The following is a 57,671-nucleotide window of genomic DNA, read 5'->3' on the forward strand; positions in this document are numbered from 1 at the left end:
GTGAATCCATATGAGTGGCTTAAATATACCCTGGAGAATATTATGTCCATCAACCATAAAAATATCCGGAATCTCTATCCTCAGAATTATAAAAAATTACAGCTAGACTGAACATGATTTTATTATAAAAAAATAGATAATAAAATTACGCTAAATTAAAAGATGTAGTTGGTGGGGCGCATACTTAGTTTTCATCATTATATTGCTTAAAGATTGATATCGTTTCCCTGGTAAAATTGTAGTAATTGGTGGTATAAAATATTTAGGTATTTAGCTTGTAAATAATTTTGCTGCGCATTGGTATAAATATTTTGACTAATCACTAAATCGGTCGTACTCAACCCGCCCAATTCGTATTTTTTTTGTGCTAATCTATACGATTCTTCCGCAGCTACTCTCGAAGCCTCTGCAGCTATAACCTGCTCCTGGGCAGATAAAGCGTTTTGATAAGCCGTTTCTACCTTTCTATAAACTTCCTTTTCTATATTTTGGTTTTCTATTTCAGCTTTTTCGATATTTAATGCCGCCGTTTTTACAGCGGCTTTGGTCTGGTTCCTATTGAAAATCGGGATACTTAATGATAAGCCAATCCTTTGGTTGAAATTAACATCAAACTGGTCTGAATACGTAAGGTCCCGAATGCTGGAATAGCCTGTACCTAAACTTCCTATTAAAGCTAATGTTGGCAAATAATTGCCTTTTGCCAGGTCAAGTTCTTTTTTATTTGCAGCAATATTTATCTCACTGGCTTTTATCTCTGGTAAGTAGTCCAGGGCCCTGTAGTATATTTCGATCTTCTCCCTTTCCAGGTTGATTAAATCCATATCCTCATCAATGGTTTTAATCCTTAATTCCAGTGTGGGTGGCAACTCCAATAATTGTTTTAGATCAATGATGTTCTGTTGGTAATTATTTTTTGCGGTGATAACATTATACTTATTGGTGGCCGCCTGGCTTTGAGCTTCGGTGAAATCGGTTAAAGCAATTTCCCCGGCATCGAGGCGAGCTTTTGCCCGTAAAACTTCCTTTTCTGAAGCAGCTAAATTATTTTCGGCAATAGTGATATTTTCTTTATTGTAAAGAATTTGTAAATAGGTCTCTAAAATGTTTAAAACGATGTTGTTTTTTTCGACCTCCTCCTGAAAAATACTTTGCTCCAGGAATAATTTGTTTTGTTCAATCTGGTTATTGATCTGGTTCCCCTGGAATAATGTTATCGCGCTATTCAGCCCCACATTGGTACTATGAATTTGCTCGGTAACATAGGCGCTGGTAATTGGATCTATAGAGTTTCCGTTGGTAAAACTTTGTGATGCACTACCAAATAAATCGGGTAACCTGGAAGATTTAACTCTGTCATACGCTACTTCAGCAAGCTTTGTATTTATTTCTGCATCTTTTACGGTGATGTTGTTTTCGATGGCATAGGTGATGCAATCTTCCAACGACCATATTTCAGCAGTGTTTTGATTTCCAGATTCTTGTCCCAAAGAAAGCTGCACAATCAATAAACTCGCTATGATAAAAAACAATTTCATTTTTGAGTGTTTTTAATGAACACTTCAAAGGTGAAACTATGTACCAGTTTATAAAATTGAAATAGATGTATGGAGTAATTGTCTATACGGAAGGGGGTATTTTATCGATGGAGATTTTTGATTCAATAATTTACCGAAGTTGCCTACTGGAGGATATTATTTTTATAAAAAGTGATAGCGAATATGTGCACTACCAACTTGAAGATGACCAAAAAATAATGGCCTTACAATCATTGAATAAACTAAGCACAAAACTTCCGGATTATTTCCTGCAGGTACATCGCTCCTATATTGTGAACGCCAGAAAAGTTACCGGCCTAAAAGGAAGGGACCTTTTACTTTCAGAAAACATTATTCCTGTAAGTGATAGTTATTATGAAAAGGTTAAAAAGGAATTGTTTGGCTCATGAAAACCTGAAGTTTAAACCTATAAATTCCTTGTAGGGGTATCTAAACTTATGTCTTATTTTTTGAACTGTTCATTATGGTTTTTATATCGTTTAAATCAATTTCTGGAATTGCACCCATAGAACCGGTAACGTAACAGCCAATAGCACTTGCGAAATCCAGTGCTTTTTGAGGTTCCTTATCGCTCAACAAGCTGCAAAGCAAAGCTCCCAAAAACGAATCACCCGCACCCACGGTATCTACCACTTCTATTTGATAACCGGGATTAGAATACAAACGATCTTTATAGAAAAGCATTGCTCCAGCACCTCCCATGGTCACGCAAATGGTCTGAATTCCCGTTTTTTCCTTGATGAACCGGATATTTTGCTCTATACCATCTGATACTGAACCAAGGACCTGGGATATTTCCAGAAGCTCTTCTTCATTAAATTTAACCATGTTTGAAAATTGCAATAGCTTTTGGATGGTTTCCATCGTATAGTGAGGCGGCCTAAGATTTACATCGAAAACCTTAAATGCATTAGATTGTGCCAACATACTTAGCAGGGAGGCTTTAGAAACCTCATTTCTGCTAGCAAGACTACCGTAAATTATCACATCTGAAGCAACAGCCAAAGAAACAGCTGTTTTATTCAGGGAAATAAAGTCCCAGGCGACCGGTTGGGCTATGGTATAATCTGCAACTCCGTTATCGTCCAGGCTTACTATCACTTTTCCCGTGGGATAATTCTGAAGCACCTTTATTGCAGACGTGTTAACCTTTTTTTGCCTTAAATGATCAAGAATTAGGTTCCCGTTATTATCATCACCTACGGCACTAATCACAGCAACCGGAAAACCTAGTGAATTTATTCTAAGTGCTATATTTAGCGGAGCACCGCCAATTCTTTTTTCGTTTTCGAAAACATCAAATAATACTTCCCCAAAACTTAAGAACCTAATATTTTTATTTTTAAACATAATGATGAAAATTTAAAATTGCTTCTTTCTCTACGGAATTTAATAATTACGATAAATTAGTTTCCGTAGCATTTATATCCTGCACACAATTTTTTACACCTTTTTCTCTTAACTTTTCCAAAGCGATGGTAAAACTTTCAACAAAGTCTTTATTTTCAATAAGATCACCAAATATAGGTTCAATTTTTAGAAATTCAACCGGATCTTTATGTGATAAAGCAGCTGCTCTTATCAACCTGTCGCTCATCGCATCCTTGATCTCGTAATCTTTATTGTTTTCATCTACACCATCGTTGTATCTACACCATGCAGCAACCACAAAGTTAGCTCTGCTAATATTTCCTTTCCCGGTTATTTGATCTTTGATTGTTGGAAGCAGGAATATGGGCACTTTGGCTGAACTTTCTGAACATATTCGCGAAATAAGGTCTTTGATATAAATGTTCTGGAACCTATCCACCAAACTTTTCTTATAATCTTTTAGATTAATTTCGCCCAAATCCCCAAGGGTTGGGGTAACTTCTATATCCATAAAATCTACCAGAAATTTTTCAAAATCAGGATCGTTCGCGGCTTCATCGATGGTATCGTACCCATATAAAGCTCCTAGCATTCCCAACAATGTGTGCCCGGCATTTAGTAAACGAAGTTTCATATTTTCAAATGGAATAACATTCTCCACAAACTGCGCACCTACTTTCTCCCAGACAGGTCGTCCTGCTTTAAAATCATCTTCTATTACCCATTGTATAAAAGGTTCACTTACCACCGGCCATTGGTCGTCAATTAAAAATTCTTCTTTTAAAATTTCTTTATCCTCTAAAACGGTTACTGGGGTGATACGGTCTACCATCGCATTTGGAAAACTTACATTTTCTTCGAACCAGGGTAGCAGATCAGGTTCGGTTTCTTTTATATAATCAGTTAGTGCTTTTTTTGCGACATCTCCATTTCCCTGGATGTTATCGCAAGATTGTATGGTAATCCCTCCCAATTCACGCTCCATTCGCAGTTTTAATGCCTGGGTAAGGTAACCAAATACCGTTTTTGGCGATCTGGGGTTTTTCATATCTTCAATGATCACAGGGTTGCTGAAATCGAACTTACCGGTAGCCTCGTTTAGGTTATAACCACCTTCAGTAATGGTAAGGGACACAATTTTTATATCTGGATGGGCAATTTTTTCAATCACTGCCAATGGGTTCTCCGGTGCGAAAATAAATTCAACGATAGACCCAATAACCCTTGCGGAATACGTTCCGTCAAGTTCCTTTACCATAAGGGTATAGAGACCGTCCTGATCTTTTAAAATATTATAGATCTTCCTGTCATAATCCAGAAGACCTATTCCGCAGATCCCGCAATCCGTAACCCCGAACTGTTCCATAAGCATATCGGTATAATATGCCTGGTGAGACCTGTGAAAATTTCCAACTCCAATATGCACGATACTGGTAATAATTTCGTCCCGGTTATAATTAGGTACTTTTACATTTGAAAGTACTGAACTTAAATTTTCCTGATTTAGTACGACTGATGTTTTCATAATATTTATTTTTTTATTTTTTGTAGAGACTGTGTTCTTTTAAGCCCCCAGTATGCAGTTATAAAATATCCCAGAGTCGCGATAAACGCGTATGTATCAAAGAGACTTTTGTTTTCCTGATAACTACTCATCCCCTCACTATTTAAAAACGTATTGAATGCCAATACCAGAATAGTGATTAGGAATGCAATAGATAAAATTTTCAGGATCTTAGAAAGTACCGTAGAATCTTTAACCGGTTCCCGGTAGGTGGCCGATTGATTTTCCTGATAGTTCTTAATATCTTTTTGTAACTTCTTCTCTTTTTCTATTTCTTCTGAAAAATCTTCAGAAGCACCACCACGGCTCGCCAGAATCGTATAAATTATCATGGTAAATATCCAGGTGGGAATAAACAGGTAGTAGAAAGACATAATATCCATCGCATTTAAGGCAAAACCGAATATTAATCCTATTAACCATGAAAATATAGCTGGTTTACTGGTCGTCAACTGTTTGTAATACGCCCAGTACCTGTTTAGTCCTATTTTTGGAAAGATAAAATGTTCAGCAAAAACAATTGCCCCCACCGGTACTACCAGTAAACCGGCATAAGTTAATAGCGGTAGTAATTTAGAGAAAACAAACGGAAAACAGGCAATTACAACCGTAAATATGCCTACAACAACGGTTGCCTTTCTACGGGAATAATTTTTAAAAATAGCCTGTGCTGCCAATCCAGCCCTATAAAGATTGGCATTTGCCGTAGTCCAGCCCGCCACGATCACAATTATAAAACCAGACGCTCCAAGTGCTTTAACCGCGACATCCCCCGGATCTAAGGCAATAACATTCTGATCTAAAAGAATAGCGGCCCCTGCCCCCATAATACCTGCCGCGATCCAGGCTAAATAGTGGCCAAACAACATTCCAAAACTGGTATATAAACCATAAGATTTTCTCTTGGCAAACCTTAGAAGTGCCATATCTATCAACCCTATATGGGTTATACTATTTGCGGCCCAGGCGAATCCGATAACTTCTAAAAGTCCGATACCTGGCTCACCTGTACGGGTAACTCCCCGCCAAATCGATTCATTACCTATTCGAAAAAAATCTCCCCAACTGTTTAGGGAAGTTTCACCCAACACGGCATTGGACAAAGCAGGCAGAAGCACCAGGGCGCCGGCAACAAATAACACAAATAACCACGGAGCACAGATTCCTGAAAAATTTGCGACGGTATGAAATCCATAAATAGCGACGAACACCACCACGACCCCCACTAAAACAACAATAGATAAAAAGCCCAGGTTAGTAGAATACCAATGTAATTGAGCCGGAATATCAAATAACAAACGTACCGCTGAGGCTGAAACCGTGATCATTGCAGCCGAAATTACCGTAAAAATGATCGCGTTCGCCCAATTGTAAAGTTTAGTCATTGAATCCCCGGCTATCTTATTCAAATAGGTATAAAGGCTCAGCCGGGTTTGTACGGCGATAGGTGCGGTAATAAGGGTCCAACTGAGTACAGCCAGGATATTACCAATAAGTAATCCCAAGACAATATCTTTAGTACTTGCACCCAGGGCAACAAAGGTCGCGCCTATAACAAATTCTGTTGCGGCTACATGTTCTCCCGCATATAATCCCGCAAAATATTTACCTCCATGCAGTTTGTGTTTTGGAACCGGCAATTGTTCCTCATCAAGATGATCAAAATTAGCTTGTGTTGTATTATTCATATTTCAAGTATTTCTTGGTGATTTATAAAAGTGAAAAATCTAATTCTAGAACAGCTCTCTTACTTTCGGGATTCCAAAAGGCCTTTGCTTTTAAAGTTCGGGAATAATTTAATATTGAAAGTATCCTTTCTGCCTGAAAGCCTAAACTAACCATGTTTGCCTGTTCACTATAAAAGGTTTTTTCGGTAAAAAAAGAAAATGCCCCACCGGCAAACAGGCTTGGTCTTAGCTTATTATTATCGAAAACCGGATATCTTACCTCCAGATAATTAGAATAGGAATCTTCTATCCGTCCTTCGACATCGATTTCGTAATCACCCCCCTGACCTAATAGAATGGTAGAAAAATAAATATTTAATGGAAAATATTGGGAAACTGAAGTTTCTACAACGATATCGAGAAAATTCGTAGAATGGTATTTATTCCAGCTAAAAATATTTGGATTTTCCAGTCCGCTATAGTTGTTGTGGCTTACAAGAGACAGTATACTCTTTGGCCCGAGCCTATAATTTAAATAATAAGAAAGTTCTGTGTATTCCCCGTTGAAACTGGAACCGCCCCAAATACCAAGTCTGAATTTTTCCCGGAACAAGCCTACATCCATACTCCCGGCCACCATCGCCCCAGGGGTTACCACAAACCCGTGCCAGGTATGCATATTTTTCACATTAACATTAATAGCAAATTTTTCTAAAAAGCTATCCTCATCTTCCTGGGCCATGACCGGGGCACTATTAAAAACTATAAAAAGCACTATTAGAAATTGTCTCGAACGACCACAGGCGTGGAGATTTATAACTGATATCATTTTACTTTTCATAGCTGAATTTAACCTATATCATATTCAAATATAAAACGTAGTTTTGACGTTTTATTTTTTCAAATATATTAATATCTTATAATTAAACATTATAAAATTTAAATATTTACTATTTTTAACGTTTCAAATAATATTAACCATTAAATTAAACATGTTATTTATGCGGATATCAAAACCATAAATAAGATCATATTAAACGTTATAAGTACGTTTAATTTACTAATATTTTTGGATTAATGTTTAGTTTTATTATTATTTTCGTAAGCTGTGAAGTGGATGAAACAGCCTCTTTTCAAATAATTGAAGTATGGATTTTAGAAAAATTTCAAATGTCACTGTAGAATGTGTAATATTTAGCCTGGAAAACGCTGAGCTTAAAATTCTATTATCCCAAAGAGAACTACAAATAAACACCTCAGGCAATACCAAACTTAATGATTGGATTGTTACGGGTGATTTTATTTATAAGACAGAGACACTTCAACAAGCGGCAAGTAGAATTCTCAAGTATAATATAGAATATAACCAGGTTCACCAGGAACAATTTGACACTTTCGGAGATCCGAATCGTATCTGGAAGGAAAAAGATATAGTATGGCTCAAAAAATTAGACGCCGGCACCAGACTTGTTTCAGTAGGTTATATTTCTCTGTTAGCTGCGGATATGTTTAAGAATAAAAAAAGTAGTTCTCAATGGTTCTCAATTAAAGAATTACCGGAACTGGGTTTTGACCACACTGAAATATTAAAATCTGCCCATGAATATTTGCAAAAGAAAATCCTTATGGAACCGCTTATTTTTGAACTTCTTCCTAATAAATTCACATTAAATGAACTTCAAATAGCTTTCGAAGCGATCCTAGACATTCAACTGGATAACCGTAATTTCAGAAAGAAAGTACTTCGGAAGAAATATATAGTTCTTCTCGACGAAAAAAGGACAGGCTTCTCAAAAAAACCTGCCAACCTCTATATATTCAGCAAGGATATCTATAATAAAATTGTAGAAAAAAACCAGTTGTTTATTTTTTAGGAGAGAGGTTTCCAGCAACCTCCAACTATTTATTTCTTAAAAAACCGATCTTGTTTTATATTCAATCAGTAGCGCCGGAATTATATACATTCAAAATATTATGTTGAAACCATAGTGCAAGATCAATCTAAGCCCCACATATCAAACTTCTTAGAGCTTAGTTTAGAGGAGTGAAAAATGTAAAATTCTTTCTGTTCAGATTGACTACAATTTTTGTTTAAACACAATATTTGGGAATGATTAATCAATCCTACTACTATATAACTGTATTTACACATAAATAAAATCGTAATCTGAAAAACGCTTTATTCTGTACTTATTCTGTACTAAAAGAAATTAAAAAAGGCCCCACATTTCTGTGAAGCCTTGATTTTCTTTGTAGCGAGACCGAGATTTGAACTCGGGACCTCCGGGTTATGAATCCGAGCAAGAAAACCGCAAAAAAACGTAATACCACTGAAAATCAATTATTTGGGCGTGAAATCATTTTCAATTATATCAAATAATATCATCTAATATGGCCAAATGTTGTACCTATGTTGTACCTGAATTTTGTATCTTTAAAGAAAGAAAGAGCCCATGGCTACTATAAAAGTACTTTTAAGAAAAAAATCTAATGCTCAAATGTTGTACCCAATTGTCATTAGAGTCACAAAAAACAGAAAAAGTAGTTACATCTACACTGGGCAGTATGTAGATAAAAAATATTGGGACGATGTTAATCAAAAAATTAAGCGATCTCATCCCAATGCTTCTCGATTGAATCATTTGCTTTTAGTTAAAATGACTGAAGTAAATGAAAAGCTTTTAGAAATGCAGTATTCAAAAAAGAAAAAATCTATATCTAAATTTAAAAAAGAATTATTAAACAATAATACAGCAAATTTCCGGACTGTATCAAATCTATACTTGAACAACATAAATAATAGAAAAAAGATTAATCAATATCTTACGGAGAAAAATAGAATAGATCAATTCATTAAATTTTCTCGTAATTCAGAATTAGAATTCCAGGACATTGATACCTCTTTGCTACGAAAATTCGAATCTTTTTTATTATATAATAAAAAGCTTAAAAGCCGTACTGTTGCTAATTATATGATAACTATTCGAACCGTATATAATTTGGCTATAAGAGAAGATTATGCTGAAAGAAATAATTATCCCTTTGGAAGAGGAAGATATCAGATAAGAATTCCGGACACCAAAAAAATAGGCTTAACAATTGAAGAGGTTAGATGTCTCGAAGAAGCCACAGGATTATCGGATGCTCAACAACATGCATTAAACGTATGGCTACTAAGTTTTTATTTTGCAGGAATGCGAATTACAGATGTAATTCAGCTTAAATGGAGAGACTTAAAGGACAATAGGCTTTATTATAGGATGAATAAAAACAGCAAATTAGTATCTTTAAAAATTCCCAATAAGGCACAGAAAATCATTGACCAATATTCCTTTTTAAAAACTACAACAAGTAATCTAGTATTTCCAGATCTTTGGGATACTAATTTAGATGATCCCGTTAAACTAAGAATCAGAATAAAGACTATTACCAGGAATTTTAACAGACATTTGAAAATCATAGCGAATTCGGTAGGTATAGAAAAAAATCTTAGTATGCATACTTCTAGACATACTTTTGGACATATTTCAGGTGATAAGATCCCTATTCAAATGTTACAAAAATTATATCGACATTCTTCCATAACAACAACAATGCAATACCAAGCTAATTTTATAAATAAAGATGCAGACGAAGCTCTGGATAAAGTGATTGACTTTTAATATTTTATTGTCTTTAATTTTTAATAGTTTCAAAACCGAAATTGGATTTAAGAGAGAATAATGTTGCTGAATGTGGAAAACTTTCAGCAATACATCGATGAATATTTAATTCTTAATGCCCTAATGTTTTAGAGTAAGCGGCCACTAGATATTCCGCAAATTGCTTTATGTTTTCTTTGTCCATTTCGTTGGGTGAAAGATTGATTTTTAGTGCTTCTGCCCCACGTGTGGTATGGGTTTTTTCAAATTGTTTATCAAAATCGTCAACAGCTGGACAGAATTTCTCGTAAATCCGATCTCCCGATCCCAAAACACCAAATATTTTTCCTGTTAAATATATTTTTTCTAAATCAAAGTAGAAGTCTTCAGCTTCTTCTGGCAAAGCGCCATTGGAACCATAGGTATAAGTAGCCATTACACAAATGTCATAATCTATGAATTTCCTGGGATGAACTTGCATACATTCTTCTACGAGCACGTCAATTTTAAGAGCCCGAAGATCTTACGCCAAAAGTTCGGCTATACCTTCAGTAGTTCCCGTCATACTGGCGTAAATAATCAAGGCTTTGGTCATTATTTTTACTTTTAAATTTTTCCTCTACCCAAAAGGCATTTCTCTAATTAACCGTTGCCTGTCAAAGGAATTTATTAGTATCTTCTAATCTAGCCGACCCTAAATAAAATTAGCAAAATTGAAAAGCTTTTGGGAAATTATAGGATATTAAAATCACTAGTGTCCAATAAAAAAAGTCCCAATTTCTGGGACTTTTTTTATATAATTGAATTTACCTACCAAAACAAATTTCAACTATGGGCAAAAGTATCACTTTTTTGGGAAAGCCGATTTTCAGTAAGCTGATAAACTTATTGGATAAGGATAAAATCGATAAACAGGCAGAAGAGTCGGGCACAGATCACTATTGCAAAAAATTCAGCACTTTTCAACATCTCATCACTATGCATGATCTATGGGTTACTTCAGGTTGCAACTCCTTACGTAAATTATCTTGTGGTATAGTGAGTTAAGGCTAGAAAATAACGCTTTGTTAATTTGATTATTTCCCAAGACGGAGTACTATTTGAGATGCCAACAAACGGCGGGATTATAGTGTTTTTGAGAAGGTTTATGATGATTTTGTAAAAAAATACCGTCCAGATTTATTGGACAGCCAAAAGCAGATCGTGATCGACAAAAAGGCCTATGCGATAGATTCTACCACGATCAGTCTTTTCCAGCCTATTTTTGAATGTGTGGGGCGAAACCCCTCCAACGGAAAACGAAAGGGCGGGGTGAAAAGCCATCAAAAATTAGATTTGCAAGCGGGCATTCCGGTAAAAGTCTATCACAGTCACGCCAAGGAACACGGTTCTTTGTTTATACAAAACGAGAATGTGGTTCACAAAAATGAAATAGCGGTTTTTGACAAAGCCTACAACAACTGCGCACTGTTTGATAAATGGTGTGAGCAAGATATTTTCTTTGTTACCCGTTTGAAGGACTATGCCAAAAAACGATTTATAGAAGAGAAGGACTTATTGGAGAACACGCCAGATTAAGTACTCCGCGATGCTAAAATCGCCCTGCCCTACAAAGACGAAAAGGGAAATGAAAAGGAAGCTGAATTGCGCCTGGTCTCTTATTACGATCCCGAAATGAACAAAGCATTCTATTTTTTGACCAACCTCTTTGAGGAAGAAGCCAGTCAGATAGCTTTGCTCTACAAAAAACGCTGGCAAGTGGAACTTCTTTTCAAAAAAATAAAACAGAATTTTCCTTTACAATATTTCTACGGAGAAAATAAAAATGCCATACAAATTCAGTTGTGGTGCACGCTTATTGCACTTCTACTAACCTTTATGAAAAAACAATTCACAAAACGATGGGGTTTTTCCAGTCTAATAAGTTTACTGCAAAAACAATTGTTCACTTTTGCAAAATTCATCGACTTCTTCAACAACGTAAATGCCTATGCCTTAGAATTCACCAAAAATAGCAGCGTACAAGAAGAATCTCAAGAAAAATTAAACTTCTCCAGCGGCTGAATCCAAAGGGGCTTACTTCTTGAAATTGGAAAATAAGAGCCTATTTATAGGGGCGCGCAAATGGTTTTTAGCTAAATTCGGATTTTAACAACAGTGAAAAAAAATCATTATAAGGTAGATATAGAATGGTGTCAAGACCGAAAAGGCACGATGGATGTGCTCGCCAGAATTAGCAGCGGGAAATATACACTGTGTTTAAGTGACTATTCCGCAGGAATTGCCTAATGGAATGCCCAATATCTGGTCCTATGACATTTTAAAAGTATCTGGTAAGCAACAATTTGAAGCCTGTGGAACTTCTGACAGACATTATACTGTTGCTTCCAAAGATTTCAATTTCAATGCACTTCGCGATTTATCAAGATCTTCAGGAATAGTGTTTAGAGTAAGTTTATTTCTTCTGGTGATAGTTTTAAGTCATGATACCTGTTCACATCCCCTTTCATAAAATAGTTGTCTTTCCTGCTGCGGAACAAGAAGACCACCCGTGGCCCAGGCCACATGCGTTGCATTTTTCATGTTGAGATGATGGGTTGTCGCATATCCTGTTCTTTTCATCAATTGAGGTCCAATTAAACCTGCCGTTGCTGAAGGTTCGACAAAAATATTTTCGGTATCTTTTAACTGTGCTAAAAGCCTAAAAAGATATCCATCTTCAATAGTAAAAATACCACTGATTAATTGTTTGCTAATTTTTGTTGCAAAATGTGAAGGTCGTCCAACGGCTAAACCATCAGCTTCTGTTTTACTGTCAAGTCCAATATCTTGTACACTGATATGACTCATTTCACCGGTCACCAATCCGGTTAAAACAGCAGGACAATGGGTAGGCTCTACAAAAAAACAGTGCACATTATCACCGTATATCTGTTTTAAACCGAAAGCTGTACCACCTGGTGAACCACCAACCCCACAAGGAGAATAGACAAATAACGGATGATCTTCAGCAACCTTAATATTTTGTGCTTTCAATTGTTGGGCTATCCGAAGTGCACCAACGGTATAGCCCAGGAATAAATCCTGAGAATCTTCATCATCAACAAAATAGGCATTTGGGTCTGTCTTAGTTTTTTCTCGTCCGGCGAATATGGCTTTGCTAAAATCACCTTCGAATTCGATGACTGTCACACCTTTTTCACGCAATAAATCTTTTTTCCATTTTTTAGCATCATCTGAAACGTAAACCGTGACTTGAAAACCTAATTTTGAACTGATGATACCAATGCTTAACCCGAGGTTCCCGGTTGATCCTACACCAATTTTATATTTACTAAAAAATTTTTGAAATCTTGTAGACGTCAAAATACTGTAATCGTCCTCTTTTTCCAACATTCCTGATTCGAGAGCCAATTTTTCCGCATATTTCATGATTTCAAAAAATCCTCCACGGGCTTTAATAGAACCGGTAACAGGAAGCTCATTATCGCATTTTAAGAATAATCGCCCTTCAATTTCTCCGTTATTTTTATTTAAAAGAGATTGCATATTTGGAATTTCTCGAAGAGGTGATTCCAGGATTCCGTGACTTTCATTTAATTCTGGAAATGCTTTTACAAAAAATGGAGCAAAACGTTTCCATAATTGTTCTGCTTCTTTCATATCTTCCTTGTCTATGGAGAATTCAGGAATATTTCGCATCGATTGTAGCTCCGGATTTAACCAGGCAACAGGTTTTGCTCTTATAACGTCTTTAAGAATAGGAGAAGTACGTACGAAAGAATCTATTTTACTTTTTGAATACATATAATTGATATTATCAATAAATAAATTCGTTATTTAGAATGAGTAAAATTAATTAAACATTTTCGATTAACTCTCCGCTTAAAGTAAATTTTTGCAGCCTATGAGAATGTTTAAAATAAATAGATTACTACCGTTCCATGCTAAAATTTTTAGCAAAGGTTTTCTATTTTCTGTGAACATACCCTCGTAAAGAGAGTAGTATGTGGAAAGTCTTCCAGGAGTTTACAAGTATAAGTCTCGTAGGTCGTTTATCTTTAAATATAAACACAGCATTCTTTTAGATATCTTAAAAATGTTTCGGTTTGTTTTTTTTATTTATTGGAAGAAATGTTGTTCTACTTTTTACAGATAATCAAGTAGAATGGAATTTAATTCCAGGTTTAATTTCTTATGTCCTTTTTACTCTTTTCCAAATCCTATCTAAAATCGCTTTATATAGGGGAAGAAAAAACAAAGCATTGATCATTATTTTAAAGATATAATCCACGGCGGCAATTTCAACCAGATTCTCAGCAAGATAAGGGTCTGAAGTTTTGTAAAATGCAATAGTGAAAAAGCTTAGTGTATCCATAAAATTCCCGAAAATAGCCGAAGCCAAGGGAGCATGCCACCACTGTGGGTGTTGTCGAAGTTTATTAAACACGAAAATATCTAAAATCTGTCCTATCACATAGGCTGAAAAACTGGCCATGGCAATGCGTGCTACAAAAAGATCGAAGCTGAAGAGTGCGTCAAATCCTAACCAAAGACCGTAACGAAAGCCAATGGTGACCAGATAAGAGACTACCAGGGCAGGAAACATGGCGTAAAAAATAATTCGTCGTCCCAATCGTGCGCCTAAAAGTCGCACTGTAAGGTCTGTAGCCAAAAAAATAAACGGAAATGTAAAAGCGCCCCAGGTAGTCTTAAACCCGAAAACACTTATAGGAAACTGTACTAAATAATTGCTTGAGGCAATAATAAAGATATGAAACGCGACTAGCAATAATACCAGCCTTTTTTTAGAGGACATATGCTTTTCTTAGTTTTTTAATGTGGGAGAGTTTCGAACCACGTGTCCCATTTTTAATGGTAAATTGATAGGTGCAAGATAGCTGACTTTTAGACGTTTTGGGCATAATTAAAATTGAATTTAAAGAATAAAAACGCTCCAATGTGCGGAATAATACCCGAAAAACGCTAATAATTATTTGAAATAAACTTCTTAATATTTTTCCTTTTTTGTTCATTGTATTGTTCCTCTGCAGATTTGGTATGAAATGAATGTGATTCCAAGAAATTAACATTCAATGCTGTCCATTGCTCATCGGTAAATAATTGACCATTATACCTTTCCCATTCTTGGCGAAGGTTTGAGTTATTTAATGAAAAAGTGCTTTTCCCTAAATGTGCTAGATCTGCATCGCAAATCACTTTTTGGGATAATGTCTCAGGTTGTTGAGGCATTTCGGTAGCCTTGATATTAGAAATAACGTTTATAATGTGCCGGTCTGGATACCCTTCCTCTGTCAAGAATTCCTGGGCATATTTACAGCTCAGTTTTTCGTGACCAACTGTTCCTTTAATATTTCCTATGTCGTGAAAGTAGGATGCTATAATTAGTTCCTCCACAGTTTTTTCCGGTAGGTTTTCGTGTTTGGCTAAAAATTTTGAATTTTCAACGACATCCTTAGTATGTTGCCAATTATGAAAGGGCAGATTCCTGCACCTGCTGGATTCAATAACCTTCTTGCAAAAATCCTTTACTTTTTCTATTACTACTTTATTCATCTCTGTCATACTTCTAAAAATTTAACATTTCAAAAAACAAAACCATCTTTAGCTATTGGTTTCAGGTAACAGCTTACGTTTTTTCATCACCTTTAAAATAAAATAAGTAATTGAGCTTCCTATTGCCGCATAAAACCAAAAATTAAATTCAAAATTTATATTTCGTTGTTGAGCAATGGAACCCGTCCAATCAAACAACCAGAACAAGAGGAATATTGCTGCAAAACCATTCTTTTCTTTTTTTAGCACTTTTTTAATACAAAATGAATATTTAGGTTTTTTATAGCTCTTAAAGAATGGTAAAAAAGCCGGGGTTACCTCTGCCCAATCTAAATAGATATCTCCAAATTTTGTAATTAGAAAAGTTTCCTCTGCATACATAATCCGCTCGTAATACAGCCAATAAAGCAAGATAAATGCTACCGTAAACCAAAGATTTTCTGTAAGGAGCGCGAGACCCAACCACATAAAAAAATTACCCAGATAAAGTGGGTGCCTCAATAAAGAATACATTCCCGTGGTGTTGATTTCAGCCGCCACCTGTCCAGCATTGGTGTTTCTACCAGAAGTGTCTTTAGGGGTATATCCTACGGTAAGTCCCCTAATTAAAAGGCCGAAAAGACTAATAGAAAGACAGAATAATTTGTAGTAGTTCAAAAACATTTCTCTCATCATCTCTCCAGTATCCATATATTCGTCATATAGAAAAGCCCCCAATCCCATTACAAGAAAAAATAATGGTAAGTAACTGCGGTTTTTAAATAGAAAATCTCCCTGTGTCTTAAGTTCATCTTGTAAAGCCATTATTTTAATAATTTATAGTTGATAACGTTTAAATAATCTTTATTGCCACTTCTAAATCCAATTTGTAATCCCCTTGGCTAACCGATAAAAGCTAAAATCAAGAAGATATCTCTTGAACAATAATCATCATACCTTCAAAATTTATAATTAAAGCCTAACATATAGTCTCCATTCCCACTACTAAAAGTGAGTTCCATATGCTCTTGTTGATATGCTGTTGTGAAGAGTAAGTTACTGCCCAAACCTATAAGCGCACCGGCAGCAACATCAAGAATATCGTGTTTATTAGAGTCTATTCTACTGGCAGCGGTAAAGCCTGCGAGTGCATAAGCAGGAATACTATATTTAAAGCCGTATCTGCGATGAATATAACCTGCACTGTGAAAAACAGTAGAGGTATGTCCCGAGGGAAATGAATTATCATTACTCCTATCTGGCCGGGGTTTATTGATACCCAATTTTAAGCCGTAGGTAACCGCTTCGGTAAGTAATAAGCCTTTGGTAAACTGCCAGGCTCCTTCCCTATCGCCTTTAATTAAACTGGTTCCAAGCGTCGCTGCCGGAAGTGCAAACAAGATAACATCCCCTATTTTTTGAACAGTTCCTACATCTATCTTGGTTTCCGCCGTGTCCTGAGCAAATGTATATTGTGAAAATAATAGGCAGAGAACAATGATTACTTCACAGACAGAAGATCTGAAATTTTGAAAATAGATTAACATTAATTAGTTAAGTTTAGATTTAAGTAAATGTTTTCTATCGGCTTCTTATTTTTGATGAATACAAAGATGAGTGGAAAGTCTTTTTGAAATTTAAAGAGAATCTAAAGGAAATCTAAAGCCTTATTTATTATAAAAAATTGTCCATTTGGGATATGTTTTCTTATAATTAAAATTGTTGGTCAGCACCTGAAGGCTATCATTTAAATCGGTTCTGTTTCGAAGTAGCAGAAAAGTATTTGGTACTTTTGAAACCCTCTTTAGTTTAGAAAATCCCGCCTCCTCTTTTATATCCCATAACTGTTGTTTCCATTCTTCATTATTCTGAAACTGAACTTCACGATTTGTGGTGCGATGATTGGACTTGAGTGTTATAAACCTGGCGTCTGAATAAAAAGGGATAGATCTCAATAAATAGTCGTGAACCAGGATCGTTTTATCCTTTTTCTCCGATATATTATTGATAAAATGCACCATATTCCTGGTAGAATTTATCATCGCATCATTAGTTTTTAAAACCATAGAGCCTATTAAGATAATGGCTGCCCCAAAAGTGGCAGCTATTACTGCAGGTTTATAACTTTTTTCCGCATCAATGTAATAGGATATAACAAAAGCACTAACGTTTACCAAGAAAGCTACAATTACTGCGGAAGTAGAGATATTTATAAATTCAAAATCACCATACCAGCAAATTAAAAGGCCTGTAAAAAGCAGACTTAAAATTACCAGAAATGAAAAAATGATAAATCTTATACCGGTAGCACTAAAATGGTTAAGGTTTGCGGCGATAAAAATTGCAATCATCCAAAATACAGGAAGGATGTAAAGGCTTAATTTTGTACTAAATATCGAAAACATCAGGATTAACAATACACTCGATGCAAAAAGAAGTCGGGAGGCATTCCTTAATTTCGGAATGGATTTTAATCTATTTTTTAGGTTGGGAACAAGTCCTATTAACCAGGGCAGCAAGAGTGCAGTAACAATTGGAATAAAATACCAAAAAGGTTTGGATCTTTCGCTAAAGGAACTACCGGTCATTCTTCCGGCGATCTGCTTTTCAATAAAATAGGTCCATAACTTAGGGTTTTCAATCATCACCAGTATATACCAACTTGCCCCTATCGCCAGGCATAATATAATTCCCAGTATATGGTGGATATTTATCCTGAATTTATCTTTAAAAATCACTTTACAACTAATGATATAAACCAGGATAAATAAGATCGCTACCGGGCCCTTGGTTAATAAAGCTACCCCTAATAGTGCATAAAAAAGATATAGAAAAAACACTTTTTTAGTATTGGTATAATATTGCCAACTGTAAATAGCGGCCATTATAAAGGTGGTCAAATAAGCATCGGTGGTTAGGTTTCGGCTGGAGATAAGTACTATTGGCATAGAAAAATAAATCAAGCCGGAAAGGAAAGCTATCTTTTTGTTCTTAAATAACAAATTACCCAAGCCATAGATGAGTAATAGTTGCACCGCAACAGCAATTTGTAGAAAAAACCGGGCGCCAAATTCGTTTACACCAAAAATGCGGTAGCCTAAAGTGGTGATATAATAAGTAATAGGGGGTTTGTGAAAATGAAAAATTCCTAAAAGTTGCGGATTTAGGTAGTCGCCAGATAGAAACATTTCCCGGCTTATTTCGGCATATCTGGCTTCACTACTTTCTGCTAAGCCATAAGAACCTAATCCAATAAAGAGAATAAGAAGAGCCAGGCAAACAAAAATAAAGTAGTAACGGTCTATAGGATTTTTTATACTCACAGAAAGATATTTAAAACACAAAGATTCAAATAGAATCTAAAGCAATTCTAAAGGATTTTAGTATTCGTTTTAAGAATCAAAATATTTCTGATGTACAAGAAAGCACCTAAAGAATGGCCCAGAAGTAAAACAGGGTCCCTTCGGAAAATCGCATACGTGAGGATCATAAAAGAACCAATTAGACTCAGTAGCCAAAAACCCAGGGGCAGGGAAGATTCTTTCCGCTTTTCAGAATAAAACCATTGATATAAAAATCGCAAGGTAAATACCACTTGTGCCACAATCCCCAAAAGTAAAAGCCAAAATGGGATGTTATCATTCTGAAATAATTTTGCACGGTCATAAATATGGTTGTTATAGCCTACATAAAGTATCACAAATGGAAATAGGTACAAAAACCAGCGTAAAAACTTTGGAAATTTAAACCATTGCTTTTGTAGGTGCATATTGCGTATATAGATAAAATAAGTCAGCATTTGTCCCAGCATAATGGCAAAGTCGTTACGCAAATAGCCATACACAAACAACAAAAAAGAGGCTATTAAACTTAACTTCCAAAACAGCACGGGGGTAAGTACTTTTTTTTGCTTTTCAGAAATCACCCATTGCAGCAGGGAACGAGCAGAAAATAAAATTTGGGCGGTAAAGCCTATGGTGTATATTAGCCAATCGTTCATTCCGACTTCAGTACCTTATAATTAATATATTTCTTCTTCATCCATACGTACGCAATACAATCGGCCATTGGCCCCAATAATCGGTTCCAAACGCCAAATTTACCATTCCCGGCGATCCTGGGAAAATGTTGGATAGGAACCTGCTTAATTTTGCCGTTTTGAAGTAAGATCATGGCCGGCAGAAAACGGTGTAAGCCCTGAAACATGGGAATACGCTTTGCATAATCGGTTTTTATAATTTTAAGGGGGCATCCGGTATCGTCCATTCCATCTTGGGTAAAACTCCTGCGGATAATATTGGCTATTCTGGATGACATGTTCTTTACCAAACTGTCTTTCCTATTGGAACGAACGCCGGTCACCAAATCATATTCCCCTATATATTCCAGCAATAAATCAAAATCTTTCGGACTTGTTTGTAAATCAGAATCTATATAACCAATAAGGGAACTTTCTGCATAATCGAATCCCGCTTTAATGGCTGTGCTCAAGCCATAGTTTTTATCAAAATTTAAATATTGAAAGCCTGGGTCTTCCGCACATATCTTTTTTATAATCTGCAAACTTGAATCACGGGAACCATCATTTACAAATAAAACAGTAGTTGGAATTTTACAATGCTCAAGATAGGATTTCAATTCTTTTTCTACTCTTTCCAAGTTTTTTTCTTCGTTGAAAACAGGAATTATTATCGTTAACGTATGGGTCATTTTCTTATGGAAATAATTAGCATAATTTGCAATATTACAACCGAAATCTAAAGCAATTTTTAAGTTTTGACATTTTCGAAATTATAGTTGTAAAGCCTTGTAAAATAAGGTTTTTATCTCTTCCTTTGAATGAAATTCAACTTAAATTAATGGAAATATTAGTGACTGGAGCGGCCGGATTTATCGGATCCCATCTTGCAGAAAAATTGCGAAAAATGGGTCATACAGTAATTGGCCTGGATAGCTTTTCAGCTTACTATGATGTAAAGCTGAAAAGAAAAAATGCCGAAAGATTACGGAGTTTTGGTATTCCTGTAATTGAGCAGGATCTATGTGTAGATTTTCTGGCTACTATTTTGCCAGATACATTTGACTATATTTTTCATTGTGCCGCGCAACCCGGTATAGCGAGTAAATCTACTTTTAAAGGATATCTTGATAATAATATTATCGCGACCCATCATCTATGCCACTTTGCGCAGCAACATTTGAATTTAAAACTTTTTATAAATATAGGGACTTCATCCATTTACGGTTCAGATGTATTTTGCGATGAAGAACAAATGGCAAAACCCATCTCAAACTACGGGGTTACCAAATTGGCGGCTGAACAAATTGCGCTGTCACATTCCCGGCTGGAAGATTTTCCAGCCTGTTCCTTAAGGTTATACTCTGTCTATGGATCCCGGGAACGCCCCGATAAAATGTTTAGCCAATTGATAGATTGTGCCTTAAACGATAAGAAATTTCCTTTATTTAAAGGCAGTCTTGCCCATAAACGAAGCTTTACCCATATTAATGATATTATAGGCGGTATTGTAAGCGTGATGGGCAAAGAAGAAAAATGCGATGGCCAGATCATTAATTTAGGTTCCAACAAAGAATACACCACAGCGCAGGGAGTCCATACAGTTGAAAAACTTCTGAATAAAAAAATTGAATTCAATGAACAGTCCGCAAGAAGTGGAGACCAGTTACGTACCAAAGCGGTTATTGATAAAGCGATAAGATTATTGCACTATAAACCTGCAATAAGCCTTGAGGAAGGATTACGGGAGCAGATTAAATGGTTTAAGGAAACACAAAACCGCTCAATCCCCAAAAAGGTATTGAGCGGCTTCCAAACTAACCAATCAATTATGAAAAACTAACCTTAATCATTATCTTCATCTTCTTCTGAAGTTTCTTTTTTAACCACTTTGCCGCTGGAAGAAATGGCTACTTCCAAAGTTTCCTCTCCTTTTTCGATTTCAAATTCATAGACCATTCCGTCTTTTGTTTCAGAAATTTCAGACTCTTCAACGTCATAGCGGGAAAAAGACTTTTTCAACGTATTACTAACGGCTTGCGGAATATCTTTTTTATCAATTTCGTGTTCGGTTTCCTGCCAGGTGCCATCGGTTAAAAAATTGGCAGAATATTTCATCTTTTTCATCCTGAACTCAGCTTCCCATTCTTTGTCGGATTCCTTGTCCCAGTGTACCTTTTTTGCCGTTGGGAATTTATTTGCAAAGGCTTTCTTAACGGCTTTTGGCACCTTGTCTTGAGCCATATTTACGCAGGCAAATGTGGTTGTTGCCATAAATACCATTCCTAATATTAAAATTACCTTTTTCATACTCTTCTTTTTTAAGATTATAGTATAAATGTAACACCACATTCTAAAGTTAGCTTTAAGGGAATCTAAAGGAAAAATATTGTTTTATTATTCTTTTATAATCTTTAAAATTGTAGGCAGCACTACAAGTAATAGGGGCAATGCGAAGATCAACCCACCAATAACAGCAATAGCAAGCGGTTGGTGCAACTCTGCCCCGGCACCTATTCCCAGCGCAAGGGGCATAAGGGCCGTTATCGCGGCAAAAGCGGTCATCAACTTAGGACGTAAACGCGCGGCAATGGCATATTCTATTTTTTGTAAGTGTGTAAGCGACTCATCGGTATCCTGATATTGCCTATAGGTGAAAATCGCGTTTTCGCCTATAATTCCCACAATCATAATAATGCCCATATAACTGCCCACATTAAGTGGTGTACCCGTAATAAATAAGCTTAATAAGCTTCCGGAAACCCCCAGGATGGCAATCACTATAATGGCAAAGGCGATTTTTATTTTTCTGAATAAAAATAAAATGACTATAAATACCAGAAGAATGGCAGCTACCAAAATCGTCATCAATTCCTTAAAGGCCTGTTGCTGTTCCTGATAAGCTCCGCCATATTTTATGGTATAACCCGTGGGAAGGCTTAGGTTTTTTTGTAAAGTTTGTTGTATTTCATTTAAAGTAGAACCTAAATCCCTATTGTCCAATCGTGCCGTAATCACGCCCATGGATTTTTGATTTTCCCTGTTTATTTCGGCCACGCCTTTTTTTGTGGATATCCTGGCCACCGTATTTATAGGAATAGAATTCCCAGTGGGCAACAGGATGGCAGCGTTTTTAATATTCTCGATCGAGGTTTGGTAGGCGCCGGGATAAATTAACCTAATATTTATAATTTGCTCTTTATCGATCACGGTGCTCAATACTGTTCCTTGAATTTGGGTCTGCAACTGTAATTGAAAATCGGAAACTGTTAATCCAAACTGCGACAATTTTGCAGCATCTGGCTGAATATTCAAAACAGGTCCCGCCACGATGATACCGTCATTTACATCGGCTGTGCCGGTAACATTTTCAATTTGTGAGGCTATTTCTTTTGAAAGAGTTTCCAGTTTGTTTACTTCATCGCCAAAAACCTTCACTTCAATTGGTTGGACAGAACTCATTAAATCGCCCAGCATATCGCCTATAACCTGCCCGAAATCGATGGTTAATTGCGGTAGTTTTTCTTCGATTTTACTTCGTATTTCATCAGAAACCTCGGTCGTGGTCTTATTGCGCTTATCTTTCAGTTTTATCAAATAATCCCCGCGGTTGGGTTCTGTGATAAAAAAGCCTAACTGCGTTCCCAAACGTGCGGAATAAGCTTCTACCTCAGGTTGATTGTCCAAAACCTTGTTCACAAGCTGCAACATCCTGTCGGTTTCTTTCAGCGTAGTTCCCGCCGGACTATTATAGTCCAGAATGATACTGCCTTCGTCCATTTCGGGTAAAAACCCCGATGGCAGCCTGGAGGGGATCAGCAGGATAATTACCACGCAAATGGCAAGAAAAACAAGTCCTATAATCGGCTTTTTCAGGATATGGTGAATCCATTTCGTTTTAGGTTCCTTTTTTGTATGTTTTGAGCGAGAACTTTTTCGGGTAAATAATATGGAGAGCACAGGCACCACCAGCCAGGTTACCACAAAGGAAGCAGCCAGGGCAATAATCATTGTATAGGCCATTACCTGAAAGTAGGCTCCCGCCACGCCTGTCATCAACACAAAGGGGATAAATATAACCAGCGTGCTTAGGGAAGATCCTACCATAGCGGGAAATAAATGCTGAATCGCCTTGTGGGCAACCCAGCTCATAGGTTTTTCGGGATCTTCTTCCTTTATTTTATGAATTTGTTCTATGGTGATAACCACATCATCTATCATAAGACCAATAGCGGCGGCCACCGCACCAAGGGTCATAATATTAAAAGTGTAATTGAATGCTTCCAGAAGAATAAGCGTAAAGGAAAGCGAGACCGGAATGGTAAAAAGCACCACCATACTCGCCGTGAACGATCTTAAAAATAAAATAACCACCCCCAATGCCAGCGCCAATCCTATCCACAATACATCTTTAATGCTGGAAATGCTGGTGTTTACAAAATTGGCTTGTTTGTAATAGGGTTTTAAAACAACATTTTTGGGCAAAATATCCGACAGTTCCTTTACCTTTTTCTCAATATGGGTATTGATCTCCACCAGGTTAGCGTTGGGCTGCTTGATTATCGCAATAGTGGGTACATTTTTACCATTGGCCAGTATTTTTACATATTCTTTTACTTCGGAAACTTTTATTGTAGCGACATCTTTTAACCGAATTAAACGCTTAGGGCTGTTTACAATGACCAGGTCTTGCAAATCTGAAATATCTTCTACGGCATTGTCGGTAAGGCTTAGGTACATCCGGTCATAATCTGTGATGTAGCCATTGGATTGCAATAAATTGGCATTGCGTACCGCGTTTTGAATGCTTGAAATAGAAATCCCAGGGGATTTTATGGCGGCAGGATTGAGTTCTATACGATATTCCTTGTCTTTCCCGCCAATTACCACAATATCTGCCACCCCCGGCGTAGCGGCCAAATAGGGTTTAATGGTATATTTGGCGATTTTTTTCAATTCCACCTGCGACAAGCCATCGCCTTCTACCGAGTAGCCCATTACCGGAAGTATGGACGGGTTCATCTTTTCTACCGAAAATACCGTGTTGGGAAGAATGTTACTTTTTGATTGGTTGATAAAGGATTCAATTTGTGATTTGGCCGTATTGATATCCATATCCCAGTCCAGGAATACAGATATCTCGCAACTGCCGCGCGAGGTGGTACTGCGTATGTATTGCAGGCCTTCCGTACGGCGGATGATATTTTCCAGGGGAATGGTTACCGAGGTCATCATCTTGTCCACGGGTTGCTGACCGGCATCGGCAATTACCTTTATTTTTGGAAAAGTAATATCGGGAAAAAGCCCCGTTTTTAGGTTTTGGTATGAAAAAAATCCGCCCCCCAACAGGAGTATGGCTATGGCCAAAATGGGATATTTGTATTTGGAGTGCAGGTGTTTCATCGCTTTATTATTTTTACCAGGGTAGAATCCTGCATTTGGTAAGCTCCTTCAGTTATTACCCAATCATTTAACTGTACCCGCTCCGACTGAATTTGCACCAGGGAATCATTTTTCAGCAGGGGATGTACTTCAGTTTTTATCGCGAGCGAATCATCAACCACCTTCATCACCCAATATTTGGTTAAAAGTTCATTGGTCTGCAAAGCGGTTTTTGGGATACTCATCGCATTGCTACTTTCCTTTTGCAAGAGTTTCACCTGAATGTTTAGGTTTTCCGGAAGGTCGGCTTCTGGTAAATCAACAAGGAAAGTTTGCGCCTGCGACTGCACATCTATTGTAGGTAAGGTTTCGGTAATAGTAGCGTTTATGGTCTTGCCATTGGGCAATAACAACTCACACGGGGCAGCTATCTGTACACTTTCTTTATACTCAAATGGAACATTTACCTTGACTACCAGTGATTTTGGTTGTACTACCGAGGCAATGATATCGCCTTCTGCAACGTAGTCGTTTTTGTTTACGTTTAGAACGCTAATAATACCTGTGGCATTGCTTTTTATGCTTATGGGATTTATAAATTTTGCCAGCGAACTGTCAATCTTTACTGCGTCGCGCAAGGCGTCCTGTTCTTTGGTGCGCACATAGGCAAATACCTGGCCGGCCCGAATGTTATCGCCTATTTCATGGCGCATCGAGGAGATGTAGCCAGTGACGTTAGACCGTATATCTTCTTTGCGCTGGTAAACGCTTACCCCATTAAAAGTGAGGTATTCCCTGATTTCCTGCTGAGTGACAGGCACCGCCCATACTTCTATGGCCGCTTTTTTGGCGGATACCGTTGCGGTTTTCTTTTTGCAACCCCACAGCGTGGCCAGGCTAATTATAGAAACAAGTAAATAAATAGATAGTGCTTTCATAAAATTACCAGTTTATAAAGTTATACTGGCTCTGTAAAAGCCACATATTGGTTTGCATTTGCAATTGGGTATATACATTTTGTTTGTAGTTTTGGATGACATTTAGATAATCTACAATGGAGACCTGCCCCTGTACAAGCTTTCCCTTATAAATTTCCAGAATATTCTTTTGTTTCTTGATCTGTTTCCCGAGCAGGATTTTGTTTTCCTTTAAGGCCGAAATTTGAATTTTGATACTTTCCAGCTTATTCTCCAGCTGAATTTTGGCATTGTTCTTATAAAATTTCAGGTTTTCTTTTTTGAATTCGCTCTGCCGGGCATTGTATTTCCGCTGCCTTCCATCATAGATGGGAATCGTGAGCCTTAGCCCGGCACTTAGCCCTATTTTATGTGCTATATTCGGGATTTTAACCGCATTGAGACCCGTGTTGCTATAAGCGATTAGTTGTGGTTTATAGGCGTTTTCGAATACCTGTTGATCGGCAGCTACCTGCAGACTGTCATTTTTAAATTTCCTTTCATAAAAATGCTTTATTTTATTCAATTCAGCATTTTTAACCAGGACCGGTTCTGGCAAAGTATCGGTTTTATCAAGCTTCATCCCACTAAAAGTGTAGAGTTGGTTAATAGCAACTTCCAAATTATTTTGAATTTGCCTGAGCTCTAAATTTTTACTTTCAATATTGAGTTGTAGCAACAAATAATCACTTTCCTGAAGGATTCCCCGCTTTACCAGAAGTTCCAGTACCTGTAAGCGTTTTTTAAGATCTTTCAGTATTTCTCTGGTAAAGTTTTCCTGTAATTGAAGTTGATAGGCCTTCACGTAAGCGTCGGTAATATTCTTTACCAGATTATGCGCTGTTTCTTCCGAAGAAAGGCCTATGGCATTATTCTTTATTTTATTCTGAAATAAAAGATTGTCTGTTACAGCCTGATTGAAAAGGTTTTTGGTAACATTCACCTGTGCCGAATATAGCCCTCCATTGGTAATGCCAACATCGTACCCATACGCGTTAGGAGAGGGTATTGTGGTAATATCAATAGCATTTCCGTTGTTGTTGAAGTAGGGCGCAAAAAGCACTTCAGAAGTAGCATTTACCTGAAAGGCATTATTTTGTGCACGTATAATATCACTTTGGATTTTACCAATTTTTTCCAGGTTGTTATTTTCCAATAATACGGGTGCGTTCTGTCTTGCATTTTCAAGAAAAGAGTCCAGACCTGGATTTTTCTGTGAATATAAAAGTTGGCTAAAACAGAAAAAACCAAAAAGAAATGTGAGCTTCTTAAACATTGGGGTTTTCAAATTTGTTGTAAAAGTAGCCTTAAAATCTAAAGAAGTTTTAAAGCCGAACGAGTTGAATGAATATTTTTTGAATTGATTTAATGAAGCAAAAAATGGTGCCTGATACGGGAAAAACGTTAATCATTCTTCCCATTCAGGGCTTTTATTTAGGCTATATCACAGCACTAAAGTCTAACCCGCCGAACGGGCAGGTTCAAATAAACCATGAAACAGATTTAAAATTCTTAATCTTAAAGTAATGTTTTGCCTATTTTTTTGTTTTAATTGAGGAACTAAAGTACTAAGTGATTCTTTGTAAATTCTAAAGTTTATAAAGAGCTACTTCCTTTTTGGACTTTTAATGGAGAGTGTATTCTAAAAAAAATATTCTTAGTGATTTAAACAACGAAATGTACCTGAAAAATATGTTTGTTATTTTCAAAACGATACGAGGGTGTAAACCCATAATAATCACATATCTTTTTAACGATGGAAAGTCCCAGGCCGGTGGAATCCCGTTTTTTACTTTCTTTATAGAAACGTTCAAAAACCTGGTCCGGGCGCTCCAATACTTCGGTTCCCGAATTTATAACCAGCACGCTCCCATCTTTAATAACAACGAGTACCGGCTGATTGTTGGAATTGTGTTTTACCGCGTTAGACACCAAATTATTGCAAAGAACCCTGGCCAGAGAACCATCCATGGGAACCTCTATAGTATTTTCTTCCTTTAATTTAATATTGATTGCCGCAAGCTCCTGTATATTTTGAATAGTTTCTTTAAATGTGGTATTAATTGAAGTCGTTTCGGTGCCTGTAAATTGATTGTTCTCAATTTTAGCCAGTAAGATCAATTTTTTATTCAGTTTTTTTAATCGGCCAATATCGGTTTGCAGGGACGAAAATTCATTGAACTGCGCTTCATTAATATCAATATCATTAATTATGGTTTCTATTTTGGCCTGCATTATCGCCAGTGGGGTTTGCATTTCGTGGGAGATGTCTTCGGTAAATTGCTTTAAGTTTCGGTAATCAATTTGAATTTTAGCAGTTAAATCTTCCATCTCACGATTGAGTTCGTGAAACTCCAAAATTTCAGAATCTTCAAGGCTTAAAGGTTGGTTAGATCTTAGGGAAAAGCTTTTAAGTCGGTCCAGGTTTACAAAAAACGGTTTCCATAATTTCTCATTTCGGGATTTATTCAGATAAAATAAAAAGATGAAAGCCAGTAAAATAACGACTAAAAATGTGAAAAGAATGGCAAAAAGGATATTTTCAGACTCAATAGTCATGGCGCGTACGGTTATCATATAATTTTGACCGTTGATGTTTTTGGTTCCCGAAAGTTGTCTAAAAAGTTCTATTTCATCCTGAAGGGGATCGTAAATAAGAGTATCTACAAGAATATTTGGCTGCGCAATTTCTGTCTTCTCAGCCGTAATTATGGGCGGAATGCCCACAAGTTCTGGATTCTGTTCCAATAAATGTTCCACACGGTTCTTCTCAGAGTAGAGTTCCTCTTCAATTTCATTCTGCAGGAGCCATTTGGTGTAAATATAAAGGGCGGCGCCAGAGAGTATCATAATGATAATACTGGTAATCAAAAAGGTTTTGGAAGCCTTTCTTAAAAGCGGTGTTCTATTGTTTTCTTTATTATTAATCTGCTATAAATTTATAACCACTGCCGTAAGCGGTTTGTATATATTTTGCGCCTTCAGAAGTGAGCTTTTTCCGGAGATTATTGATATGTACATAAATAAAATCAAAATTATCGAGCAAATCACTATCGTCACCCCATAAATGTTCTGCTATAATCGCTTTGGAAAGTACGCGACCCTGATTGGTTATAAAAAACAGCAATAAGTCGTATTCCTTCCGCGTAAGCGTGATGGGTTTTTCATTTACATAAGCGCTGCGAGCCAGGGTGTCCAGACGAATTTCATTAAAAACGATGGAATCCTCACCGCCAAATTGCCCACGGCGTAAAACCGCTTTTATACGGGAATTGAGTTCTGCAAGATGAAAGGGTTTTGTTATATAATCGTCTGCGCCCAAATCTAGGCCTTCCAGTTTATTTTCGAGGGAATTGTTTGCTGAAATAATAATGACCCCACATTTTTTATGTTGCTGCTTGAGTTTTCTGAGCAGGTCGAGTCCGCTGCCGGTTACCAGGTTTATGTCCAGAATCACAATATCATACTCGTACAATTCTAATTTTTCTGAGGCTTCCTGATAATCTGAAGCAGTCTCACACACATTGGCATCATTTCCCAGGTATTTAGCAATAGATTGTTGTAACTCATTTTCGTCCTCGGCAATTAAATACTTCATATAACCAAATTTAACAAAATAAAAGTAATGCAAGATTCTAAAGGGATTTTAAAGTTTCTCGATATTGAAAACTTGCATTTTGTCAATCAGCTGCAAATCCAATTTTTATACGCTGTGTGTTTTTTTATTTCGCAACAAAAATATTGTAGATTTTTCATCCACTTTTACCACCACCGGTAACGACTATTTTATATTCCCTATGTAATTGTACCCTCCCTACTTCTTAATAGAATCATCAGAAAAGACTTAATTCCACATTCAGAAAAAAGAATATTGTCTACCTAAATAAATTGCAGCAACCAATCCTGAAGGTTTCAATAAGCTGAAATGGCTTTAAATGTCAACTAATAAAAAACTAAAAAAATGTAGCAAAAAGTAGATAGGTTCCAAAAGCTATTAGAATAGAATAATTTGGTATTAACCCGTATGATCTGGTTAAAAAGCAGCAAGCTTAAATTTAATAGAAATGAGAAGTTTAAAAATTAAATGACAAACGTGGTGATAAAGGACGAAACAATCACGAACGAGCAATCATTAGATTACACCCTCCTTTAAGATGCAAAATATATTTTCTCCCATTTCCTGATTTTTTAAGCTTCCATGTCACCTGCTTAAACGATAATTTATACTATTACGTTTTCGCTTTTTGATTTTTCAAATTTCACACACACCAGTGTTAAAAGTTGTGTTAAATAAGAATAAAATAAAATTCACTTTCTCTGGTTTTCTTTAATTTTGTACTCACAATTTCTGGAATCTTCCGCATGAAATTTTAAAAAATTAGATGAAAAATTCATTTAAAATATTATTATCAATACTTTCATTTTTCTTCTTCGGCATCACCGAAGGATTAGCTTTTGTAGAGATTAGCGAAAATAAAAATGAAGCTCTTGATGAAGCGGAAGCAGATCCTTCTTCAAACTTTATTGGAGATACTGGAGTAAAAAGAATCTTTACCCAGAATCAGGAAAGCAATTCTTTAAAATCAGCGCCGGAATCATTTTCAGCTAACACCATGACAGATGACTTTAGTTTATCATCTGTAGCTGTAAAAAAATCTTTCCCTTCTGCTATAAATAGCACAGCATTTTCAAACGAATAAACAAAATTATATCTGCTCTTCCATCGTTTGATATATTATATTTAAGTACTCCAATACAGGATCTAAGCAACAGCTTTTACAGTTTTTTGATTGTCTGATATTGGTTAATCAGCTTTTGTAATGAATTAATTCGACCTAAACCTGCACCGAAAATAGTAGTGCAATCTCCGGTTAAAAAAAGCGTTCAAAGCAATCTTCAAGCTTCTTTTTTAGATAATTAGAGCTTTTCTTACAAGCTGGGCTAAATCCTTTCTAGTTTATAGGTAAAAACCTTTGTCTCTTATGGAAGTTAGAGAATTTATAATTCCTATTTCAATCAATTCTTTCAGAAACAAAAAACTTAGAAGCAAGAAATGTTTGATTTTCTTTAGCAATTATCATTTCTATCAGCTTCGCGGTTTTCACCTAAAAGCACTTCAACCACAGTCTTCAAAAGACTCAAAATAAAGTTTTTATAAACCTAAAAAGTTATAACTGTATACTATCTAAAATTAGGTATAGCGCAGTTACACTCCTAAACCAAAAATCAAAAAAAGTTACAAGCGTAATTCCGTTTCAAACGTAATTATCAAGACCGGTATTTTACTATCTCAGAAATAGTAGCAAAGAATTTATTCAATTAAAATCAAATCATATGAAGTTAACAGAAAGAGAAAAGGACAAGTTATTTATTGTCGTAGTAGCCGATGTGGCCAGGCGAAGAAAAGAAAGAGGTGTGAAATTAAATCATCCAGAGGCCGTAGCATTTATCACTAATGAGTTGTTAGAAGCTGCTCGGGATGGTAAATCTGTCGCAGAGCTTATGCAGCTGGGAACACAAATTTTAACCCGGGATGACGTGATGGAAGGAATTCCAGAAATGATACCCGATGTACAGGTAGAGCCCACATTCCCAGATGGAACGAAGCTGGTAACCGTACACAATCCCATCACATAAAACTTAAACACTAATAAAATAAACCATTATGAAAATAGGTGAAGTTATTTTAAAAGATGAAGATATTATTTGTAATGCTGATAAGGAGGCAATTACAATTGAGGTAACCAATATTGGCGACCGTCCTATTCAGGTAGGCTCTCATTACCATTTTTATGAAGTAAATAATGGTCTTGACTTCGATAGGGATAAAGCTTATGGAAAACGATTGGATATCCCTGCTGGTGCAGCAGTCCGTTTTGAACCGAACGATAGAAAAGAAATCAACCTGATTGATTTTGGAGGTAAAAGAGAAGTATATGGTTTTCGCAATGATGTTGACGGACCATTAAAATAAAAAAAAGAAATTATGAGTTATAAAATGACAAGGGAGCAATACTCCCAAATGTTTGGTCCAACTACAGGTGATGCTGTACGTTTGGCAGACACAGATTTGTATATTAAAGTAGAAAAGGATTATACCAAATATGGCGAAGAAGTTGTATTTGGCGGAGGAAAAGTAATTCGCGATGGTATGGGACAAAACTCTAGGATAAGTCGTGAAAACAATCCGGATGTACCAGATACAATTATTACAAACGCTTTAGTTTTAGACCACACTGGTGTTTTTAAAGCCGATATTGGTATTCGTGATGGTAAAATTTCCAGCATAGGAAAAGCTGGAAATGACAATATCCAGGATGGTGTGACTATTCCCATTGGCGCTTCAACAGATGTTATTTCTGGGGAAGGAAAAATCCTTACTGCCGGCGGATTGGATACTCACGTTCACGTAATTAATCCAGAGCAGGTTAATGTTGCTTTAAACAATGGAATCACTACCATAATTGGTGGTGGTGCAGGTCCTACTGATGGTTCAAGAGCTACAACAGCAACTCCTGGTCCATGGCACATTAAAACCATGCTTAAAGCTGCCGAAGGTCTTCCTGTTAATATTGGTCTTACAGGTAAAGGACAGGCTACTGCTGCAGAACCTTTAGATGAACAAGTTAAAGCTGGTGCGCTAGGTTTAAAAGTTCACGAAGACTGGGGTTCAACACCGTCAGCGATAGATCACGCTTTACAATGTGCTGATAAATACGATGTACAAATTACCCTTCACGCCGATACCTTAAACGAAGGTGGATTTTTTGAAGATACTATGAAAGCTATTGGTGATCGTGTTATCCATATGTATCACACCGAAGGCGCTGGTGGTGGTCACGCACCAGACCTTATTAGAGCAGCAGGATATAACAACATTATCCCATCTTCTACCAACCCTACCCTACCTTATACGGTAAATACTGTAGATGAGCATTTAGATATGGTTATGGTTTGTCACCACCTTAATCCTTCTGTTCCTGAAGATTTGGCTTTTGCCGATTCCAGAATTAGACCAGAAACCATTGCTGCAGAAGATGTATTGCAGGATATGGGCGTATTTAGTATAGTAAGCTCCGATGCGCAAGCTATGGGACGAATTGGGGAAGTTACTACAAGAACATGGCAGGTTGCCGACAAAATGAAGAAACAACGTGGTCCACTGGCCGGTGATAGCGAATATGACGATAATAATCGTGCAAAACGTTATATATCCAAATATACCATTAACCCGGCGATTGCTCACGGAGTTTCAGATTATGTAGGCTCTGTAGAAGTAGGAAAAATGGCAGATTTAGTGCTTTGGGATCCTAAATTTTTTGGTGCCAAGCCAGAATTAATTGTAAAAGGTGGAGAAATTGTAATGGCCCAAATGGGAGATGCCAATGCTTCAATTCCAACTCCACAACCGGTTATGCTTAGATCTATGTTTGCAGACTTTGGTAAAGCCAGGGCGCAAAGCTGTGCCACTTTTGTTTCTAAAGTTGCTTTTGATAATGATATTAAAGGCGAGCTTGGATTAGAGAAAGAAGTATTACCGGTACACGGTATTCGAAATCTTACAAAACAAGACTTAAAACACAATTGTGAGACACCAGATATTGATGTGGACCCACAAACGTACCAGGTAAAAATTGATGGGGAAGTAATAACCTGTGAACCTTCAGAAGAACTATCCCTGGCACAACGTTATTTCTTGTTTTAATATAATTGAAAAAGATAGTATGATTATAGAAAAAATTGTAGGTAACCTTATTGATATGGACGCTTCTGAAATTGAGAAGCGCCATATCGAAAAGGTAAGAATAGACAGTGACGATCTGGTAAAAAGAATCCAACGCCTTACAACCGATCACGATCGCGAAATAGGCGTTCGTTTAAAAGATCCTAAAGATTTATTGGACGGTGATATTCTTTTTATGGATGATAAAAATATGATTGTGATAGATGTTCTTTCAGACGATGTGATTGCCATCCAACCTAAAGATATCCACCAGATGGGCGTAATTGCCCATCAACTGGGTAACAGGCACCTGCCCGCAAAATTTGAAGGCAATGAGATGCTAGTTCAATACGATTATCTTGTAGAAGATTTATTGAAAAAGCAAGACATTTCTTTTAAACGTAAAAATAGGAAAGTTAGGGAAGCTTTTCGCCATATTGGACATAGTCATTAGTTATGGATAAGAGTTTATTATCCCTATTTCAGCTTTGTGATTCCAATTTCCCGAGCGGTGGGTTTAGCCACTCTTTTGGATTGGAAACTTTCGTGCAATTCGATAAAGTACACGATCCCGATACTTTCTCACAGTGGTTAGAATTGTTCTTAAATGAACAGATGGTGAGCGCCGATGGCCTGGCCATTCAAATTGCTTATGAAGCCTTAGAAAACGATAATCTTGACAAGTTATGGGAAATGGATCACTTGCTGACTATCCAAAATATGTCGCGAGAAACACGTGAAGGAACCAAATATATGGGAAGGTCTATGGTAAAGATTGCAGATGCGATTTACGACATTGAGAATATTTCCCTTTATAAAGATCGTGTAAAAGAAAAAAAATCTTTTGCACATACAGCCATTGTTTTTGCCATAATTGGCCATCATTTAAAGATTTCAAAAGAAGAAACAATCCTGTATTACTTATATACCACAGTAATAAATTTAGTTCAAAATGCAGTACGTGCAATTCCTATTGGCCAAACTGCCGGGCAAAAAATCATTTCAGATTTTCAACCCAAATTAATAAAAGCCGTTGAAGCTATTGGCCAATTAGAACAGCAGGATTTTGGCACTATCGCCCCTGGTTTGGAATTAGCACAAATGCAGCACGAACGCGTTAACGTTAGGATTTTTATGTCTTAATGATCCTAACAAAATAAATATTTAAAAAAAATTACAATGAAACCAGTTAGAATAGGAATAGGTGGCCCAGTTGGTGCCGGTAAAACCCAACTTATAGAGAAATTAACCCGTGCTTTAGACGGTAAGGTAGAAACTTGTGTAATCACCAACGATATTTATACAAAAGAAGATGCTAAAATCCTTCTTAAAAATGGTGTTTTAGGTGAAGATCGTATCATTGGAGTAGAAACAGGCGGTTGCCCCCATACGGCAATTCGGGAAGATATTTCTATGAATGCCGAAGCAGTTGATATGTTGATAGAACGCCATCCAAACGTTGAAATAGTTTTTATCGAAAGCGGCGGAGATAATCTTGCAGCAACTTTTAGTCCCGAATTGGTAGATTTCTCGATCTATATCATCGATGTGGCACAAGGGGAAAAAATACCTAGAAAAGGTGGCCAGGGCATGATTAAGTCCGATTTGTTCATTATCAATAAAATGGATCTAGCTCCTTATGTAGGCGCCGATCTTGATATTATGGAATCGGATACCAAAAGATTTAGAGGAGATAAGACGTTCTTTTTCACCAATCTTAAAGACGACACCAATTTGGAAAATGTGGTTAACTGGATTAATGAAAATGCCTTACTAAAAGATATCAAAGAAAATGTCTGATTCTAAGTGGACCGGTGTTCTAAATATAGATATAGAAGACCGAGGGGGTAGATCTGTACCTAAAAATGTCTATTTCCACGATGGCTTAAAGGTACAACGCCCTATCTATCACGGAAACACAGGGATTCCCTGTTATTATATCCTCAATGTAGGTGGCGGTTATTTAGATGGAGATTCCTATAAAATTGATGTTCGCGTTAGAGAAAACGCAAAGTTAACGCTAACTACACTGGGCGCAACTTTAATTTATAAAACTCCTACCAAACCGGTAACCCAAAAAACCGATATTTTCTTGGAGGAAGATAGTTACCTGGAGTATTTACCAGACCCGGTTATTGGTTATGAAAATGCTAGCTATAGACAGTTTGACAATATCTATATGAAGAAAGGAGCTACGCTTCTGTATTCCGATATTGTCACCCCAGGCTGGTCGTCAACTAAAGGACAGTCTTTTAGTTATGATATGTTGCAACTTAAAACCAATATTTATTTAGAAGGTAAGCAAGTTGTTTACGACCATGTAAAATTGGAACCGGCTGTTCAAAAAATGAATGTGTTAGGCTTTATGGAAGACTTTACGCACCTGGGTACCTTTATCGTGCTTGATGAAAAAATTGACGATGCCTTAATCAATCGCCTGTATGAAGTAATTGATGAGTTACCCGGAGATTTTAAAGCCGGAATATCGAAATTAACAACATCCGGATTTACTGTGCGCGTTTTAGCTAACAAAACACAGGAGATTCAAAGTGTTATCTCCGCCTGTCATAACTTAATAACTAAAGAGTGGTATGACAGGATACCAAATTTTTTGAGAAAATATTGACAAATACGCCCGGTGTATTTATTAAAAATATTACCGGGTTTTTACTTAAAAAAGGAATGACACTATTGAAATAGACAATCCTAATTGACTAATTTTTAATACTAAAACATTCTCCCACAGAGAGAAAGCTCCTTATCCACAAACAAGTATAAATGAAAATACATTTTAAAAATATATTAATTGCTTTTACAATAGGTTTACTCTCCACAAGCTGTGCTCAGGATAAAAAAACTCATAAGTCCAAAAGCGACGAATTGGTTTTAGCCATTGGTGGTGAGCCCGACAATGGTTTCGATCCTACTACAGGATGGGGACAATACGGTTCTCCCCTTTTTCAAAGTACACTTTTAAAATATGACAAAGACCTGAAAATTGACAAAGACCTGGCCACAAATTATTCGCTTAGTGATAATGGTTTAGAGTGGGAAATTGAAATTAGGGATAGCATAAAATTTTCTGATGGTAAACCCCTAACTGCCAACGATGTGATTTTCACTTTTAGAACTGCCAAAGAAAGCAATTCTGTAGTTGACCTAACCAATTTAAAAAAAATAGAAAAGATAAATAATCACAAGATTAAATTTTATCTCAAAAAACGAAATTCCACCTTTGTTTATTATTTGGCTACGCTGGGAATTGTGCCCAGGCACGCTTACAACAGTGATTATAACGAAAATCCAATAGGCTCGGGTCCATACCAAATGGTAGAATGGAACAAGGGACAACAACTCATCGTAAAGAGAAATCCTTATTATTATGGGGATAAATCATATTTTAAAAAATTAAGCTTTTTATTCCTGTCTGAAGATGCGGCAATTGCTGCTGCAAAATCTGGGGATGTAGATGTTGTTTCTGTGTCTTCAACATTTGCCAATAACAAAGTTGACGGTATGAAGCTCGTTAATATTGAAAGCGTAGATAATCGCGGGGTGGTGCTTCCTTATGTGAAAAACGAAGGAGAAAATATTGAAGGGGCTCCTATTGGTAACGATGTAACATCAGATATTGCAATTAGAAAAGCGATGAACATAGCTGTAGATCGTAAAAAACTTGTTGAAGGCGTATTAAATGGCTACGGAACACCCGCCTACACCATTGCCGACCATTTGCCCTGGTGGAACCCAGATACACATTTTAAAGATGGAAGGCTAAACGAGGCCAAATCTATACTTAATGAAGCAGGCTGGATAGAAAATAAAAACGGGATTCGGGAAAAAAATGGTTTGAAAGCTAAATTTGATTTATACTATCCCTCCAACGACCAAACCCGGCAATCGCTTTCCATTGCTTTTGCAGATATGATGCAAGCTCTAGGTATAGAAATTAAAACAAAAGGAAAAAGCTGGAACGTCCTGGACCAGGCATTGCACGCTAACGCTATTATGTTCGGTCTAGGAAGTTATACACCTTTAGAGTTATACAATGCTTTTAGTACCAACACCCAAGGGCAAGGCCTTAAAAACATTAATTACTATGCTAACCCAACAGTTGACGCCTATTTTAAAAAGGCATTAGAAGCTTCTTCACAGGAAGAAGCGATGGAGTATTGGAAAAAAGCACAATGGGATGGGAAAACAGGTTTTACTTATAAAGGGGACGCGCCAATAGTATGGCTTGTCAATATTGATCACCTCTATTTTGTAGCTAATAAACTGAATATAGGAAAACAAAAAATACATCCGCACGGCCATGGCTGGCCAATAACCGACCAAATTGAAACCTGGCATTGGGAAGACTAGTTCGTCTTTTAAACCAATAGTAATTCCAAAAGTTAATGAACTTTATTTTAAAAAAATCGATAAAATTGGTAAGCCTTCTCATAGCAGTTAGTATTCTCTCTTTTATCCTTGTTAGTAGTTCGCCGGTAGATCCTGTTAGGGCCTATATTGGAAGCGAGTCTATTAATGTAAGTCAATCCCAGCGAGAAAAGATAGAGACATACTGGGGACTGCACGAGTCTAAAACCACACAGTTCTTTAACTGGTCAAAATCATTGGTGCAAGGTAATTTAGGACAATCCTTAATTTACAGAAGACCGGTTGGTGAAATCATAGCTACCCGGTTTAGAGCTTCTTTAGCATTAATGAGCCTGGCGTGGGTTTTATCGGGAGTTTTTGGATTTACTCTTGGAGTTTTGGCCGGTGCAAGGGAAGGCTCTTTTCTGGATCGACTTATTAAAGGCTATTGTTTTGCTTTGGCCTCAGTCCCTGCTTTCTGTTTAGGTTTAATCCTGTTAATGGTTTTTGCAGTATGGTTGGGCTGGTTTCCGGTAGGCCTGGCAAGTCCTTTTGGAGGGCTGGCAAAGAATGTTACCATTCTGGAAAAAATTCAGCATTTGCTCTTACCGGCCTTAACACTAAGTGTAGTAGGCGTAGCAAGTATCGCTTTGCACACCCGTGAAAAGCTCATTGATGTGATGAATAGCGAATTTGTTCGTTTTGCGAAAGCTAAAGGTGAAAGCGGAGTGACATTATTATGGCGCCACGGACTTAGAAATATCACTTTACCGGCTATCTCCTTGCATTTCGCTTCATTTGGTGAACTTTTTGGCGGCGCTATTTTGGTAGAAGAAGTTTTTTCCTATCCAGGGCTGGGACAATCTGTAGTAAAAGCTGGATTGAATGGCGATATCCCATTACTTTTAGGTATCACCATTTTTAGTGCCATTTTTATTTTTATAGGCAACCTCATCGCAGATCTTCTCTATTTCCTCATCGATCCACGAACAAAAAGAAAATGGTCTCATGGCTAAACACATTAGGTTAAAATATAAACTATCGCAAAGGTTTGAGGGGAGAAACCCGCGAAAACATGCCTTGATTGTATCTATTGCGGCAATAGTTTGCTTATTCACCCTTGTTATAGTGGGAGCTTTTGTAAACGTAGAAGGTTTAGATGTAAACTTTATGGCAAAAAACAATCCACCTTCTTTCACCCATATATTTGGCACCGATTGGCTGGGACGGGATATGCTAATACGAACGCTTAAAGGACTTAACTTAAGTTTTTGGATTGGAGTTTTAGCCGCTACTCTAAGCGTGATTATTGCCGTATCATTCAGCATTTTATCCTCGGTCAACAAAACTCTGGATGCTGTGGTTACCTGGTTAATCGATTTGTTTATGGGGATTCCGCATATCATAACACTCATCTTAATTTCTTTCGCATTAGGAGGCGGTTTAAAAGGGGTTGTTATAGGTGTGGCCTTAACACATTGGCCTATGCTTACCCGGTTGCTTCGCGCAGAAGTCATGCAAATTAAAAGCATGGAATATATTGGTGTTTCTCAAAATATGGGGAAATCCTGGTGGTGGATAGGTACGCATCATATTTTACCGCACCTCCTCCCCCAGTTAATTGTTGGTTTTATCCTTTTATTTCCGCACGCCATTTTACATGAAGCAGCAATTACTTTTCTGGGTTTTGGTTTGTCTTCAGAGCAACCCGCCATTGGTATTATCCTTTCTGAAGCTATGCGTTATTTGTCATCTGGTATGTGGTGGCTGGCCTTTTTCCCAGGATTTTCCCTATTAATTATGGTGTTCCTTTTTGATGTTTTAGGCCGTAATCTTCGGAAGTTAATAGATCCCTTAAACGGACAAAAATTATAGTATAAACTGCCATGAAAACTGAAAACAATAAACATATCAACCGCCAAAAAGACCGCTTGCTTCTCGAAGTAAAACATCTCAGTATAGCATTTCCCCAGTTTCTTAAAGGTTTTCAGCAAACCCAAATTCAGGTGATATCAGATTTTGAAATGACCATAAAACCGGGAGAGGTAGTCGCTGTAATTGGAGCTAGCGGAGCGGGAAAAAGCCTACTGGCCGATGCTATATTAGGTATCCTGCCTAAAACCGCAACAGTAGGTGGAAAAATAAACTACCGTGGGAAACTTTTGTCTTCCCCAAGACAAAAAAGTTTACGCGGAAAAGAGATCGCCCTCATTCCGCAATCAGTTAAAGCCCTCAACCCTTTAATAAAAGTCGGGAAACAGGTAAGGGATGTTATTCCCGCGTATCAAAACAAAAAGGAGCTTCAGGAAGAAGCTTTTTATAAGCTCGGGTTAAGCCCGGAAATTAGTGGTCGTTTTCCGCACCAATTATCTGGTGGCATGGCAAGACGGGTTTTAATTGCAACGGCCATGTTAAGTAAAGCCCGATTAGTCATTGCAGATGAGCCCACTCCCGGCCTGGATGAATGCCTAAGAAATGAAGTGATAAGTGATTTAAGTAAATTGGTTAATGACGGCGAGAGAAGTGTTATGCTTATTACACACGATATAAATGCAGCCCTAAAAATCGCCGACAGGATTGTGGTGGTAAAGAATGGTAAAACCATAGAAACAGCCCCCAACGAGGCCTTTAGAAAAGATGGTAAAGAATTACAACATGCTTACACCAGGGCATTATGGCAAGCTTTACCTGAAAATTGGTCTAATGTTAGGCAGGATTTAAAAGGTTTTAAAAGTTCAATTATTTAGTACTTATAATTTATGCTTAAGATACAAGAGACTAGTTATAGATATCAGCGCGAGCGACAATTATTTGAAGGTTTGAACCTTACGGTAAAACCGGGAGAAATAGTAGGACTCTATGGTAATAGTGGTATGGGAAAAACCACTATGGCCAAAATTATTGCCGGCTATCTAAATCCCGATTCAGGAAAAATTACCGTAGATGATCAAAATCACCATAAAAAATCACCCAACCCGGTTCAACTTATTTGGCAGCACCCCGAACAGGCGGTAAATCCGCGCTGGAAAATGAAACAGGTTTTGGCAGAAGGTGGAGTTATTCAGAAGGAATTATACGAACAATTTGATATTAAGGAAAGCTGGATGCAGCGTTATCCCAGCGAACTTTCTGGCGGGGAACTACAAAGGTTCTGTTTGGCAAGAGCACTTATGCCCACCACAAAATACATTATTGCAGATGAAATTACCACGATGTTAGACGCCCTAACACAAGCCCAAATTTGGCGGGTTATGTTAAGTTTAAAAACACAACGACAACTTGGCATCCTCGCTATAAGCCACGATAAGATTTTGTTGGATCGGATAAGTGACAGGGTAATAAATTTTGAAGATTTAATAAAATCACCTAGTTAAATTACTAAAATGAAGCTCAAATTACTCAATGTTATTTCTTTTTTGATTATAAGCATAAGTACCGGTTATGCTCAAAATACAGGAACGCTTAAAGGACAAATCACAACTAATGATTATCAAGCGATAAGCCTGGTAGATATTTCTATTAAAGGAACAAATAAAGGTGCGAGTACCAATAAAAAAGGGGAGTTTGTGATTTCTAATGTACCCGCCGGCAAGCATATTATTGAGGTTTCCACCCTGGGCTACGAGCCCATTACGCAATCTATAGATTTAAAAGCGAGAGAGAAAAAGACCCTGAATTTTATACTGAAAGAAGCCGTTACCCAGTTAAGCGGTATAACCATTAAAGGTGGTGGTTTAAATAAGCAAAACAGTGCTACCACGGTTAATACTATAAATGCCAAAAAAATAAGAAAATTAGGCATTTATAAGCCAAATGATATTGTAGAAGAAATTCCCGGGGTTACAGTTTCCAACTATAGCCAGGGAGGTACTGCCAGTACGTTTTCGATGCGCGGTTTTGGCAGCGGCGGTCACGGGGGCGATGTGGCAGTGAATATAGATGGCATTTCATTAAACGAATCGGAAGGCCACGCAGATGGCTATGCAGATATGAACGTTTTGATCCCCCTAAACATAGCCAGGGTAAATGTTTATAAAGGCCCATCTTCTGTCTTGTTCGGGAATTTTGCACGGGGTGGTGCCCTATCTTTTGAAACCCGAAAAGGTGGGCAATACCAGGATATTTCCCTAAAAGCGGGTTCTTATGAAACTTTTGATTTTCAGGCTGCTCTAGGTCAACCTTTGCGGTTACAGAATGACAAGGATATTAAAAGCAATTTTGCCGTGCAGTTATTCCGCAGCAAAGGATTTACGGAAAATAATGAAAACCTTAGAGGAAATATCAATGGACGTTTAGCTTATGATATCTCTGAAAAAACTGATGTTGCTTTAACTTTAAAAGGCCATGCGAGTAATTGGGATGCACCGGGTTTTATTCCAGGAAACTCAGACGTACCGGACGGAGATCAATTTTATAGTGGAGACCGCTTTAAGCAGGCTTTAAATGCTGAAAATGATGGTGGTAAAAAAACTTTTATTTCCGAGCGTTTGGATGTTAACCATACTCTTAATGAAAACCTGCGTTTACTGGTTTATGGCTATTCTGTACAGCAAAATTTTACACGTTTTCAAAAGTTTGGTATTGATGAAGGCGGGCAGCAGGAAAACAAAAATGGACGGGACGTTTATTCCTTTGGAACCAGCTTAAATGGTAAAAACGCTGTAGGTGCAATTGATTTCGACTGGACTGCCGGGGCAGAGTATTACAATGAATTCACCAATAAAAAAAGCTGGAACACTGCTAATCGCGTTAGAACCGAAACAAATCCTTCGCAAAAACGTCGTTTTCGGGTGCAAAGTATTTCATTTTTTGCCCAGGGAGAGTTTGATATAGTTAATTATTTTAGGCCAACCATTGGTCTGCGATATGACAGGTACACGGGTTCATTAAAGTTGAGGGAACCCGGGGAGACACCTGGTGAATTATCCCTTAACGAACAATCACATTTAAGCCCTAAACTCGGTTTTATTTCCACCTGGTTTAACGGACTTGATTTTAGATTTAGTGCCACCAATGGCTTTACAATTCCTTCCGGGATTATTCGGTATGATAAAGACACCAATATTGATCCTTCTGAAATATGGCAGTATGAAGTTGGTTTGAATTATGACGCGCTAGCCTGGCTCGATTTAGATATAGCCGGTTATATCCTTAATACCTCTTCAGAGCTTAATGAAGTCACGCCCGGCTCCGGCCAGTTTATTAATGCCGGAAAAACGCAACGCCGGGGTATTGAATTGAGCGCTAAGGCAAATCCTTTTTCCCGCTTCTATTTCGACGGATCTTTTTCTTATGTAGATACCGAAATTAAAGAGAATCCAAATAAAAATTTAGAAGGAAATGAATTAAGTGGTATTCCTAATTCTGTGACAAACCTAAACCTGGATTATACGTTTAAACCTGGTATAGGATTGCGGTATAAGTTTAAGAACATAGGAAAATATGCCACTTCGGTATTTGATTCTTTTGGTCCGGAAGGCGGGCAATCTTTTGCACCAGCTCCCGGAAGGAACTTTATGGTAGGTATGAATTTCAATTTATAATTATTTGCAATACATAAACGAAAGAATAGGAATCTATTTTAAAAATTAAATAACATGCTAAAAAAAACATCTCATTTCATCAGGATTAACCTAAAAGGAATAGCGCAAATAATGTTGCAAAATAATGCAATAACCGGATTTTTGTTTTTACTGGGAGTACTTTACAGTTCCTGGCTTATGGCCGTTGGCATGATTATAGCCACTGTAACCGGAACACTTGTAGGCCATACTTTTAAAGAACACAAAGAAGAATTAAACATGGGCTTATATGGTTTTAATGCCGCTTTAATGGGTATTATCCTGGTGTACCAGTTTGGATTGAATTTCATCTCTATCCTGGCTATTATTGCCAGCTCGGTACTGGCCACCTATCTCTTTCATCTTTCTTTACTTAAAAAATTAAAAATTTTCACCTTTCCATTTGTTTTGTTTAGTTGGATTTTCGTGTCCTTAATTTCTTCTGGACATTTTGTAGAAAAACCTGTGCATCCTACTTCGGCCGAGAATTTTCTTCAGGAACCCACTGCAGAGTTTTTTGAGGAATCACTGGAAAGCGTGGGAATAGAATATGACGATGATAAAATAGACGATGATCTTATTTTTTCCACCCATGGCTTTGGACAAGTAATGTTCCAGGGAAGTGTGGTGGCCGGAATTTTATTCCTCCTCGGCGTTTATATCAATAAACCGGTAGCAGCTTTATATGGAATTTTCGCTTCTATTTTAGCCATTACTATTTCCCACCTACTCAACCGCCCGGAATCTACGGTAGATACGGGGATGTTTAGCTTTAACGCTGTTTTATGTGCTATTGCCTTTGCCGGAAGTTTAAAACGCGATGGCTTCTGGGTAGTGATAAGTACTATGGTTACCGTTACTATAGATGATTATATGATAAAGGCAGGAATACCGCCCTATACTTTTCCATTTGTTGCGACCATGTGGATCATCCTATTCTCCCGTAAAGGAGTGACGTATATAGGCGAACTTATTCCGAATAAAAAGACATAAGAACAATTACGAGAAACAGACTAAGTTTTTTAATTAAGAAACAATTACTTCGAATAAATTAGTAAAAAACGACTTATGAAACTATTAAAATTATATAGTATGTGCATTATCTGTACTTTATCTATAGGTAGTCACATCTACGCCCAAAATGATTCCGATGAAACAAAAACTGGTTTCCCTAACGTAAAATTAGGTGTTCAAAATATGTTTTATTGGCGGGGAGCGCCATTGTCTGTATTTTCAACCGAAGAGCATACTCCTACCCCATTAATTACCGGCGAGTTTAATTATACAAAAGGGGCCTTTACGGCCGGATTTTGGACAGGACAATCTTTTTCAAGTGAGGGATATAAAAATGCGAGTTATTACGTAAATTTTAAACATAAAAATTTTCAATTAAGTATTTGGGATATCTACACCTATTCAGGAGTGGCGGAAACTAAAAGTAAAAACTTTTTTAATTTTAAAAATGAAAAAACACAGCATTTTATCGATTTAAATGCGAGTTATGAATTTAAAAAGGTTCCAATTTCAATCTATTTAGCAAGTATTATTTATGGAAGGGATGGGGCATTAATCAATAATGATTATGAAAATAGGTATTCCACTTACCTCAAACTAAATTATAACTTAAAAGTCGCTAATGGCTACTCATTTGATTTTTATATCTCGGGAGCTGGTGCCCTAAACAATATAGATGACACAAATTTTTATGAGACGGCTGAAGCCAGTCATCCTTACGGCATTTCTGAAATAGGAATAACAGCACATAAATCCTTAAAGTTGTCAAAAAATTATTCAACTCCTATTTCAGTAGGGGCCATATTCAGTCCTATGAACAAGAGATTAGATGGCCTAATAACTATTGAATTTTTATAAAGCTTCTTGAGCAATAGATGTATGGTCTGTTTCATTTAAAAAACGTAACATTGAAAATGAAGTCAGTTATTTATACAGTGAAATGAAATTGTAGGTGATAGTTTAAATAACGCGAGATCGTTTAGGTCTGCAAAGACTGATGAAAATTTGTTACTCGCCAGGATTAATGAAGCCCTAGTGGTTCGGCGCACGGAGTACTAATTTAAAATCGATATCTTGATAATAAAAACGCTTCTGTTGATTAAAACTAATCGATGATTGTACGGCTGTAAAGTAGTCTCCAATAAAATTAAATAAGCCTACAGATCCTCCGAATAATATGAGCTTCGTTAACATAAATTGTTTTTTACTCTTCGGCTAAGATAAAAAAGGTTTGAATTTCATAAAAAATCAAACCTCTCTAAAACAATTCATAAAGCTAGAATCTAGCGAATTCGATATTTATTAAAGTTCGTAAATTAGTCTAAAAAACGAACTGAATTTTTCTTTCTCGTTATCGATTGGAAACCCGGCTACTAGTCCTACTGCAAAAGCTTCATTTAACTGTAATTTTAACTGTGGGCGCATAGTCATTTCAAATTCACTATCTACAACTTCTTTATTAAATTCAACCCCTATAAAGTGATGGGTATTCGGGATGTTATAGTGTAACGAGGTATTTATTTGCCAATCTACCGAAGTGTAGGTTTCATCGAAATTATGGGACATCATAGGGCCTGTGAAAATTAAGGTATGAAAACTTTCTCCCCATTTTTTTGCTGCGACAAAGAAAGGTTTATACACCATCCCAGTAACAAATTTGGCAGAATCGTAACTATTAAAATCTGTAAGCTCAAACTCGTGGGCATATCCTATCGCCATAGTGGTTTGATATTTTGGTGAAACAAAGAAGGAGTATTGAGCAGATAAGATCAATTTATCCAATTTATTCTCTGGAATTTGACTTTCAGAATTGGTCTTATCATAGAAAGAAAAATCGGTTTCTATTTCCAATCCTAACCTATCAATAGGTGCAAATTCATATTCAGCCAAAACCGCATATTCCCTATAGTTGTTGGTATTGAGAAAATCTGACCCCAGGTTAAATTCTTTCTCTCCTTTTCTGGCGCCAAGATCCCTAACTAAATCTATGTAGAGTGGCTCCATGTGTTTAACTTTAGGTGACAAGCTAATACTATCTGAGTTCTGGGCATATCCAGTACTCCCTATTAATACCAAAAATGTATAAATTAATGTGTTTTTTAAATTTTTTCTCTCCATCTTACTTATTGTTGTTTAGACTGCAAATAAAGGTTGGAAATATGAAAAAAAACTGGAAAGAATAATGTTGCTATTCTTAAACCTAAAGTTTACTTGAATGGTAGGTTTTAACATATTGAAATCCCAATTTTTACATTATGTGTATTCGATCTTTCTTTACGAATAAATACTTTTCTCTTCAAGTCAGTTTTAATTCTTTCTAAATGAGAATAATTCATTTTAATAATCCACTCAGCACATTGCCCTTATTTACATCAAAATTGACTTTTCCTGAATATTTCCTATACCACTTCAGAAGTTCCATTCAAAGTAAAAATCAGGCAAAGAGCTTCCCTCCCAAAATCTTGAACACAATCCCCAATTTTAGTTGTCCATTACATTACTCCTTCCGCTCCTGGCGGAAGATTTCATTCCACTCCCAACTTAAAATCGGGAATAGCGTTCGCTTCAATAGGATATCATTTTTTCATGTAGTCCCGCTTCCCGTGTTTTTATAATTCATCATAGTTATTTAGACCTTCCCCCAAGCCACCGCTGCCCCTACCCTTTTTTTGTAAGCAAAATACCAATATTTAGAAGTTAGTCCAGACTGCATAAGCCAGTCGCTTACTCCTTTTTATAAGTCCTCCCTAATTCTAAATATTGAAAATGTATCAGCAACAAAAAAAGGTAACAGCGGACGGCTCTATAGGAAGTAAATCTAAAAAGATCATTATGAAATCATTTAAAAACATCAAAAAAGAAGCGAGACTAAAAAAACAAAAAAAGGAAAACGCTCTGGATATAATAAGTAAATCAGTCTAAAAAAAATATAAACCAAAACTATCTGAATAGTTCAGATGGTATTTTAATTAATCTTTAAAACTTTTATTATGAGCACTTTAAGAAATCATGTACAGTTAATCGGAAACCTGGGCGAAGCCCCACAAATCACCAACCTGGATAGCGGTAAAAAAGTAGTCCGCTTTTCACTGGCCACCAATGAGTTTTATAAAAACGCCAATGGGGAGAAAGTTCAAAAAACCGAATGGCATACTATTGTAGCCTGGAACAAAACTGCCGAAATTATTGAGAAATATACCGGTAAGGGTAAAGAAATCGGGTTAAGCGGTAAACTAAAATCCCGCAGCTATGAGAAAGACGGGATTACCCGCTACGTTACCGAAATAGAAGCAAGCGAAATCCTGCTTTTAGGGACTAAAAACGGTAATCAATAAGCCGGAAATTAAACAAGAGGGCGCTTTCGTCGAAGATTACGCCCTCTTTTTATAAATCACTCATAAAACTAAAAAATTATGAAAGCACAAATTAATGAAATTAAAGAAGGACTGCAACATTTCCACGGTTCTGAAACCTTGTTTCAAATCCCATTATTAGGCACCCGGTACACTAACGGACTGAAATATTTGGCGGAAGCTGCGCAATGCTTTTGGCTAATTACGGATGCTTCGGTCATTGCAAAAAGTTTAATAAAACGTAGTGAATTTATTACGGTGGATTTTAAAAGATTGTCCGAAATGGAGCAAAATGCTAAAGGTTATGAAGCCGAAATAATCTACAGCGACGGCAACGATAACATATTGGGGCAACACCGCTACCGGGTAACGGATTTTCCGCTTGATAAGCTGCGATTATTTTTTGTAAACAATACGCTGATGTTACCCAGCGAATATTAAAAATTAAAGAGGGCGTTCCCTGGAAAGTTACGCCCTCTATTATTAACCCTTTAATCAAGCTAATAATGAAAACCAAAGTTAATGAAATAGCCATAAGTTACAACGGAAGTACTCAAGTGAATTTGCTCCCTAAAATAACCTGTTCCCAAAGTGCGGCAGAGCTAGCCTTTGGGCAGTGGGATAAAAACAATATTGAACTGCACGAGACTTTTAAAGTTATGTTGCTCAATAATGCCAACCGGGTAAAAGGTATTTATGAATTATCAACCGGCGGGATTACCGGCACTTTAGTCGATGTACGTATCTTATTTGCAGTGGTGTTGAAGTCTGTCACGACCGCTTTAATATTACTGCATAATCATCCGAGTGGGACCCTTCGACCTAGTGAAGCCGATAAACGCCTCACCCAAAAAATTAAGCATGCCGGGGAGCTTTTTGATATTAAAGTTTTAGATCATCTGATCATTTCCCCGGGTGGGCGATATTATAGTTTTGCCGATGAAGGCATACTTTAAAAGTAATATTTTTTTGATCCAAAAGACCTTTGATTTTTCAGAGGTCTTTTATTTTGTTGAAATATTTCAATTCAAATAAAATTTACTATCTTTAGTAAGCTGATATTCAGCATACATAATTTTATATAGCTATCCTATTTTTGACTTTCGCTGGTAGCTGTATCCATCTATATTTTACATTCAGGAATTGTTGAAATTCCGAAATGGGCAATTGGCCTTTCGACTGTCGCTAAAGACAGACGATAAGCCAAATTGTATGAAATTTTTGTCCCGCCCGGCGGGACGAAAAGGAATAGCAAGAGGGTAACGGGCAGCGCCGCGTTACACATTCCTTTTCGATTGCAAACTATTGATTTTCAATGTGTTGAAATTTAATTAGTTTTTCCAATTTCGTCAATTTGCGTCAAATGCCCTGAAACAGCCTGTAAATAGGGATGGATTTGCGTCAAATGCACAAAAAAGCGAAGTAAAATGGACTCCTTCATCACCATCAGGTTTAAGAGACAAACGGCAAAACGTTTTCAGCAATTCTCAAAAAAGCACTTCAAATCGCACACCGAGGCCATGGCCACCATGCTCGATTTTTTCTTCTATAACGAAATCTCGCCACGGGAAAGATTGGGCCCTACCGGACGAACCATTGAAGCCAATTTAAAGAAACGGATCAATGCGGTGATTGCCATAATGAAGGATATGGAAAAGACCCAAACCAAACCTACCGTGGCCATGATCGAATCCCTTTTCCAAATCGATACACCTCAAAAGAAGCCGCTAATCCTGGAGAAGAAATTCACGGAAGAAAAAAAGGAAGTACGCTTCCAGGAAAAACGAAATTCCAATAACAAACTCTAAATTTTCCAGCTATGTATATCACGATCACACCACAAAAATTGGGCGCTAGTTATTCCAAAAGTTCAGCAGATTTTGTGGATTATTTGGAAAAAGAAAACCAAGCTTTAGAAGGAGAATTGCCATCTGGAGGTGCAGAAAATATAGAACACTTTTTCAATCAATACGAAGATGAAATTTCGGCGGAAGAAGTGGTCAGGAAAATTGATGGCAATACCGCCAAATTAGAAAAGACAGAACCTCGCTTCTACTCCATTACCGTCAACCCTTCAAAATATGAACTGAAGCGTTTCCAGAACCATAGTGAAGACTTAAAAAAATATACCAGGGAATTGATGAAGGATTACGTAAAATCTTTTAATCGTGAAATCAACGGGCGACCGGTAAGCATCGATGATATTAAATACTATGCAAAAATTGAACACCGGCGAGCATTTAAGGGTACCGATAAACAGGTAAAGGAAAATCAGCCTTTTGCCACAAAAATCCTTCAGCTAAAGACCAATATCCGAAAAGTGCAACGCGGCGAAATAACAGGAAGCATCGAAAATATACAACGGGAAATTAATCAGTTGGAACGTCAAGCGCCACACCAGCAAAATGGTCAGCGGATCGTGCAGGGAATGCAAAAAGACGGCAACCAAAGCCACATCCATATCATTGTAAGTCGTAAAGACGCCTCCAATAGGTTTAGTTTATCTCCCGGAAGCAAATACCGAGCTTCTCAGGTCGAATTAAACGGTAAAACAATAAAACGCGGTTTTGACCGGGATCAATTTTTTAAAAACGCTGAAAAAACCTTCGACAAAACATTCGGTTATCATCGAAACTTCGTAGAAACCTATAAAGCAAGGAAGCAGTTTATCAAGAACCCAAAAACCTACTTTGCTTCTTTAACCGGGTTACCTGCCAGTGAAAAAGCTATTGCGTTTAAAATACTCAAAGAAACCGGGATTCCACTGGTGCCCAGCATTCCTGTCAGTCAGACGCAGCTCGCACTCAAGCTATTTCATAAACTACGTAAGGGAATTGATATCGCTGTAAAATCAAGTTCAATCGGAATCTAAATTTAGCTACTATGGAAACAGACAGTCTTTTTACAATCATCATGATCCTTGCTATAAGCAGCCTGGTATTTTATGTGGTATTCCGATTGACACGCTATGCGTTTATGATTAACCTCCTATTGATCGGTATCCTTATATTTGGTCTTTACACTGCCAATACCATCTTTGTATTGCTTCTATATTTGGGCTGTCCACTTTTGCTCATCAACACCGGGATGTACGTTTTTCTGCATACCTCAACTCATCCTGAAAACAGCGACCTAAAATACCGGGTAAGCTTTGCCACTAAGCAGGGTAATTTTAAACTCGATAACATCAAACGCGGTGCTTCTATAATTGGTTCTGCAGGAAGTGGGAAGACCGAAAGTGTGGTATATGGGTTTTTAAAGCATTTTCAAAAGGAAAGCTTTTGCGGCATCATCCACGATTACAAGGATTTTGAATTGACCGAGATGGCTTACCCCTTGTTTAAAGATCATGATGTTCCGTTTAAAATTATTTCTTTTGATCACATTATTCACAGGGTGAATCCCATCGCTCCGCGCTATTTGGAAAACGAGGAGAGCGTTAACGAGGTCTCCCGGGTGCTTATCGAAAACCTGTTGGAGCAAAGGGATTCCTATGCGTCCGGAACCACCAGGTTTTTTAATGATGCTGCGGAAGGATTGATCGGCGGCCTCATCTGGAAACTCAAAACCGCCTACCCAGATCTGTGCACCCTCCCCCATTTGATTGCTATCTACCAATATTTAGATACCGATAGCCTGGTGCAATTTTTAGAAACCAATACCACCTCCAGGGCCATGGCCGATGCATTTATCAGTGGGAAAGATTCCGAACGGCAAACTGCCGGGGTGAAAAGTACACTGGCCAATGCCTTAAAGCGTATCAGCACCCAACGGATTTTTATGGTACTTTCCGCGGATGAAGTACCACTTAATATCAACAGTGAAGAAAATCCGGCAGTAATTTCAATAGTGAATAATCCTAAATTCGAAAGCTCCTATTCCCCGGTTATTGCAACGATAATCCACACCATTACCAAACAAATGAGTGAACGCGGGCAAAGACCATCTTTTTTAATGATGGAAGAAGCACCGACCATCCGCTTGCTCAATATGCACCGGATTCCGGCTACCCTGCGAAGTTATGATATTGCCACCATCTACGTGATGCAGGATAAAATCCAAAATGATATGATGTATGGTGATAAAGCCAGTAAGGCGATTTTGAGTAATCTTTCTTACCAGTTTTTCGGAAAAGTAAACGATCCCGATACCGCCAAATACTACGAACGATTCTTTGAGATTGTAAAAAAACAGACCACCAGTATAAACCGAGGCCACAACCTTAATTTTGATACCCGTGTGACCACCGGCGAAAAAGAAATCCCGAAAATTAGGGCCGATGAGTTCTTTCGTTTGCACCAAGGGGAGTTTATAACGTATGCCGATGGGAAAGACAAAAAGGTGCAGTTTAAATTGGCAAATATTCAGAGAGGGTTACCGGAAGAATCAGGGCAGTTTACTCAGCCAGATTTAGCGGCTAATTTTGAACGGGTTTATGAGGAGGTGATATCCATTTTTAATCAATAAATATGGCCATCTTCAACAATTTTATTTTTGAATTTGATGGTATTATGAACCCTTTTCACTCTTACAATTTAAAGTGATTGAGTTATACATATAAGAGCCGTATATTAGCCCTTGTAAACATTGATTATGGATAAATTTAAAGGTAAAAATATCCTAGACTTTATGAAAGTCTTTCCGGATGATGGGTCATGTAGGGAATATTTGGCTAACTTGAAATGGCACGATGGATTTACTTGTCCAAAATGCGGTCATACTAAAGGATGCTTAAAAAAAGACCATAAGTATCATTGCTATGGTTGTGGAAAGGTAGAATCTTCAACGGCCGGAACACTTTTTCATAAGGTCAAGTTCGGGCTACGAAAAGCCTTTTGTATCGTTTTTGAGATGAGTACAACTAGCAAAAGCCTCTCCAGTATCCAAATGGGCGAACGTTATGGTATCCGCCAGGGCACAGCCTGGTATTTTATGCACAAAGTACGCTCGGCAATGGAAAGCAGCAAAAAACATCCTTTGAAAGGTTTGGTTCATGTCGATGAATTTATCATTGGCGGACAAGAAGAAAATGCTCCTGGCAGAAGCTACAACACCCGTAAAACCAAGGTTATAATAGCGGTGGAGCTTAATGAAGAACGCAAAGTTAAACGTGCCTACGCCAAGGTAATTGACGATTATTCCGCCAAGTCATTTACCCCATTGTTCGAACAGCATATATCTGAAGAAGCAAAGGTGGTTACCGACAAATGGCGAGGTTACAGCCCATTAAAGAAAAAGTATAATATCGAGCAGGTACCTAGTAATAAAGGAAAAAATTTCAAGGAACTTCATATTATAATCCACAAGATAAAGTCTTGGTTGAGGACAGTTCATGCGCCTATTTCAAAACAACATGTCAGAAGGTACCTGGATGAATATTCATACAGGTTGAATCGATCACAGTCAAAACAAACCATTTTTCACAATAATATAAAGAGAATGATACAAGGAAAACCACGGCTACATTCCCAAATTATTAATGGTAGCTAAATGTATAGCTCAATAAAGTGATATTAGTACTTTTGCTACAAATTTTGGAGATAGGAAAAGTAAAAAACACCCTAGATAGGTTGACTTCCCGAAAATCAACATTCCACCTTGAAATAAATGGATTTAGTGACTTTTTACATCTTAATTATTATTTTCCTTGCTACCTTGGTTCGTTCAACTTTTGGTTTTGGGGAATCCTTGGTAGCCGTTCCCCTCCTTATACTTTTCATCCCAATAGAAATTGCTGTTCCTCTTTCCGTGCTTCTATCGATTACTATTGCGGCAATTGTGGTTGTACAAGACAATAAACAAATACATTTTAATAGTGCAAAATGGTTAATTCTTTTTGCGGCCATTGGTATTCCTGTAGGATTATTGTTACTTGTTTATGGAAATGAAAACCTTATAAAATCAGGATTGGGAATACTGATTATTTTATACGCTATCTATTCCTTACTTTCAAAAAACAATTTTAAATTAGAAACTGATAATAAAGCTTGGCTTTTCATTTGCGGCTTTTTATCAGGTATTTTTGGTGGTGCTTATGGCCTTAATGGCCCTCCACTTGTGATCTATGGCAATATGCGCAATTGGACGGCCAAACATTTTAGGGCGACCTTACAAGCCTATTTTTTACCGGCCAGTATGATTGGTATGTTTGGTTATTGGTACAAAGGTCTCTGGACCCCAACAGTAACCTATTATTTTTTGATATCCTTACCGGTTGCAATCCCTACTATTTTTCTTGGAAGGTTTTTAAATCACAGGTTAAAAGATGGAACATTTTTAAATTACGTTTATATAGGATTAATTTGTATTGGGGCATTGTTATTATGCCAATCCTTGGTCGAACTATAATGAAATACAGTAATCAACCAAACCAAAGGCAACCTTTATTTTAATTATTTTTCACATTCCTGAGATGAAACAAAACAAATATGACGATAACGATTTTTTTTGAAAGTTATGGTAAAATGCCACGTTCTGTTGAAGGCTTAAATGTCGTAGGGAAATGATATGTTTTGCGTAAAATATAGAACGATATATTGCGCGGATATAAGGCAAGAAAAGCAATCTTGAGTAATCTTTCTTACCAGTTCTTCGGAAAGGTCAACAATCCCGATACCGCGAAATACTACGAACGATTTTTGAAATTATAAAAAATCCGAACAAAAGCGTAAACCGTGGCCATAACCTTGATTTTGATATGCACACTACCACCGGGGAAAAGGAAATCCCAAAAATTAGGGCCGATGAGTTCTTTCGTTTGCATCAGGGGGAGTTCATTACTTATGCCGATGGGAAGGACAAAAAGGTACAGTTTAAATTGGCAGATATTCAGAGAGTATTACCGGAAGAATCAAGACAGTTTTCTCAAGAAGATTTAGCGGTTAATTTTGAACAGGTTTATGAGGAAGTGAGGGCGATATTTGAAAATTAAATAAAAGTATTTGGGAGACATTAATTATTAATCGTAATATTGCAATTAAACAATTAAGGGGTAATCAACAAACAGCATATGTATACCAGTGAGCAAGAAGAAATTGCCTTATTTGCAAAAGTCTTTGGTCATCCGGCAAGAGTGGCCATTTTACAACAACTTTTTAAAATAGACGCTTGTTATTGTGGGGATTTATCAGAGGAAATCGGACTTGCTCAGCCAACAATCTCTCAACATCTCAAGGAATTAAAACATTTAGGCTTAATCAAAGGAAACGTTGAGGGAACAAGGGTTTGTTATTGCATTGAACCTAAAAATTGGACTAAAATGAAAAAAGTATTGTACCAATTTTTAGATCAAGACATTCCTAAGGCAGATTGTTGCTAAAAAAATTTAATTTTATCAATCGTTAAATTGCAATAAACAAATATAGTATGAAGCTATCAGAAATTAAAAATAAATTGAATCAATTAGAAAAGATTTCTTTTCAATTGCCAAACGGAGATTTAGTCCCAGGACACTTTCACGTGACAGAAGTGGGGAAAATAACTAAAAACTTCATCGACTGTGGCGGAACTGTTCGCAAGGAAGAAGTTGTAAACTTTCAGCTATGGAACGCAAACGATTATGACCATAGATTACATCCAGAGAAATTATTGAACATTATTGAACTCTCAGAGAGGGTTTTGGGTATTGAAGATTTGGAAATAGAAGTGGAATATCAAGCCGATACGATTGGGAAATTCGGACTTGATTTTGACGGAAAAAATTTTCTTTTGACTACAAAGCAAACCGACTGTTTGGCAAAGGATAATTGTGGAATCCCAACTGAGAAGCCAAAACCCCAGTCTTCTGAATTGCCAGCAGGAAGCTCTTGTATCCTGGGAAGTGGGTGCTGCTAATAAAAAAACTTCAATTAAATGAAAAAAATAATAGAATCAAGCTTATTTCTGGGAATAGAAGAATTAATTAAAGATTTAGATCCTGAAATAATTTCAGAAGGACGTAAAGGTGTTTTACAGCCATTAACTAAGTTTATTCAGTCAAAAGTTTCAAATCATCAAGAAATACGTCTCAATTTTATTTGTACCCACAATTCACGAAGAAGTCATTTAGCACAAGTTTGGACACAAACAATGGCGTACCATTTCAATATTAAAAATGTGCATTGTTATTCTGGTGGTACCGAAACCACGGCGCTTTTCCCTATGGTTGCTGAAACTCTCAAAAACTCAGGTTTCAAAATCAAAAAGCTTTCAGAAAATAGGAATCCTGTTTACAGCATTAAATATGCAGGTAATGAGCATCCTATCATCGGGTTTTCAAAAAAAAATGATGATGATTTCAATCCGAAATCTGAGTTTGCAGCAATTATGACCTGTTCCCAAGCTGATGAAGCTTGTCCCTTTGTTCCGGGGGCTGAAAAACGCTTCCCCATAACTTTTGAAGACCCAAAAGTATTTGACAATACCCCACAACAAACTGAAAAATACAGCGAAAGAAGTATGCAGATCGCAACCGAATTATTCTACGTTTTTTCTCAAATTAATCCTCAATAATGGCATCAAAAAAATTAAGTTTTCTCGATAGTTACCTCACCTTATGGATTTTTATAGCTATGGTCTTGGGTGTTGGATTTGGTTATTTCATTCCTTCCTTTCCCGAGATAGTCAATTCGTTCAGTAGTGGAAGTACAAACATTCCCATTGCCATCGGACTGATATTAATGATGTATCCGCCTTTGGCAAAAGTGAATTTCGCCTTGTTGCCAAAAGTCTTTAGAAATACCAAAATCCTTTCTATTTCGCTTATTCTCAATTGGATAATCGGACCGGTTTTGATGTTTATTTTAGCTATTACCTTTCTACGTGATTACCCCGAATATATGGTTGGGCTTATTTTAATCGGGTTGGCACGTTGTATTGCAATGGTACTTGTTTGGAACGATCTAGCCGAAGGCAGTAGCGAATATGGTGCAGGTTTGGTAGCCTTGAACAGCATCTTTCAGGTATTTGCCTATAGCTTTTACGCGTGGATCTTTATAACGGTACTTCCACCTTACTTTGGGTTTGAGGGAGCGATCGTTGATATTTCCATAGGAACCATTGCAGAGAGTGTTGCCATTTATTTAGGAATCCCGTTTGCTATGGGGATTTTAAGTCGACTAATTTTAGTAAAGCTGAAAGGAGAAGAATGGTACACCCAAAAATTCATTCCCACGATCTCGCCATTGACATTGATTGCCCTTTTGTTTACAATCGTCATAATGTTCTCGTTAAAAGGCGAATTGATTGTTGAAATTCCAATGGATGTAGTGATTATTGCTGTGCCGCTACTCATATACTTTACCTTAATGTTCATCATAGGCTTTTTCTTTAGCAAAGCTACGGGTGCAGCATACGACAAAACCACAGCTGTTGCATTTACTGCAGCAGGGAATAACTTCGAATTAGCGATTGCAGTGGCCATTGCCGTTTTTGGCCTAAATTCGGGACAGGCATTTGCTGGAGTTATAGGCCCATTGGTGGAAGTTCCGGCTTTAATTTTATTGGTGCGGGTTTCTTTCTGGTTACGAAAGAAATATTATAAAGAAGTCTAGAGGTAAAAAATGAAGTGAAGTCTGGTCGAAAATAGTTTTTATGATAAAAATTACTAAGCTGATTTTGATTTTTGTTCCATGGTATATGAGCTCGTTCTGACTTTCAACTTTTATATACTTGAAAATACTCTTTATTTTCATACGAGGTATAGCGTTGCGAAAAAAGATGCAATTCGGCACTCAGTGCTTCCCGAATTGGATCTATCACAGAGGAGGACAAACGAAAGAGTAAGCACTAATTCTAAATATAATTGCGTACTAAGTTTTAGCTGAAAAAATAAAAGTTTGACAGAAAATGTATTTATTGTCGAAACTTAAAACTTGAATATTTACCGAGTTGTTCTTTTGTGTTTTCATATAATGTAAAATACTATTTACTATTTTATATATAATTGTAAAATATATTTAACGTTA

Annotated in this window: 56 protein-coding genes, 2 pseudogenes and 1 riboswitch (1 of these 59 running past the window's edge); of the genes and pseudogenes, 37 read left to right on the forward strand and 21 right to left on the reverse strand. The window is 37.1% G+C overall.

From position 1 onward, the window contains the following. Positions 1-206 precede the first annotated feature (206 nt). A complete protein-coding gene (locus tag BUA71_RS14145; RefSeq protein WP_072880913.1) occupies positions 207-1,538 on the reverse strand; it encodes a TolC family protein in 1,332 nt (443 codons plus the stop codon). 65 nt (positions 1,539-1,603) lie between these two features. Here BUA71_RS14145 and BUA71_RS14150 point away from each other — a divergent pair, with 65 nt between their 5' ends. Continuing rightward, entirely contained in the window at positions 1,604-1,948 is a 345-nt protein-coding gene (locus BUA71_RS14150; protein ID WP_072880915.1) for a LytR/AlgR family response regulator transcription factor, read from the forward strand. Between the two features lie 46 nt (positions 1,949-1,994). On the opposite strand, the gene BUA71_RS14155 is transcribed toward BUA71_RS14150, so the two are convergent. Genes BUA71_RS14155 through BUA71_RS14170 form a run of 4 tightly spaced genes read right to left on the reverse strand, consistent with a single transcriptional unit; the run spans position 1,995 to position 7,002 of the window. After that, positions 1,995-2,909, reverse strand: a complete 915-nt coding sequence (locus BUA71_RS14155; RefSeq protein WP_072880917.1) for a carbohydrate kinase family protein — start codon at positions 2,907-2,909, stop codon at positions 1,995-1,997. Positions 2,910-2,955: 46 nt separating this feature from the next. Continuing rightward, positions 2,956-4,455 carry a mannitol dehydrogenase family protein gene (locus BUA71_RS14160; protein WP_072880919.1) on the reverse strand — a complete coding sequence of 500 codons (1,500 nt, stop codon included), beginning with the start codon at positions 4,453-4,455 and terminating at the stop codon, positions 2,956-2,958. A 5-nt stretch (positions 4,456-4,460) separates the two neighbouring features. Continuing rightward, a complete protein-coding gene (locus tag BUA71_RS14165) occupies positions 4,461-6,182 on the reverse strand; it encodes a purine-cytosine permease family protein (protein ID WP_072880922.1) in 1,722 nt (573 codons plus the stop codon). A 22-nt stretch (positions 6,183-6,204) separates the two neighbouring features. Continuing rightward, the gene (locus BUA71_RS14170; protein ID WP_139277111.1) at positions 6,205-7,002 is read right to left on the reverse strand and encodes a hypothetical protein; all 798 of its coding nucleotides are present in this window, start codon (positions 7,000-7,002) and stop codon (positions 6,205-6,207) included. A gap of 307 nt (positions 7,003-7,309) precedes the next feature. Here BUA71_RS14170 and BUA71_RS14175 point away from each other — a divergent pair, with 307 nt between their 5' ends. Continuing rightward, positions 7,310-8,035, forward strand: a complete 726-nt coding sequence (locus BUA71_RS14175; protein ID WP_072880926.1) for an NUDIX hydrolase — start codon at positions 7,310-7,312, stop codon at positions 8,033-8,035. A 579-nt stretch (positions 8,036-8,614) separates the two neighbouring features. Then, positions 8,615-9,823: a site-specific integrase gene (locus BUA71_RS14180; protein ID WP_072880928.1), complete on the forward strand. Its 1,209-nt coding sequence runs from the start codon at positions 8,615-8,617 to the stop codon at positions 9,821-9,823. A gap of 112 nt (positions 9,824-9,935) precedes the next feature. Here BUA71_RS14180 and BUA71_RS14185 read toward each other — a convergent pair whose 3' ends face one another. Beyond that, positions 9,936-10,301: a flavodoxin domain-containing protein gene (locus tag BUA71_RS14185; protein ID WP_394333538.1), complete on the reverse strand. Its 366-nt coding sequence runs from the start codon at positions 10,299-10,301 to the stop codon at positions 9,936-9,938. A gap of 332 nt (positions 10,302-10,633) precedes the next feature. Here BUA71_RS14185 and BUA71_RS18035 point away from each other — a divergent pair, with 332 nt between their 5' ends. Together BUA71_RS18035 and BUA71_RS17875 are read left to right on the forward strand one after the other, a co-directional pair. Beyond that, positions 10,634-10,849 carry a DUF4372 domain-containing protein gene (locus tag BUA71_RS18035; protein ID WP_072880930.1) on the forward strand — a complete coding sequence of 72 codons (216 nt, stop codon included), beginning with the start codon at positions 10,634-10,636 and terminating at the stop codon, positions 10,847-10,849. Between the two features lie 156 nt (positions 10,850-11,005). Continuing rightward, positions 11,006-11,866: pseudogene (locus BUA71_RS17875) on the forward strand (IS4 family transposase). A gap of 417 nt (positions 11,867-12,283) precedes the next feature. Here the strand turns inward: BUA71_RS17875 and BUA71_RS14205 are convergent. The 8 genes from BUA71_RS14205 to BUA71_RS14240 form a co-directional block, all read right to left on the reverse strand. Further along, on the reverse strand, positions 12,284-13,609 hold the full coding sequence (locus tag BUA71_RS14205; RefSeq protein WP_072880936.1) for a D-serine ammonia-lyase: 1,326 nt from the start codon (positions 13,607-13,609) through the stop codon (positions 12,284-12,286). A gap of 388 nt (positions 13,610-13,997) precedes the next feature. Continuing rightward, positions 13,998-14,621 carry a 7-cyano-7-deazaguanine/7-aminomethyl-7-deazaguanine transporter gene (locus tag BUA71_RS14210; RefSeq protein WP_072880938.1) on the reverse strand — a complete coding sequence of 208 codons (624 nt, stop codon included), beginning with the start codon at positions 14,619-14,621 and terminating at the stop codon, positions 13,998-14,000. Between the two features lie 3 nt (positions 14,622-14,624). Next, positions 14,625-14,669, reverse strand: a riboswitch (PreQ1 riboswitch). 119 nt (positions 14,670-14,788) lie between these two features. Then, on the reverse strand, positions 14,789-15,379 hold the full coding sequence (locus BUA71_RS14215) for an HD domain-containing protein (protein ID WP_072881035.1): 591 nt from the start codon (positions 15,377-15,379) through the stop codon (positions 14,789-14,791). A 48-nt stretch (positions 15,380-15,427) separates the two neighbouring features. Next, complete coding sequence (locus BUA71_RS14220) at positions 15,428-16,183, reverse strand: methyltransferase family protein (protein ID WP_072880940.1); 756 nt, start codon at positions 16,181-16,183, stop codon at positions 15,428-15,430. Between the two features lie 134 nt (positions 16,184-16,317). Then, a complete protein-coding gene (locus BUA71_RS14225) occupies positions 16,318-16,905 on the reverse strand; it encodes a phosphatase PAP2 family protein (RefSeq protein ID WP_072880942.1) in 588 nt (195 codons plus the stop codon). 120 nt (positions 16,906-17,025) lie between these two features. After that, positions 17,026-18,681, reverse strand: coding sequence for an ArnT family glycosyltransferase (locus BUA71_RS14230; protein ID WP_072880944.1), 1,656 nt, complete (start codon positions 18,679-18,681; stop codon positions 17,026-17,028). A gap of 47 nt (positions 18,682-18,728) precedes the next feature. After that, positions 18,729-19,358: a lipid-A-disaccharide synthase N-terminal domain-containing protein gene (locus BUA71_RS14235; protein WP_072880946.1), complete on the reverse strand. Its 630-nt coding sequence runs from the start codon at positions 19,356-19,358 to the stop codon at positions 18,729-18,731. Continuing rightward, positions 19,355-20,068 (reverse strand): glycosyltransferase family 2 protein, encoded by a 714-nt coding sequence (locus tag BUA71_RS14240; protein ID WP_072880948.1) that lies wholly within the window; start codon positions 20,066-20,068, stop codon positions 19,355-19,357. Before BUA71_RS14240 ends, BUA71_RS14235 begins: the two co-directional genes overlap by 4 nt. Positions 20,069-20,217: 149 nt before the next feature. Between BUA71_RS14240 and BUA71_RS14245 the strand changes: the two genes are divergently transcribed. Continuing rightward, positions 20,218-21,219 carry an NAD-dependent epimerase/dehydratase family protein gene (locus BUA71_RS14245; RefSeq protein WP_083572115.1) on the forward strand — a complete coding sequence of 334 codons (1,002 nt, stop codon included), beginning with the start codon at positions 20,218-20,220 and terminating at the stop codon, positions 21,217-21,219. 2 nt (positions 21,220-21,221) lie between these two features. Here the strand turns inward: BUA71_RS14245 and BUA71_RS14250 are convergent, their stop codons facing one another. From BUA71_RS14250 to BUA71_RS14275, 6 genes are all read right to left on the reverse strand, one after another. Next, on the reverse strand, positions 21,222-21,686 hold the full coding sequence (locus BUA71_RS14250) for a PepSY-like domain-containing protein (protein WP_072880950.1): 465 nt from the start codon (positions 21,684-21,686) through the stop codon (positions 21,222-21,224). A gap of 87 nt (positions 21,687-21,773) precedes the next feature. Beyond that, a complete protein-coding gene (locus BUA71_RS14255; RefSeq protein WP_072880952.1) occupies positions 21,774-24,779 on the reverse strand; it encodes an efflux RND transporter permease subunit in 3,006 nt (1,001 codons plus the stop codon). Continuing rightward, entirely contained in the window at positions 24,776-25,696 is a 921-nt protein-coding gene (locus BUA71_RS14260; protein ID WP_072880954.1) for an efflux RND transporter periplasmic adaptor subunit, read from the reverse strand. The genes BUA71_RS14255 and BUA71_RS14260 overlap by 4 nt, the downstream gene beginning before the upstream one ends. A 4-nt stretch (positions 25,697-25,700) precedes the next feature. Continuing rightward, the gene (locus BUA71_RS14265; protein WP_072880955.1) at positions 25,701-26,990 is read right to left on the reverse strand and encodes a TolC family protein; all 1,290 of its coding nucleotides are present in this window, start codon (positions 26,988-26,990) and stop codon (positions 25,701-25,703) included. A gap of 389 nt (positions 26,991-27,379) precedes the next feature. Next, entirely contained in the window at positions 27,380-28,642 is a 1,263-nt protein-coding gene (gene porY / locus BUA71_RS14270) for a PorY family sensor histidine kinase (RefSeq protein WP_449415960.1), read from the reverse strand. Then, complete coding sequence (locus BUA71_RS14275; protein WP_072880959.1) at positions 28,638-29,312, reverse strand: response regulator transcription factor; 675 nt, start codon at positions 29,310-29,312, stop codon at positions 28,638-28,640. The genes porY and BUA71_RS14275 overlap by 5 nt, the downstream gene beginning before the upstream one ends. Before the next feature lie 784 nt (positions 29,313-30,096). Here BUA71_RS14275 and BUA71_RS14280 point away from each other — a divergent pair. From BUA71_RS14280 to BUA71_RS14355, 16 genes are all read left to right on the forward strand, one after another. Continuing rightward, positions 30,097-30,414, forward strand: a complete 318-nt coding sequence (locus BUA71_RS14280; RefSeq protein ID WP_072880961.1) for a hypothetical protein — start codon at positions 30,097-30,099, stop codon at positions 30,412-30,414. Positions 30,415-31,048: 634 nt separating this feature from the next. Then, the gene (locus tag BUA71_RS14285; RefSeq protein WP_072880963.1) at positions 31,049-31,351 is read left to right on the forward strand and encodes an urease subunit gamma; all 303 of its coding nucleotides are present in this window, start codon (positions 31,049-31,051) and stop codon (positions 31,349-31,351) included. Between the two features lie 28 nt (positions 31,352-31,379). Beyond that, a complete protein-coding gene (locus BUA71_RS14290) occupies positions 31,380-31,688 on the forward strand; it encodes an urease subunit beta (protein ID WP_072880965.1) in 309 nt (102 codons plus the stop codon). A 12-nt stretch (positions 31,689-31,700) separates the two neighbouring features. Then, a complete protein-coding gene (gene ureC / locus BUA71_RS14295) occupies positions 31,701-33,419 on the forward strand; it encodes an urease subunit alpha (protein WP_072880967.1) in 1,719 nt (572 codons plus the stop codon). Positions 33,420-33,438: 19 nt separating this feature from the next. Next, positions 33,439-33,891, forward strand: a complete 453-nt coding sequence (gene ureE, locus BUA71_RS14300) for an urease accessory protein UreE (RefSeq protein ID WP_072880969.1) — start codon at positions 33,439-33,441, stop codon at positions 33,889-33,891. Positions 33,892-33,893: 2 nt separating this feature from the next. After that, positions 33,894-34,580, forward strand: a complete 687-nt coding sequence (locus tag BUA71_RS14305; protein ID WP_072880971.1) for an urease accessory protein UreF — start codon at positions 33,894-33,896, stop codon at positions 34,578-34,580. Positions 34,581-34,616: 36 nt separating this feature from the next. Beyond that, positions 34,617-35,237, forward strand: a complete 621-nt coding sequence (gene ureG / locus BUA71_RS14310; RefSeq protein ID WP_072880972.1) for an urease accessory protein UreG — start codon at positions 34,617-34,619, stop codon at positions 35,235-35,237. Then, positions 35,230-36,063 carry an urease accessory protein UreD gene (locus BUA71_RS14315; RefSeq protein ID WP_072880974.1) on the forward strand — a complete coding sequence of 278 codons (834 nt, stop codon included), beginning with the start codon at positions 35,230-35,232 and terminating at the stop codon, positions 36,061-36,063. The genes ureG and BUA71_RS14315 overlap by 8 nt, the downstream gene beginning before the upstream one ends. Before the next feature lie 152 nt (positions 36,064-36,215). Beyond that, positions 36,216-37,802 carry an ABC transporter substrate-binding protein gene (locus tag BUA71_RS14320; protein ID WP_072880976.1) on the forward strand — a complete coding sequence of 529 codons (1,587 nt, stop codon included), beginning with the start codon at positions 36,216-36,218 and terminating at the stop codon, positions 37,800-37,802. Positions 37,803-37,837: 35 nt separating this feature from the next. Next, complete coding sequence (locus tag BUA71_RS14325; RefSeq protein WP_072880978.1) at positions 37,838-38,815, forward strand: ABC transporter permease; 978 nt, start codon at positions 37,838-37,840, stop codon at positions 38,813-38,815. Further along, positions 38,808-39,674: an ABC transporter permease gene (locus BUA71_RS14330; protein WP_072880980.1), complete on the forward strand. Its 867-nt coding sequence runs from the start codon at positions 38,808-38,810 to the stop codon at positions 39,672-39,674. Before BUA71_RS14325 ends, BUA71_RS14330 begins: the two co-directional genes overlap by 8 nt. An 11-nt stretch (positions 39,675-39,685) precedes the next feature. Next, positions 39,686-40,546 carry an ATP-binding cassette domain-containing protein gene (locus BUA71_RS14335; RefSeq protein WP_072880982.1) on the forward strand — a complete coding sequence of 287 codons (861 nt, stop codon included), beginning with the start codon at positions 39,686-39,688 and terminating at the stop codon, positions 40,544-40,546. 12 nt (positions 40,547-40,558) lie between these two features. After that, complete coding sequence (locus BUA71_RS14340; RefSeq protein ID WP_072880984.1) at positions 40,559-41,173, forward strand: ABC transporter ATP-binding protein; 615 nt, start codon at positions 40,559-40,561, stop codon at positions 41,171-41,173. 9 nt (positions 41,174-41,182) lie between these two features. Further along, positions 41,183-43,342, forward strand: coding sequence for a TonB-dependent receptor (locus BUA71_RS14345; protein ID WP_072880986.1), 2,160 nt, complete (start codon positions 41,183-41,185; stop codon positions 43,340-43,342). A 54-nt stretch (positions 43,343-43,396) separates the two neighbouring features. Then, on the forward strand, positions 43,397-44,353 hold the full coding sequence (locus BUA71_RS14350) for an urea transporter (RefSeq protein ID WP_072880988.1): 957 nt from the start codon (positions 43,397-43,399) through the stop codon (positions 44,351-44,353). Between the two features lie 75 nt (positions 44,354-44,428). Continuing rightward, positions 44,429-45,232 (forward strand): hypothetical protein, encoded by an 804-nt coding sequence (locus tag BUA71_RS14355; RefSeq protein ID WP_139277112.1) that lies wholly within the window; start codon positions 44,429-44,431, stop codon positions 45,230-45,232. Positions 45,233-45,676: 444 nt separating this feature from the next. Here BUA71_RS14355 and BUA71_RS14360 read toward each other — a convergent pair whose 3' ends face one another. After that, the gene (locus BUA71_RS14360) at positions 45,677-46,492 is read right to left on the reverse strand and encodes an HAEPLYID family protein (RefSeq protein WP_072880992.1); all 816 of its coding nucleotides are present in this window, start codon (positions 46,490-46,492) and stop codon (positions 45,677-45,679) included. Positions 46,493-47,140: 648 nt separating this feature from the next. On the opposite strand from BUA71_RS14360, the gene BUA71_RS17650 reads away from it, so the two are divergent. The 15 genes and pseudogenes from BUA71_RS17650 to BUA71_RS14430 all read left to right on the forward strand — a co-directional run. Continuing rightward, positions 47,141-47,296 (forward strand): hypothetical protein, encoded by a 156-nt coding sequence (locus BUA71_RS17650; RefSeq protein WP_175545966.1) that lies wholly within the window; start codon positions 47,141-47,143, stop codon positions 47,294-47,296. A 68-nt stretch (positions 47,297-47,364) separates the two neighbouring features. Further along, positions 47,365-47,709: a single-stranded DNA-binding protein gene (locus tag BUA71_RS14365; RefSeq protein WP_072880994.1), complete on the forward strand. Its 345-nt coding sequence runs from the start codon at positions 47,365-47,367 to the stop codon at positions 47,707-47,709. A 78-nt stretch (positions 47,710-47,787) separates the two neighbouring features. Beyond that, positions 47,788-48,168 (forward strand): DUF6876 family protein, encoded by a 381-nt coding sequence (locus tag BUA71_RS14370; protein WP_072880995.1) that lies wholly within the window; start codon positions 47,788-47,790, stop codon positions 48,166-48,168. Between the two features lie 65 nt (positions 48,169-48,233). After that, positions 48,234-48,683, forward strand: coding sequence for a JAB domain-containing protein (locus BUA71_RS14375; RefSeq protein ID WP_072880996.1), 450 nt, complete (start codon positions 48,234-48,236; stop codon positions 48,681-48,683). A 471-nt stretch (positions 48,684-49,154) separates the two neighbouring features. Then, the gene (locus BUA71_RS14380) at positions 49,155-49,535 is read left to right on the forward strand and encodes a BfmA/BtgA family mobilization protein (protein WP_072880997.1); all 381 of its coding nucleotides are present in this window, start codon (positions 49,155-49,157) and stop codon (positions 49,533-49,535) included. Between the two features lie 11 nt (positions 49,536-49,546). Further along, positions 49,547-50,599: a MobB family relaxase gene (mobB, locus tag BUA71_RS14385; RefSeq protein ID WP_072880998.1), complete on the forward strand. Its 1,053-nt coding sequence runs from the start codon at positions 49,547-49,549 to the stop codon at positions 50,597-50,599. Positions 50,600-50,610: 11 nt separating this feature from the next. Further along, positions 50,611-52,194: a type IV secretory system conjugative DNA transfer family protein gene (locus BUA71_RS14390; protein WP_072881000.1), complete on the forward strand. Its 1,584-nt coding sequence runs from the start codon at positions 50,611-50,613 to the stop codon at positions 52,192-52,194. A 126-nt stretch (positions 52,195-52,320) separates the two neighbouring features. Beyond that, the gene (locus BUA71_RS14395; protein WP_057481168.1) at positions 52,321-53,217 is read left to right on the forward strand and encodes an IS1595 family transposase; all 897 of its coding nucleotides are present in this window, start codon (positions 52,321-52,323) and stop codon (positions 53,215-53,217) included. Between the two features lie 117 nt (positions 53,218-53,334). Continuing rightward, positions 53,335-54,075, forward strand: coding sequence for a sulfite exporter TauE/SafE family protein (locus tag BUA71_RS14400; protein WP_072881002.1), 741 nt, complete (start codon positions 53,335-53,337; stop codon positions 54,073-54,075). Between the two features lie 179 nt (positions 54,076-54,254). Then, a pseudogene (locus BUA71_RS17525) lies at positions 54,255-54,658 on the forward strand (type IV secretory system conjugative DNA transfer family protein); the annotation flags it as partial. Between the two features lie 78 nt (positions 54,659-54,736). Next, on the forward strand, positions 54,737-55,045 hold the full coding sequence (locus tag BUA71_RS14410) for an ArsR/SmtB family transcription factor (protein WP_072881006.1): 309 nt from the start codon (positions 54,737-54,739) through the stop codon (positions 55,043-55,045). Between the two features lie 47 nt (positions 55,046-55,092). After that, positions 55,093-55,560 (forward strand): DUF6428 family protein, encoded by a 468-nt coding sequence (locus BUA71_RS14415; RefSeq protein WP_072881008.1) that lies wholly within the window; start codon positions 55,093-55,095, stop codon positions 55,558-55,560. Between the two features lie 18 nt (positions 55,561-55,578). Next, on the forward strand, positions 55,579-56,217 hold the full coding sequence (locus BUA71_RS14420; RefSeq protein ID WP_072881010.1) for an arsenate-mycothiol transferase ArsC: 639 nt from the start codon (positions 55,579-55,581) through the stop codon (positions 56,215-56,217). Beyond that, the gene (gene arsB / locus BUA71_RS14425) at positions 56,217-57,257 is read left to right on the forward strand and encodes an ACR3 family arsenite efflux transporter (RefSeq protein ID WP_072881012.1); all 1,041 of its coding nucleotides are present in this window, start codon (positions 56,217-56,219) and stop codon (positions 57,255-57,257) included. Before BUA71_RS14420 ends, arsB begins: the two co-directional genes overlap by 1 nt. 413 nt (positions 57,258-57,670) lie before the next feature. Beyond that, a protein-coding gene (locus BUA71_RS14430; protein ID WP_072881015.1) for a helix-turn-helix domain-containing protein crosses the window boundary here: on the forward strand, position 57,671 shows a 1-nt sliver of it. 311 nt of this gene lie beyond the right edge of the window; only 1 of the gene's 312 nt is visible here; its start codon straddles the right edge of the window (only 1 of its three bases is visible, at position 57,671); the stop codon falls past the right edge of the window.

Source organism: Salegentibacter echinorum, assembly GCF_900129445.1.
Lineage (GTDB): Bacteria > Bacteroidota > Bacteroidia > Flavobacteriales > Flavobacteriaceae > Salegentibacter > Salegentibacter echinorum.

What these genes read in the sequence shown, in the direction of transcription:
- BUA71_RS14145 (WP_072880913.1), bottom strand. Translation starts at nt 1,538, where the DNA reads ATGAAATTGTTTTTTATCATAGCGAGTTTATTGATTGTGCAGCTTTCT.
- BUA71_RS14150 (WP_072880915.1), top strand. Translation starts at nt 1,604, where the DNA reads ATGTATGGAGTAATTGTCTATACGGAAGGGGGTATTTTATCGATGGAG.
- BUA71_RS14155 (WP_072880917.1), bottom strand. Translation starts at nt 2,909, where the DNA reads ATGTTTAAAAATAAAAATATTAGGTTCTTAAGTTTTGGGGAAGTATTA.
- BUA71_RS14160 (WP_072880919.1), bottom strand. Translation starts at nt 4,455, where the DNA reads ATGAAAACATCAGTCGTACTAAATCAGGAAAATTTAAGTTCAGTACTT.
- BUA71_RS14165 (WP_072880922.1), bottom strand. Translation starts at nt 6,182, where the DNA reads ATGAATAATACAACACAAGCTAATTTTGATCATCTTGATGAGGAACAA.
- BUA71_RS14170 (WP_139277111.1), bottom strand. Translation starts at nt 7,002, where the DNA reads ATGAAAAGTAAAATGATATCAGTTATAAATCTCCACGCCTGTGGTCGT.
- BUA71_RS14175 (WP_072880926.1), top strand. Translation starts at nt 7,310, where the DNA reads ATGGATTTTAGAAAAATTTCAAATGTCACTGTAGAATGTGTAATATTT.
- BUA71_RS14180 (WP_072880928.1), top strand. Translation starts at nt 8,615, where the DNA reads ATGGCTACTATAAAAGTACTTTTAAGAAAAAAATCTAATGCTCAAATG.
- BUA71_RS18035 (WP_072880930.1), top strand. Translation starts at nt 10,634, where the DNA reads ATGGGCAAAAGTATCACTTTTTTGGGAAAGCCGATTTTCAGTAAGCTG.
- BUA71_RS14205 (WP_072880936.1), bottom strand. Translation starts at nt 13,609, where the DNA reads ATGTATTCAAAAAGTAAAATAGATTCTTTCGTACGTACTTCTCCTATT.
- BUA71_RS14210 (WP_072880938.1), bottom strand. Translation starts at nt 14,621, where the DNA reads ATGTCCTCTAAAAAAAGGCTGGTATTATTGCTAGTCGCGTTTCATATC.
- BUA71_RS14215 (WP_072881035.1), bottom strand. Translation starts at nt 15,379, where the DNA reads ATGAATAAAGTAGTAATAGAAAAAGTAAAGGATTTTTGCAAGAAGGTT.
- BUA71_RS14220 (WP_072880940.1), bottom strand. Translation starts at nt 16,183, where the DNA reads ATGGCTTTACAAGATGAACTTAAGACACAGGGAGATTTTCTATTTAAA.
- BUA71_RS14225 (WP_072880942.1), bottom strand. Translation starts at nt 16,905, where the DNA reads ATGTTAATCTATTTTCAAAATTTCAGATCTTCTGTCTGTGAAGTAATC.
- BUA71_RS14235 (WP_072880946.1), bottom strand. Translation starts at nt 19,358, where the DNA reads ATGAACGATTGGCTAATATACACCATAGGCTTTACCGCCCAAATTTTA.
- BUA71_RS14240 (WP_072880948.1), bottom strand. Translation starts at nt 20,068, where the DNA reads ATGACCCATACGTTAACGATAATAATTCCTGTTTTCAACGAAGAAAAA.
- BUA71_RS14245 (WP_083572115.1), top strand. Translation starts at nt 20,218, where the DNA reads ATGGAAATATTAGTGACTGGAGCGGCCGGATTTATCGGATCCCATCTT.
- BUA71_RS14250 (WP_072880950.1), bottom strand. Translation starts at nt 21,686, where the DNA reads ATGAAAAAGGTAATTTTAATATTAGGAATGGTATTTATGGCAACAACC.
- BUA71_RS14255 (WP_072880952.1), bottom strand. Translation starts at nt 24,779, where the DNA reads ATGAAACACCTGCACTCCAAATACAAATATCCCATTTTGGCCATAGCC.
- BUA71_RS14260 (WP_072880954.1), bottom strand. Translation starts at nt 25,696, where the DNA reads ATGAAAGCACTATCTATTTATTTACTTGTTTCTATAATTAGCCTGGCC.
- BUA71_RS14265 (WP_072880955.1), bottom strand. Translation starts at nt 26,990, where the DNA reads ATGTTTAAGAAGCTCACATTTCTTTTTGGTTTTTTCTGTTTTAGCCAA.
- BUA71_RS14275 (WP_072880959.1), bottom strand. Translation starts at nt 29,312, where the DNA reads ATGAAGTATTTAATTGCCGAGGACGAAAATGAGTTACAACAATCTATT.
- BUA71_RS14280 (WP_072880961.1), top strand. Translation starts at nt 30,097, where the DNA reads ATGAAAAATTCATTTAAAATATTATTATCAATACTTTCATTTTTCTTC.
- BUA71_RS14285 (WP_072880963.1), top strand. Translation starts at nt 31,049, where the DNA reads ATGAAGTTAACAGAAAGAGAAAAGGACAAGTTATTTATTGTCGTAGTA.
- BUA71_RS14290 (WP_072880965.1), top strand. Translation starts at nt 31,380, where the DNA reads ATGAAAATAGGTGAAGTTATTTTAAAAGATGAAGATATTATTTGTAAT.
- ureC (WP_072880967.1), top strand. Translation starts at nt 31,701, where the DNA reads ATGAGTTATAAAATGACAAGGGAGCAATACTCCCAAATGTTTGGTCCA.
- ureE (WP_072880969.1), top strand. Translation starts at nt 33,439, where the DNA reads ATGATTATAGAAAAAATTGTAGGTAACCTTATTGATATGGACGCTTCT.
- BUA71_RS14305 (WP_072880971.1), top strand. Translation starts at nt 33,894, where the DNA reads ATGGATAAGAGTTTATTATCCCTATTTCAGCTTTGTGATTCCAATTTC.
- ureG (WP_072880972.1), top strand. Translation starts at nt 34,617, where the DNA reads ATGAAACCAGTTAGAATAGGAATAGGTGGCCCAGTTGGTGCCGGTAAA.
- BUA71_RS14315 (WP_072880974.1), top strand. Translation starts at nt 35,230, where the DNA reads ATGTCTGATTCTAAGTGGACCGGTGTTCTAAATATAGATATAGAAGAC.
- BUA71_RS14320 (WP_072880976.1), top strand. Translation starts at nt 36,216, where the DNA reads ATGAAAATACATTTTAAAAATATATTAATTGCTTTTACAATAGGTTTA.
- BUA71_RS14325 (WP_072880978.1), top strand. Translation starts at nt 37,838, where the DNA reads ATGAACTTTATTTTAAAAAAATCGATAAAATTGGTAAGCCTTCTCATA.
- BUA71_RS14330 (WP_072880980.1), top strand. Translation starts at nt 38,808, where the DNA reads ATGGCTAAACACATTAGGTTAAAATATAAACTATCGCAAAGGTTTGAG.
- BUA71_RS14335 (WP_072880982.1), top strand. Translation starts at nt 39,686, where the DNA reads ATGAAAACTGAAAACAATAAACATATCAACCGCCAAAAAGACCGCTTG.
- BUA71_RS14340 (WP_072880984.1), top strand. Translation starts at nt 40,559, where the DNA reads ATGCTTAAGATACAAGAGACTAGTTATAGATATCAGCGCGAGCGACAA.
- BUA71_RS14345 (WP_072880986.1), top strand. Translation starts at nt 41,183, where the DNA reads ATGAAGCTCAAATTACTCAATGTTATTTCTTTTTTGATTATAAGCATA.
- BUA71_RS14350 (WP_072880988.1), top strand. Translation starts at nt 43,397, where the DNA reads ATGCTAAAAAAAACATCTCATTTCATCAGGATTAACCTAAAAGGAATA.
- BUA71_RS14355 (WP_139277112.1), top strand. Translation starts at nt 44,429, where the DNA reads ATGAAACTATTAAAATTATATAGTATGTGCATTATCTGTACTTTATCT.
- BUA71_RS14360 (WP_072880992.1), bottom strand. Translation starts at nt 46,492, where the DNA reads ATGGAGAGAAAAAATTTAAAAAACACATTAATTTATACATTTTTGGTA.
- BUA71_RS17650 (WP_175545966.1), top strand. Translation starts at nt 47,141, where the DNA reads ATGTATCAGCAACAAAAAAAGGTAACAGCGGACGGCTCTATAGGAAGT.
- BUA71_RS14365 (WP_072880994.1), top strand. Translation starts at nt 47,365, where the DNA reads ATGAGCACTTTAAGAAATCATGTACAGTTAATCGGAAACCTGGGCGAA.
- BUA71_RS14370 (WP_072880995.1), top strand. Translation starts at nt 47,788, where the DNA reads ATGAAAGCACAAATTAATGAAATTAAAGAAGGACTGCAACATTTCCAC.
- BUA71_RS14375 (WP_072880996.1), top strand. Translation starts at nt 48,234, where the DNA reads ATGAAAACCAAAGTTAATGAAATAGCCATAAGTTACAACGGAAGTACT.
- BUA71_RS14380 (WP_072880997.1), top strand. Translation starts at nt 49,155, where the DNA reads ATGGACTCCTTCATCACCATCAGGTTTAAGAGACAAACGGCAAAACGT.
- mobB (WP_072880998.1), top strand. Translation starts at nt 49,547, where the DNA reads ATGTATATCACGATCACACCACAAAAATTGGGCGCTAGTTATTCCAAA.
- BUA71_RS14390 (WP_072881000.1), top strand. Translation starts at nt 50,611, where the DNA reads ATGGAAACAGACAGTCTTTTTACAATCATCATGATCCTTGCTATAAGC.
- BUA71_RS14395 (WP_057481168.1), top strand. Translation starts at nt 52,321, where the DNA reads ATGGATAAATTTAAAGGTAAAAATATCCTAGACTTTATGAAAGTCTTT.
- BUA71_RS14400 (WP_072881002.1), top strand. Translation starts at nt 53,335, where the DNA reads ATGGATTTAGTGACTTTTTACATCTTAATTATTATTTTCCTTGCTACC.
- BUA71_RS14410 (WP_072881006.1), top strand. Translation starts at nt 54,737, where the DNA reads ATGTATACCAGTGAGCAAGAAGAAATTGCCTTATTTGCAAAAGTCTTT.
- BUA71_RS14415 (WP_072881008.1), top strand. Translation starts at nt 55,093, where the DNA reads ATGAAGCTATCAGAAATTAAAAATAAATTGAATCAATTAGAAAAGATT.
- BUA71_RS14420 (WP_072881010.1), top strand. Translation starts at nt 55,579, where the DNA reads ATGAAAAAAATAATAGAATCAAGCTTATTTCTGGGAATAGAAGAATTA.
- arsB (WP_072881012.1), top strand. Translation starts at nt 56,217, where the DNA reads ATGGCATCAAAAAAATTAAGTTTTCTCGATAGTTACCTCACCTTATGG.